Genomic DNA, 56574 nt, shown 5'->3' with positions numbered 1-56574 from the left:
CGCCGACATCACGCCAACGGCAACCACCAGTTTCAACAGGTACAGCCCCCAGCCCGCCTGGGCGACGAACAGTTTCTGCCGGCGCAACTGCCAGAACAGCAGACCGGCATTGAGGCAGGCGCCACCACTGATGGCCAGCGCCAGCCCGGCGTGGGCCAACGGGCCGACCAGGGCCAGGTTGAGCAACTGGGTGACCGTCAGGGTGAAGATCGCGATCTTCACCGGCGTGCGAATGTTCTGCTGGGCATAAAAGCCCGGCGCCAGCACCTTGATCATGATGATCCCCAGCAGGCCGACCGAGTAGGCGATCAGCGCCCGCTGGGTCATGGACGCATCGAAGGCGCTGAACTGGCCGTACTGGAACAGCGACACCGTCAGCGGCTCGGAAAGGATCGCCAGCGCCAGCGAGCACGGCAGCACCAGCACGAAACACAGGCGCAGGCCCCAGTCGAGAATCCGCGAGTACTCGTGACGATCCTTGTTGGCGTAGGTCTTGGACAGGATCGGCAACAGGATGGTGCCCAGCGCCACGCCCAGCACACCGGAGGGCAGTTCCATGAGGCGGTCGGCGTAATACATCCAGGATACCGACCCCGCCACCAGGAACGAGGCGAAGATCGTATTGATGATCAGCGAAATCTGGCTGACCGACACCCCGAGGATCGCCGGCAGCATCTGCTTCATCACCCGCCACACACCACTGTCGCGCAGGTTGATGCGCGGCAGCACCAGCATGCCGATCTTCTTCAGGTGCGGCAGTTGGTAGAGCAACTGGGCCAGGCCACCCGCCAGTACCGCCCAGCCCAGCGCCATCACCGGTGGGTCGAAGTAGGGAGTCAGGAACAGGGCAAAAATGATCATGCTGATATTCAGCAGCGTCGGCACGAACGCCGGGACCGAGAAACGGTTCCAGGTGTTGAGGATCGCCCCGGCCAGGGACGATAGCGAGATCAGCAATATATAAGGAAAAGTCACCCGCAACAGGTCGGAGGTCAGCCTGAACTTCTCCGGCGTATCGGCAAAGCCGGGCGCGGTCGCCCAGATCACCCACGGCGCGGCGAGCATGCCCAGCGCCGTCACCAGGGCCAGCACCAGGGTCAGCAGGCCGCTGACATAGGCGATGAAGGTCCGGGTCGCCTCCTCGCCCTTCTGGCTCTTGTACTCGGCCAGGATCGGCACGAACGCCTGGGAAAAGGCCCCTTCGGCGAAAATCCGTCGCAGCAGGTTGGGCAGCTTGAAGGCGATGAAGAAGGCGTCGGTCGCCATCCCCGCGCCAAAGGCCCGGGCGAGGATGGTGTCGCGAACGAAGCCCAGCACCCGGGAAAGCATCGTGATGGAACTGACGGCAGCCAACGACTTGAGCAGATTCATTGAAAAATTGTGCGCCCTTGAATGAAGAAGCAGGCGAATATGGCGCCCGGCTGTGCGATACTCCGCGCCGCAACAGCACAGAGCCAAAGCTCGCGAGTTTACAGGTCGTACGCCGGAAAGAAACATCCGAAGCGCCACATCGACCACTCGGCGGAGCGCGTCGTTCGCCCTTGACAAGACTTCAACTCATCGGCATGATTCGCGGCCTATTTTGTTTGCTATTCCCTAAAAAGTCTTTCGAGGAGCTCGACGGTGGCCAACTCACCTTCCGCCAAAAAACGTGCTAAACAGGCTGAGAAGCGTCGCAGCCACAACGCCAGCCTGCGTTCCATGGTTCGTACCTACATCAAGAACGTAGTGAAAGCCATCGACGCAAAAGACGCCGCTAAAGCACAAGCCGCCTACGTTCTGGCAGTGCCTGTTATCGACCGCATGGCCGACAAGGGCATCATCCACAAGAACAAGGCCGCTCGTCACAAGAGCCGTCTGAATGGCCACATCAAGGCCCTGGCTGTTGCTGCCTAAGCGACCAGCCTGCTGAAAAACCGACCCAAGGGTCGGTTTTTTATTGCCTGCAATTCAAGAACCACACCCTCTGCAGGAGCAGGGCCTACCCACGAAAGCGCCCTCTCCGGCAACGCAAGGTTCAAGAACCTATTCGCAGGCAAGCCCGACACCTACAAGGCGCGGCGCAGCAAGGTCACGCCAACTCGACACCCTACCGATTCGGCCACGGCAGAATCGGAATCGCCGTCACCGCATTCTGCGGACTCCCTTCGATCACACGATCGCTGTAGACCAGATACACCAGGGTATTACGCTTCTTGTCGAGGAAGCGCACCACCTGCATGGTCTTGAACACCAGCGACGTGCGCTCCTTGAATACCTCCTCGCCATCCTTGAGCTCACCACTGAAGCGGATCGGCCCAACCTGGCGACAGGCGATCGAAGCCTCGGCACGATCTTCCGCCAGCCCCAGGCCGCCCTTCAGGCCACCGGTCTTGGCCCGCGACAGATAACAGGTCACACCCTCGACCCTGGGGTCATCGAACGCCTCGACCACGATCCGGTCATTCGGCCCGACGAACTTGAACACCGTCGACACCTGACCGATCTCCTCGGCCGACGCCAGCAGCGGCAACGCCAGGAGCAACCCGAACAATCCCTTTGCCAAACCCATCCGCACTCCCCTCGACTCGATCACACCAGAATAAGATTATCGCGATGAACCAGCTCCGGCTCAGCCATGTAGCCCAGCAGGCCGACAATGGCATCCGACGACTGACCGATGATCTTCTGCGCCTCGAGCGCACTGTAGTTAGCCAACCCACGAGCGATCTCACGACCGTCCGGCGCCACGCACACCACCATTTCACCACGACGGAAGCTGCCCTGGACCAGCTTGACCCCTACCGGCAACAGGCTCTTGTGATCACGCGCCAGCGCATTCACCGCACCGTCGTCGAGCACCAGGGTGCCACGAGTCTGCAGGTGTCCGGCCAGCCACTGCTTGCGCGCCGCCAGCATGCCACGCTCCGGCGACAACAGAGTGCCGATGCGCTCGCCCGCCTTGAGACGATCGAGCACCCGCTCCAGGCGACCACCGACGATGATGGTATGCGCGCCCGAGCGCGCCGCCAGCCGCGCCGCCCGCAGTTTGGTCTGCATGCCGCCACGCCCCAGGGCGCCACCGGTGCCGCCCGCCACGGCATCCAGCGCCGGGTCGTCGGCGCGAGCCTCGTAGATCAGCTGCGCATCGGGATTGCTGCGCGGATCGGCATCGAACATGCCATCGCGATCCGTCAGGATCACCAGCAGGTCCGCCTCCACCAGGTTGGCCACCAGCGCCGCCAGGGTGTCGTTGTCACCGAAACGGATCTCGTCGGTGACCACCGTGTCGTTCTCGTTGATCACCGGGATGACCTTGAGCTCCACCAGCGCACGCAAGGTGCTGCGCGCATTGAGGTAGCGCTTGCGATCGGACAGGTCGTCGTGGGTCAGCAGGATCTGTGCGGTATGGCGCCCATGCTCGGCAAAGCTCGACTCCCAGGCCTGCACCAGCCCCATCTGGCCGATAGCCGCCGCCGCCTGCAATTCATGCATGGCACTCGGTCGAGCGGTCCAGCCAAGCCGACTCATGCCCGCCGCCACCGCGCCGGACGACACCAGCACCAGCTCCACGCCAGCCTCGTGCAATGCCACCATCTGCTCAACCCAGACACCCATTGCCGCGCGATCCAGGCCCTTGCCGTCCGCCGTCAGCAGTGCGCTGCCGATCTTCACGACCCAACGCTGCGCACCTGTCACCTTGCTCCGCATGATCTTCCAACCCTTGCCAGCAGGCAGCGCAACCGGGCGCCACCCACGCGATTATGTGATTTACGTATTACGGATACCAAAACGCCGCTCAGGGGAGCGGCGTTCTAGTTTACCGAATGAATCAGTCGCGGACGTAAATGATTTCCGGACCATCCTCATCATCGAAGTCATCTTCATCCCAATCATCGTCGCCGATGTCATGGACACTCTTGACGCCGCTGCGACGCAGGGCCCGCTGGTCATCCAGAGCCTGCAGCTGGGCACGCGCCTCATCCTCGATGCGCTGGTCGAGCTCACGCAACTCGTCGGCGTAGGCCGGGTCGCTGGCCAGGCGATCGAGACGATCCTCCAGGTAACGCATGATGTCACGGGTCAGACGCTCGGTACCCTCGCTGGCGATCGCCGAGATCACGTAGACCGGGCCGGTCCACTGCAGGCGATCGACCACTTCCTTGACCCGCGCCTCGTGCTCTTCCTCGAGAATCTGGTCGCACTTGTTCAGCACCAGCCAGCGATCACGCTCGACCAGCGACGGACTGAAGCGCGCCAGCTCATTGACGATCACTTCGGCCGCATCTGCGGCACTGCTTTCATCCAGCGGCGCCATGTCGACGAGGTGCAGCAGCAGACGGGTACGCGCCAGGTGCTTGAGGAAGCGAATCCCCAGGCCGGCACCCTCCGAAGCCCCCTCGATCAAGCCGGGGATGTCGGCGATGACGAAGCTCTTCCAGCGGTCGACACTGACCACACCCAGGTTCGGCACCAGCGTGGTGAACGGATAGTCCGCCACTTTCGGACGGGCGGCCGACACCGAACGAATGAAGGTACTCTTGCCGGCATTCGGCAGACCCAGCAGACCGACGTCGGCCAGCACCTTCATTTCCAGCTTGAGGTCACGCTGCTCGCCCGGCTTGCCCGGCGTGGTCTGGCGCGGTGCACGGTTGGTACTGGACTTGAAGCGGGTGTTGCCCAGGCCATGCCAGCCACCATGAGCCACCAGCAGGCGCTGACCATGCTTGACCAGATCGCCGATGACCTCCTGGGTCGCGGAGTCGATCACCGTGGTGCCGACCGGCACGCGCAGGTCCAGGTCATCACCCTTTTTCCCGGTGCAGTCGGTGCTGCCGCCGTTCGATCCGCGCTCAGCCTCGAAATGCCGGGTATAGCGGTAATCCACCAGGGTATTGAGGTTTTCGTCGGCAACCATATAGACCGAACCGCCATCCCCACCGTCACCGCCGTTGGGCCCACCCTTCTCGATGAATTTTTCCCGACGGAAACTCATGCAACCGTTACCGCCGTCGCCAGCCTTTACGCGAATCGATACTTCATCAACAAACTTCATAACACGCCTCTCGTCACCGGGACGAGCCGATGGAAATCAAGACATAAGACTCTTGCAAAGATGAGCGTAGCGCCACCTATCCACCCATGAAACCAGCGCACGGCTCACACGAACAGCTTTGCAAGAGACTCACCCCACAAACGAAAAAGCCCCGTCGCAAGACAGGGCTTCTCCAGCATTGCCGCGATTAAGCTGCGACGACGCTCACGTAACGACGACCGAAGGCGCCTTTTACTTCGAACTTGATCACGCCTTCGACTTTAGCGAACAGGGTGTGATCCTTACCCATGCCAACGCCATAACCGGCGTGGAATTGGGTGCCGCGCTGACGCACGATGATGTTGCCCGCCTTGATAGCCTGGCCGCCGTACATCTTCACGCCAAGTCGTTTGGCTTCTGAGTCGCGACCGTTACGGGTACTACCACCAGCTTTTTTGTGTGCCATGAGTTCAATACTCCAAAAAGGGAATTAGGCGAATTAAGCCTGAATACCGGTGATTTTGATCTCGGTGTACCACTGACGGTGACCCATGCGCTTCATGTGGTGCTTACGACGGCGGAACTTGATGATGCGGACCTTGTCGTGACGGCCTTGGGAAACCACTTCAGCCGAAACGGTAGCGCCAGCAACAACTGGAGCACCGATGTTCACGTCGTCGCCGTTGGCAACCAACAGAACGCGATCAAAGGTAACGGATTCGCCAGTGGCGACTTCCAGTTTTTCAATCTTCAGGTATTCACCTGGGGCGACTTTGTACTGCTTGCCGCCGGTAACGATTACTGCGTAAGACATGGTATTTCTCCGATAATCCTGCTCACCCAGCGCTTAATAGGTAAAGGTATTGGCTGGCATGGCTGCATGGGGCTGGAACGGCCCAAGTGCAATTGCGTAAGGCAGGTGCTGCCCAGGAAGTTCAGGGTGCGCGATTGTACGCAAGCTGTCGATTCCTTGCAAGTGGATAGGAGGCGCTGTCCTGCGGACGTTCTCCCTGAAAACGGTCGTCCGAACCGGCTTTTGGGGCAGGATTATCGAGCGCAGCAGCGTTCACGGTGCCCGGGGCCGCCTTGACAGGCCGTACCCCCCGCCCTAGCATGCCGCGCAACCCTTCTGGAGCGACCCTCGCTGATGCAACCCCAAGCTTTCTACCGCGCGGTGGCGGACGATTTTAGCGCCGTCGACGGTATCATCAAGAAGCAGCTGACTTCCCGGGTGCCGCTGGTCTCGAAAATCGGTGACTACATCACCTCGGCCGGGGGCAAGCGCCTGCGTCCTTTATTGGTACTGCTTTGCGGCAAGGCCCTGGGTCGCGAAGGCGACGACCTGCGCCTGCTGGCGGCCACCATCGAATTCCTGCACACCGCCACCCTGCTGCATGACGATGTGGTCGACATGTCCGGCATGCGCCGCGGCCGCTCCACCGCCAACGCCATGTGGGGCAACGCGCCCAGCGTCCTGGTCGGTGATTTCCTCTATTCGCGCTCCTTCGAGATGATGGTCGAACTGGGCTCGATGCCGGTGATGAAGATCCTCTCCCAGGCCACCCGCATCATCGCCGAGGGCGAAGTGCTGCAACTGTCCAAGGTCCGCGACGCCAGCACCACCGAAGAAACCTACATGGAAGTCATCCGCGGCAAGACCGCGATGCTCTTCGAGGCCTCGACCCACAGCGCCGCCGCCCTGTGCGGCGCGACACCGGAGCAGGCCGAAGCCCTGCGTACCTTTGGCGACCACCTCGGCGTGGCCTTCCAACTGGTCGACGACCTGCTGGACTACAAGGGCGATGCCGAGACCCTGGGCAAGAACGTCGGTGACGACCTCGCCGAAGGCAAGCCGACCCTGCCGCTGATCTACACCATGCGCGAAGGCACGCCGGAACAGGCCGCCCTGGTACGTCGGGCCATCCAGAAAGGCGGAATCGAGGACCTGGAAAGCATCCGCGCTGCCGTGGAAGCTTCGGGCTCGCTGCAATACACCGCCCAACTGGCCCGTGACTACGTGGCCCGGGCGATTGCCTGCCTGGAGGCGCTGCCAGCCAGCGAATACCGCGATGCGCTGGTCGAACTGAGCGAGTTCGCCGTCGCCCGCACCCACTGACACACCTCTCCTTGCCGGAGCGTGCGGTGTGGCGAACCGCACGCTCCGGCAGACGTCCGCGTCATTCCCCCCTCGCCGACAAAACCCTATATAATGTGCGCTTTTAGCCTTCCCAAAACCTGAGGAGCCCTAGTGAGCACGTTGCCACCCTGCCCGAAATGCAATTCCGAGTTCACCTACGAAGACGGCGTCCAGCTGGTCTGCCCGGAGTGCGCCCATGAGTGGTCCGCCAACGGCGAAGCCGAAGCCGCCTCCGACGACAACGTGAAGAAGGACTCCGTGGGCAATATCCTCCAGGATGGCGACACCATTACCGTGATCAAGGATCTCAAGGTCAAGGGCACCTCGCTGGTGGTCAAGGTCGGCACCAAGGTGAAGAACATCCGCCTGTGCGATGGCGACCACGATATCGACTGCAAGATCGACGGCATCGGCCCGATGAAACTCAAATCGGAATTCGTCCGCAAAGCCTGAGGAAATGCCACGCTGGCGACGCGGCACCAGCCCCTGTCGCCAGCAGCCCCGGATCACCGGCAGTTTCCCCCTGGCGTCCCCCTCCTCCCCCGATTCCCGATTTCAGATCAATTCCCCCACAGAAAAACCAGGAATCCGCCAATAGGCACTTGCTATTCTTTGAATAAGAATTATTCTCATTGAAACCCATCAAGGAGATGAGACCATGACTTATTTGATCGATGCCTGGCTGGACCGCCCACACCCTTACCTGCGCATCCTGCATCGGGAAACGGGTGAAGTCTGTGCGGTACTGGAGGAAGAAGCGCTGCATGAGCTGCAGGACCAGGGCGACCTGGATGTCAGCGGGTTGAGTTCCAGCGAACCGCTGGTGCTCAAGGAACTGGTGCGCAACCTGTTCCTGTTCTGTTATGCCCGGGCATTGCGCCCCACGGCGGATCTCCACAGCAAGCTGCAGATGTGAACTCTACTCAGGCTCACACCACTGCCCCTGTGGGAGCAGGCGGTCCGGCGATACGATCTAGTCGCGAACAGGCCATCGCCTCTGCGCGGGCCAGTCGGATCGCCGCACCGCCTGCTTCAGCAGCGGCTTACAGGACGGCCAGCAGCTCGACGTCGAACACCAGCACGCTGTGCGGCGGGATGCTGCCAACGCCCTGGGCGCCATAGGCCAGCTCGCTCGGCACGTACAGACGCCATTTGCTGCCGGCGTTCATCAGTTGCAGGGCTTCGGTCCAACCGGCGATCACGCCACCCACCGGGAACTCGGCAGGCTGGCCACGCTCGTAGGAGCTGTCGAACACGGAGCCGTCGATCAGGGTACCGTGGTAGTGAGTGCGCACGGTGTCCTCACGGGTCGGCCTGGCGCCGTCACCCTGGGTCAGCACTTCGAACTGCAGGCCCGAGGCCAGGGTGGTGATACCTTCACGCTTGGCGTTTTCCGCCAGGAACGCCAGGCCGGCACCCGCTGCGGCTTCAGCCTTGGCGGCCGCTTCGGCCTGCATGATTTCACGAATGACCTTGAAGCTGGCGGACAGTTCTTCCTGGCTCACACGGCTTGGCTGGCCGTTGAAGGCGTCGGTCAGACCGACCAGGATCGCGTCCAGGCTGACGCCGGGTGGCGGGTTGTCACGCAGCTGGTCACCCAACTGACGGCCAATACCGTAGCTGACGCGGGTTTCGTCGGTGGACAGATTTACTTCGGACATCATACTGCTCCGCTGTGGGACTGCTCCGGAAAATACCCTGAAAACACGGCATCTCCCCTCGCGCCCGGAACCAAAAAGGGTGGGCAGACTAGCACAGAAGCACCCACGGTTAGCAGCCCATCCCCAGAAACGACACCGCCCGTGCGTTTCACAACGAACGGGCGGTGCGAGTCGACATGGCAGCCGGGGATCAGTGCTTGGTCACCTTGTCCAGGTAGCCCATGGCGAACGCCGAGACCACGAACGTCATGTGAATGATCACGTACCACTGCAGATGCACCGGATCGACGTTCTTGGCGTCCATGAACACCCGCAGCAGGTGAATCGAGGAGATCGCCACGATGGACGCCGCCACTTTCATCTTCAACGAAGTGGAGTCCATCTTGCCCAGCCAGCTGAGCTTCTCCTTGTCGTCGGAGATATCCAGCTGGGAGACGAAGTTCTCGTAGCCGGACATCATCACCATCACCAGCAGCCCGCCCACCAGGGCCATGTCGATCATCGACAGCAGCACCAGGATCAGCTCGGACTCGGCCATGGAAAACACGTTGGGAATAACGTGAAACACTTCCTGGAAGAATTTCAGGGCCAGTGCCAGCAACCCCAGGGACAAGCCGAAGTAGATCGGCGCCAACAGCCAGCGCGACGCATACATCGCATTTTCAATAAACCGTTCCATGAATCTCACATATCGCCTGAAAATGGCCGCGAGTATACCAGCGCCTCAACCCGAGGGAAAAAGCCTGCATCACGCACCTCGTTCAACGGCAGGACAGCTGCTTCCGGGCAATTTTCTGCTAGTGTCGGCATCAATGACATCGCGCATGTACTGTGGACAGGAAAACTGAACAATGGATTTGCGACGCCCCCTGGGTTGCCTCGGACTCTCGGCCGCTCTGCTGCTGAACGCCTGCTCGCCCCACGACAAGCCGCCCCAGGCCAGCCTTGAAGAACGGACCGCGCAGTTCGAGAAAACCCTGGACGGCATTCAGGACCCCAAGCTCAAGGACGCCGTGGCGGACCTCGGCGGCTCGCTGCTGCTGCTCGAACGGGCCCGCCTGCGCCTGCGGGACAAGCCGATCGAGACCGAGTACGGCGACGATGCCCTGGCGTTGCTCAAGCACTACGCAAGCCCCCAGGCCCTGGCCGAGACCTATATCAACGGGCTGTTCGTGCTGCGCAAGAAATCCAGCTCCGACTACCTGACCGACCTGCAGCCGATCTTCCCGTTCAGTTTCAACTACCCGACCGAATTCCCCTTCCCCCACGCGCTGGAATGGCAGTCGGTAACCCTCAGCGACAAGCAGGTGATCCCTTTCCAGCCGGAATGGTCGGAAACCGATCCCGGGATCCAGTTGAGCCCCTCCAGCGCGAACCTGACCAACCCGGATGACCTGACCGTCAGCTACCCCTATATCGAGGGGCTGGAGATCGAGAACAGCAAACAGCCACAGCCGGTCACCCTGCACGGCAAGATCGAGGTGATCGCCCCGCGCAAAATCGTGACCTTCAGCCTGACCGGCAAGGACATCGGCAAGCGCCAGATCCAGGACAACATCAGCCTGACCCTGGTGTCCCTCGACAGGAACAATGCCGAAGTCGAACTGAGCAACAGCGCGCCGCAAGCCCCGCAACTCGGCGATACCCTCTTGAACCCGCTGATCGTCCAGGCCCGGGATAAAACCGGGCAGTTCCTCTCGCGCTCGGGCTCGATCAACGAGAATGCCGCCCAGCTCGCCTTCTATCAGAAGCAACTGGACGAAATGCTCAAGCAGAAGAGCTGGAGCGACGAGTTCGAGAAGAAACTCGACGATGAGCAGAAAACCTTCGAGGCCGGCCAGCCCAGCCGCTACACCCGCGTGTACTTCAACGGCCTGGTCGACAGGCTGGAAATCAGTGTGCTGGATTTCTCCGATGCGGTGGTCAACCGCAAGGACCTCGACCTGCCGGTACGCCAGTTCGACAACCCCACCGGCAAGGAAATCCAGGCGTTGCCAATGCCCGTGGTGGTCTACGACGATCAGGCCGCCAACTACCTCAAGGACGCCAACCTTGATGCCGAGCACCTGAAAAAGAGCGTCAGCATCAGCCAGTCGGTCGAGGACGCCAGCGCCGCGCGCATCGAGTTCGACCATCCCCGGACCTTCAACGACGAGTTGCTCGGTTCCTCCTTCAACCTCGGCGACAGCCCGGTGACCTTTTTCGCCGAAGACGAACAGGGCAAGCGCGGCGAACCACTGGAACTGCCCAAGGAAGCCTTCGAAGTCGATCCGATGGAAGGCTCGATCACCTACGATCTCAACCTGTTTCCGGAAACGCCGGCCTACGCCATCGGCTCGATCCCGCTGTTTCTCGCCAACATCCAGAAGAACAGCCTCGATGCCCGCCAGTTGCCCAAGGGCCTGGAGCTACGGGGCAACGCCCTGGTGGTCGATCAGAAACAGTTCCCTGCCGATGCCTGGCGCTTTTATGCCAAGGACGACAGCGGCAACTATCTGAAAGAGATTCTTTCCAGCGGCCACAACGGAAAAACCGGCTCGGCGCCGGTTTATGAGGTGCATTACTTCTACGGCCAGCCTACGCAGCTGGAAAGCTACCAGCGCACCGACCTGCAGACCGTCGAGTACGGCTTCGAGGTCAAGCTCGACAAGGTCCAGAACAACGAACCGGCCGAATGACTGCTCAATGCAGTTGCCGGCTGCGTTCGCCGTTGATCTGCCGTAGCTGCGCCTGCAGGTGCAGCCGCCAGATCTGCGGCTCCTCGGCCAACTGGTAGCCGTGCAGGGTCAGGCTTTCGACAATCGAGTCGAGGATGGATTCGGCGACGAAGGGGCCGTGGAACGGGCCCTGGGACTTGATCGCGGAAGGTTGTTCTCCGGCCATTCCGGCGGCGAACAGGAGGGTCCACATTCCGTTATCCCCGGCAAGCGGGCGAATAACGCATTCGATACGGGTGACCAGACCCAGGCATTGACGGGTGAGACACAGGCTGCGCGACATGACGGCGACCCTCGGTAGATCCTGTCTTCAGACCCCGATGGAGCCTGTATCGTTCCAGTGACTACAGTGGATGTCCTTGCCCAGAGAATAGGATAAATCCAGGCGGTACAAGAGCCTGAAGGACAAACGGACACCTTTTTCGAAAAACGTCAAATTCTTGACCTACCCCTTGGGAGAGCAGGTTCGTCAGCGCAGGCGCCCCCGAGGGCGCCCCCAAAAGCTTCGCGGACGGGCCCGCTCCCACAGCGAGCCCGCCGCCACAACGCCTGTCAGGACGGCTTGACCTCCGCCAGCGCCTGCTCGGCGGCCTCCTTCTCGGCCTCCTTGAGGTCGTCCTCGCTGATCAATTCGGCAATCACCCGCAGGCGCTCCACCACCCGCGCGTTGACGCTGCCCTCCGGGAACTGGCCGTCGGCATCCGGCTCACCGGCCGGCTCGCCCACCAGCAGGCTCAGCGCCTCATCGGCCTGGCGTACCGCATACACGTGGAACATCCCGGCACGCACCGCCTGCAGGACCTTCTCGTCGAGCATCAGCGTCGCGACGTTGGCCTGCGGGATGATCGCCCCCTGCTCGCCGGTCAGGCCACGGGCCTCGCAGAGCCGGAAAAAGCCCTCGATCTTCTCGTTGACCCCGCCCACCGCCTGCACCTCACCGAACTGGTTGATCGAGCCGGTAATGGCGAAGCACTGCTTGAGCGGGGTCTTCGACAGGGCCGAAATCAGCGTACAGGCCTCGCCGAGGGACGCGCTGTCGCCATCGACATAACCGTAGGACTGCTCCAGGGCGATGCTCGCGGAGATCGCCAGGGGGAACTCCTGGGCATACCGGCTACCCAGATAGCCGGTGAGAATCATTACCCCCTTGGAGTGAATCGGCTGCCCAAGGTTCACCTCACGCTCGATATCGACGATACCGCTGCCCCCCGGATAGACCGTGGCGGAGATCCGCGCCGGCACGCCAAACGCCGAATCGCCGACCTCCAGCACCGTCAGACCGTTGCACTTGCCGACCGCCGCACCGTCGGTATCGATCAGGATGATCCCCGCCAGCATGTCGTCGAGAATCCGCGCCGAGACCCGGCCGGTGCGCGTGGCCTTGGCTTTCAGCGCCCGCTCGATATGCCCGGCATCGGTGCGCTCGTCGCCGGCCAGGTGACGGATGAAGTCCGCCTCACTGACCAGTTGGAACAGATCACCGATGCGCGCCGACAGCCGCCCCTGGTGTTCGGCCAGGCGGGCGCTGTAGGTCGCCAGGCGCGCCACCGCGTCGGCGGTCAGCGGCGCCATGCCCTCTTCCGAGGTACGGGTCTTGAGCAACTGGGCGAACTGTTCCAGGCTCTCGTCGACCATCGGAATGTCTTCGTCGAAGTCCACCAGCACGCGGAACATCTCCTGGAAGTCCGGGTCCAGGTCCTGCAGGGTGTAATACAGATGACGCGCGCCAATGATGATGACCTTGAGTTGCAAGGGGATCATCTGTGGCGTCAGGGTCACGGTCGCCAGGCGTCCCAGTTCGCCCAGCGGCGACTCCATCTTCAGCTTGCGCGACTGCAGGGCACGCTTGAGGGCATCCCAGACGAACGGCTCGCTGAGCATCTTCTCGGCTTCGAGGATCAGGAAGCCGCCATTGGCCCGGTGCAGCGCGCCCGGGCGCAGTTGCCGGTAGGTGGTGTACAGCGCGCCCTGGTCGGTGCTGTATTCGATCCGGCCGAACAGGTTGTCGTAGGTCGGATGCGGTTCGAACACCACCGGCGCACCGCCGCTGGCCGGATGCCCGACCACCAGGCTCGGGGCGTACTGCTCCTCGAGCAGCTTGCGCGCCACCGCATCGGTCTTGCTGTCGTCCACCAGTTGCTCGACCACGGTGCGCAGCAGATTGACCTGCATGGCTTGCAGATAACCGCAGACCGCCGCGTTTTCCGCGTACTTCTCCGACAATGGCGCCAGCAGCGGCTGCAGCGCCAGGGTGATGGTTTCCTCGTTCAACTGACGCAGTTGGTTGCTCGACTCGCGCTTCCATTGCGGCAGGCTGGCCAGTTCCTCGTTGAGGCGCTCCTCGAGCTCGGCGATGTCGGTGTGGAAACGCTCGCGCTCGGCCTCCGGCAATTGGGCGAACTCCGCCTCGTCGAGGGCCTTGCCGTCGCTCATGGGGGTAAAGGCGATATTGCTGCTGTCACGGTACAGGGCGACGTCCTTCTCCAGTGCCAGGCGCTCGATCACGTCCAGGGCGCGGTCATAACGCTGATTGAAGGAACGGTCGATACCGCTCTTTTTCTGCTGGTAGGACGGGTGCTCGAAAACTGCCGGAAAGGTCGCCAGCAGGTTGTCGATCAGGCCACCGATATCACTGATGAACGCGCCGGCCTCGCCCGCGGGCAGCTCCAGCGCCCGCGGCTCGCGCGGCTCATCGAAATTGTTGACGTAGACCCAGTCCGAAGGAGTCTGCAGACGCTTGCCCTCGGCCTTCAGGTAGCGTTTGACGAACGAGAAGCGACCGGTTCCCGGCTCGCCCATGACAAATACGTTGTAACCGGGGCGTGGCATCGCCACACCGAACTGCAACGCTTCGACCGCGCGTTCCTGGCCGAGCACACCGCGAAAAGGCTCCAGATCATTGGTGGTGGAGAAGCTGAACTGTTCAGCGGAAAAAGGGCGAGTCAGCGCTTCAGGCGCAAGACGCAGGCTGGCAGCAACAGAATCAGACATCGGGCTTCCTTACATCAGGCGGGGCAGATGCAGGCATTCTGGCGCTCGCCGCCCCCGGCTGGCAAGGCGACAGGCAGGCGAAACCTCACGGCGGGACAAAAGCCCTCGGAACCGTACTACAAAGCATGTACATCATTCTTCAGGCAAAAAATCACGGAACCCTTGGATCGTGCCTAAACTCCAACGTGCGCGGCCGGACCATAACCGGCCCACCGGGGCTCGAACAGACCGGTCCCTTGTTTTGACATGCACACAAAGAGAACAAAGCTATGAAACGGATTCTTCTCGGTACTCTCTTCACCGTCGTCTCTCTCCAGGCCATGGCCCAGGCACCAGGCGGCCCGGATTGCGGCTGGGGCAACATGCTGTTCAAAGGCCAGCGCGGTACCCCGGCGCACTTCCTGGCCTCCACCACCAACGGCACCTCCGGTAACGCCACCTTCGGCATGACCTCCGGTACCAACGGCTGCTCGACCAAGGACGCGCTGACCTATGGCGGCAAATCCTGGATCGCCATGAATGGCATGATGAACGAACTGTCGGAAGACATGGCCAAGGGCCAGGGCGAGGCGCTGACCACCTACGCCGTGGTGCTCGGTGTGGCGCCGGAAGATCGTGCGCATTTCGCCGCCGTGACTCACGAGCACTTCCAGCAGATCTTCAACAAGGCCGACGTCACCGCCGACGACGTGCACACCAACACCCTGGCCGTTCTCAAGAGCGATCCACGCCTGGCCAAGTACGCCACCCAGGCTTGAGCGTGACCCGCCCGCCCTTCGGGGCGGGCATTCCCTGCCCGACCCGGACAACAGTTGCCGACCATGCTCAAACGCCTTGCCTACCTGGCGCTCTGTGCCTGTACCCCACTCCAGGCCGCTTCACACCTCGACGATCAACGTTTGCAGCAACTGGCCAACGATCCCTTCTGGATCTCCCTGGGCCATTATGAACACGCCAAGCTCGGCGGCTGGCGCAGCTACGTCAGCGACAGCAAATTTTTTCTCGCCGCTGACGGCGCCCATCACCCCGATGCGGAGCTGAAGGCCACCGTCGCCGCACTCTACGCACCGGCCAGCGCCGGCAACCAGCATGCCCAATGCGTCTACCCGGCACGTACCCGCTGGCTCAAGACACAACTGCAACTCAAGGACCTGCCGACGCCGGACTGCTCGGAATTCAACCAGTGGTTCAAGGATGTCGCCCCCCACAGCACGGTGATGATCTTTCCCGCCGCCTACCTGAACAGCCCGTCATCGATGTTCGGCCACACCCTGCTGCGAATCGACCAGGCCGATGTGCAGCGCGACCAGACCTCGCTGCTCAGCTACGCGATCAACTTCGGCGCCTACATCGAAGGCTCGGACAACAGCATCCTCTATGCCTGGAAAGGCCTGATGGGCGGTTATCCGGGGCTGTTCGCCCTGGTGCCCTACCAGGAGAAACTGTCGGAATACCGCAGCCTGGAAAACCGCGATCTGTGGGAGTACCGGCTGAACCTGACTCCGGAAGAAACCGCGCGGATGGTCGAGCACGTCTGGGAACTGAAGCAGATCCGCTTCGACTATTTCTTCTTCGACGAAAACTGCTCCTATCGCCTGCTGGAACTGCTGCAGGTCGCCCGCCCCGGCCTGCACCTGACCGGACAGTTCCCCCTGACGGCCATCCCCACCGACACCGTGAAGGCGGTCAAGGAAGCCGGCCTGGTGGAGAAGATCGACTACCGCCCGTCCCGCGAGCGTGAGCTGTTGGAGCGGGCCAAGCCGCTGGACCCCGAGGAACAGCAATGGGTACTCAAGGTCAGCGCCGACCAGAACGCCCTGCAGGACCCGGCCTTCAAGGCTCAGCCGCGCGAGCGTCAGGCGCTGATCGTCGATGCCGCCTATCGGCTCGAACGCTACCGGGCCAATGGCCAGGAGCGCGACCCGGTACGCGCGCAACGCAGCTTCGAACTGCTGCGGGCGATCAACCGCAACCCGGCACCGGAGTTGCAAATCACCCCGCCAGGGCTGCCGGAAAACGGCCATGAGTCGCGCACCTGGCAGGCCGGGCTCGGTACCCGGGGCGACCAGGCCTTCGGCGAGTACGGCCTGCGCATGGCCTATCACGACCTGAACGACAACGCCGAGGGTTTCCCGCTGGGTGCCCAGATCGAAATCCTGCAGATGAAACTGCGCCAGTACGAAGGCAACCACTGGCAACTGCAACAGTTGGACCTGGCGACCATCCGTTCGCTGACACCCCGCAACGCGCAGCTGCAGCCGTGGTCCTGGCAGGTGACGGGTGGCCTGGAGCGGGTCCCGGGAAAGCATGACGACCAGACCCTGGTCAGCCATGTCAACGGCGGCGGCGGCGCCACCTGGCAACTGGGCGACGACCTGCTCGGCTTCGCCCTGGGCACCGTGCGCCTGGAGCACAATGCCGACTTCGCCGCCTTCGTGTCACCGGCCAGCGGTTTCAACACCGGCCTGCTGTGGAAGAATCCGTTGGGCAACCTGAGCCTGGAAGCCAAGGGCGACTATTTCACCAACGGTGAAGTGCGCCGCAGCCTGAGCCTCAACCAGCAATGGGAGCTGTCGCGCAACCTCGGCCTGCGCCTGAGCGCCCAGCGTGAATTCAGCAAACTGGCGTCGGCGGAAAACGAGGTGATGCTGGAACTGAAGTGGTATCACTATTGAGCAGGGCCCGCGACGGCGCGGGCCACGACATACCCATCCGGGTCAGTCACATTTCAGTTTCGTATGCCCGGGGTCGCGTTCCAGCGACTGCCCCAGCAGACGCAGGCAATGCTCCTGATCGCGCCTGAGCATGTTGTCGATGGTGATGTTACCCACACTCTCCAGCGCTTTCTGCTCGCCGAGGCGAATATCCACCAGGGGCGGCTCAGGTTGTAGTTGAAACAGACTGGCGGGCTCCTCGACTGCCGCCTTGGGGGCTTGTGTCACGGTGGCAGCAGGCAGATCGTCCACCGTCATGCCATAACGATCCAGCAGGGAACTCTCGGGAAGAGGCTCACCCAAGGCAACGCAGGCGGACAAGGTCAGGCCGACCCCCATGCCATGGGCTTTGAAACAACTCATACACAACTCTCTTTCTTTGACCACACACGTCCCCGCGCCTTCGCGCGAGGCTGAAACAACCGACTTAGAGCGGTCGGCTCGCTATTACCCTACATCGAAAGATGACGACTCGTGCCGGAAAAATTTACCCGCCGAGGGTACAAACCGCTCAAACACAACCGTCTCGCGACCGCGCCTTCACGCCTTACTGACAAAGAACGGCCTACACTCAACGACAGGCAGGTCAGGCAATCAGGGTGTCGGAATGTGGCGTTGGCTGTTGTTGGGCGTGATGATCGCACTCGCCGGGTGCGAGTCGACCCGCGACCATCTGCTCATGCAAGGTTATCCACCGGCCTTCGCCGATGGTTTCGACGACGGTTGTGCCAGTGGCCGGCAAGCCGCCGGGGCCATCACCGGTCAATTCAGAAAAAACGTGCCCCGCTACCTCCAGCAGCATGAGTACGCCACCGGCTGGGACGACGGTTTCCGCCAGTGCCAGGCGATGCGCGAGAACGAAGACCGCGAGGCCTACAAGGACCGCCACTGGGATGAGCGCGAGCGTGCCTGGCAACAGGAAAAGGACCGCGATGCGGCAAGGGCCTACCGTTCGCAATAGGTCGCTTTCGGGCAACCATTCCCTGCCGAATCCTGCGAGCATGCTGCCCATGCCAGTCAAGGGAGAACGCCATGAGTCGCGCCTTCGTCAATGAAGACAGTGCCGCCACCCAGGCCAGCCAGCCGGTGGAGCGCCAGATCAGCACCCAACCCAACTACGTCACCCCGACGGGCCTGGCCCAGTTGCAGGCACGCGTCGCCGCCCTGCAGACCGAGCATGGTCAGCAGAGCGCCCTGGGCGACCAGGCCGACAAACAGCGCCTGGCCGACATCGAACGCGACCTGCGCTATTTCAACCAGCGCCTGGCCAGCGCCCAACTCGCCGCGCCAGCGACCTCCAGCGAAGTCGTGCAGATTGGCAGCCAAGTGACCTTCGTCGATGAACAGGACCGGCAACAGCGGGTGCAACTGGTGGGGGAAGACCAGGCCGACTACGCCAGCGGCCTGATCAACTGGGGCTCGCCGCTGGGACGGGCGCTGCTCGGGGCGCGCCTCGGCGATGAGGTGTTGTGGAGGCGTCCGGCCGGCGACCGGATGATCGAGATCACCCGGATCGACCCGGCCTAGAGAGACTCAGACCACGCCCTGGGCCAGCATGGCCTCGGCGACCTTGACGAAGCCGGCGATGTTCGCGCCCTTGACGTAGTTGACCCGGCCGTTCTCCTCACCGTAGTGCACGCAGGCATGGTGGATCGACTGCATGATGCCATGCAGCTTGCTGTCGACCTCACCGGCGGTCCACAGCAGGCGCATGGCGTTCTGCGACATTTCCAGGCCGCTGACCGCCACGCCGCCCGCATTCGAGGCCTTGCCCGGGGCGAACAGGGTGCCGGCGTCGATGAAGATATCCACAGCCTCCAGGGTGGTCGGCATGTTCGCGCCTTCGGCCACGCAGATGCAGCCATTGCGCAGCAGGGTCCGGGCCGCCTCGGCATCCAGTTCGTTCTGGGTCGCACACGGCAGCGCGATATCGCAGCTCAGGGCCCATGGATGCTGACCCGCGAGGAATTCCAGGCCGAAACGTTGCGCCAGTTCGCTGATCCGACCGCGCTGGACGTTTTTCAGCGCCATCAGCGCCTGCCATTGTTCCTCCGTCAGCCCGGCCTCGCAGTACAGCGTGCCTTCGGAGTCGGACAGCGAGATCACCTTGCCACCCAGGTCCATGACCTTGCGTGCCGCGTACTGCGCGACGTTGCCGGAGCCGGAGATCGCCACGCGCTTGCCTTCGACGCGGTCGCCCTGGCGCTTGAGCATCTCCTCGGCGAAGTACACGCAGCCGAAGCCGGTGGCTTCCGGACGGATCAGACTGCCGCCGTAGCTCATGCCCTTGCCGGTCAGTACCGAAGTGAACTGGTTGGCCAGGCGCTTGTACTGGCCGAACAGGAAGCCGATCTCCCGGGCGCCGACGCCGATGTCACCCGCCGGCACGTCCACATCGGCACCGATGTGGCGATACAGCTCGCTCATGAACGCCTGGCAGAAACGCATGACTTCCGCATCGCTCTTGCCCTTGGGGTCGAAGTCCGAACCGCCCTTGCCGCCGCCCATCGGCAGTGAGGTCAGGGCGTTCTTGAAGCTCTGCTCGAAGGCGAGGAACTTCAGCACGCCGAGGTTCACCGACGGATGGAAGCGCAGGCCGCCCTTGTACGGGCCGATAGCGCTGTTCATCTGGATGCGGAAGCCACGGTTGACCTGGACCTTGCCCTGATCGTCGACCCACGACACGCGAAACGTGATGGCCCGTTCCGGCTCACACAGACGCTCGAGGATGCCCGAGGTCAGATAGTGCGGATTGGCCTCCAGAAAAGGCCACAGGCTGCGCAGGACCTCCTCCACCGCCTGGTGGAATTCCGGCTGGTCCGGATCGCGTTTTTTCAGACGGGCAAGGAAGTGGTCGACTGATTCGATCATGGGAAGGGTCTCGTCAATGAGTTGTCGTTTTCAATAAGTCGACCCGGACTTTAGCAACTGAACTGGCACTATGACAGTGCAAAATGTCGCACTTATGAATTTAAATGGTGCTTTTTATGTAAATCCATGGGTGAATCAGGCCCTGAGAGCACCCTAAAAGCGCATGAGAGCACGACGACGCACCAAAGCGGAAACAGCGCAAAGGCGGGCATAAAAAAACGGAGCCCGAAGGCTCCGCTTTTTTCCACAGCCGGCCCGATCAGGCCAGTTTCTTGTGCCGTACGCGATGTGGCTGGGCCGCTGCGTCGCCGAGGCGCTTCTTGCGATCGGCTTCGTACTCGGTGTAGTTGCCTTCGAAGAACACCGCTTGCGAATCGTCCTCATAGGCCAGGATGTGGGTGGCCACACGGTCCAGGAACCAACGGTCGTGGGAGATCACGATGGCCGCGCCCGGGAAGTCCAGCAGGGCTTCCTCCAGGGAACGCAGGGTTTCGACGTCGAGGTCGTTGGACGGTTCGTCGAGCAGCAGGACGTTGCCGCCCTCCTTCAGGGTCAGTGCCAGGTGCAGGCGACCGCGCTCACCACCGGACAGGTCCTTGACGAACTTCTGCTGGTCGCCACCCTTGAAGTTGAAGCGACCGACGTAGGTACGCGACGGGATCTCGTAGTTGCCGATGCGGATCTGGTCGGAACCGTCGGAGATCTGCTGGAATACGGTCTTGCTGCCGTCCAGGTCCTCGCGGCTCTGGTCGACGCAGGCCAGTTGCACGGTTTCACCGATCTCGATGCTGCCCGAGTCCGGAGTCTCCTTGCCCATCAGCATGCGGAACAGTGTCGATTTACCGGCACCGTTACCCCCGATCACACCGACGATCGCGCCTTTCGGCATGCTGAACGACAGGTTGTCGATCAGAACGCGATCACCGTAACCCTTGGTGACGTTCTTGAATTCGATGACCTTGTCGCCCAGGCGAGGACCGGCCGGGATATAGATCTCGTTGGTCTCGCTGCGCTTCTGGAATTCCTGCGACTGCATTTCCTCGAAGCGCTGCAGACGGGCCTTGGATTTCGACTGGCGTGCCTTGGCGCCCTTGCGCACCCACTCCAGTTCTTCCTTCATGGCCTTCTCGTGAGCCGACTGCTGCTTGGATTCCTGGGCCAGACGCTCGGACTTGGCTTCCAGCCAGCCCGAGTAGTTGCCTTCGTACGGAATACCGGCGCCGCGGTCGAGTTCGAGAATCCAGCCGGCAACGTTGTCCAGGAAGTAACGGTCGTGGGTGATCGCCACCACGGTACCCGGGAAGTCGTGCAGGAAGTGCTCCAGCCAGGCGACGGAATCGGCGTCCAGGTGGTTGGTCGGTTCGTCGAGCAGCAGCATGTCCGGAGCCGAAAGCAGCAGGCGGCACAGGGCCACGCGACGTTTCTCGCCACCGGACAGGTGTTCGACACGGGCATCCCAGGCCGGTAGGCGCAACGCGTCGGCGGCGACTTCGAGCTGGCGCTCCAGGTTGTGGCCATCGCTGGCCTGCAGGATCGCTTCCAGCTTGGCCTGCTCGGCGGCCAGCTTGTCGAAGTCGGCATCCGGCTCGGCGTAGGCGGCGTAGACCTCGTCCAGGCGGGCCTGGGCATCCTTGATCACGCTGACCGCTTCCTCGACCACTTCGCGCACGCTCTTGGTCGGATCCAGTTGCGGCTCCTGCGGCAGGTAGCCGACATTCAGGTCCGGCATCGGCCGCGCTTCACCGTCGAACTCGGTGTCGACGCCGGCCATGATTTTCAACAGGGTGGACTTACCCGAGCCGTTCAGGCCAAGGACGCCGATCTTGGCGCCCGGGAAAAACGACAGGGAGATGTTTTTCAGGATTTCCCGCTTCGGCGGCACAACTTTGCTCAGCCGATGCATGGTGAAGACGTATTGAGCCATGGAGAACCTAGCGTCAGTGACTGATGAAATATGAAGGCGCAGCCCGGGCCGGCAGCATTGCGCGGCATGCGTTATGCATCATCGAATGCAGCGCCAATCCTGCGTCAACTATGGGAGCGCAAAAACGCCCGCGTAACAGGTAAAATTACCTGAATGTGTGCACCAGGGCAAACCACCGGGCGGAACAGGGCTGGCACTTTGCCACAAGTCAAGGCATGCTAGCCGCCCTTCGGGCGTCCGGCTTATAGTGCACGTCGCGCCAATCCAGCCCAACCGCAGGATCACAGTTTGAGCAACGCCAACCCGCCATCGTCCGCGCGCGCATCCCGCCAGGTGTCCGGCACGCCCCTGCGCGGCACAATCAAGGCTGTTCTGGCGATCCTGGTGCTGCTCATGCTCGCCGTACTGTTCTGGCAACTGATCGACCAGTTCCAGCAGACCCGCAAGATCCAGCGCCAGTACAGTATCGACTACAGCGCCGAACTGGCCGACCACATCAGCCTGAACATGAAGCTCGATGCGCAGATCGCCGCCAACCTGCTGCCGATCTTCGAGAAACCCGAGACCCCCGAGCAGCAACAGCAACTGCTCGGCAAACTGCGCCTGTCCCTGCCTTCCATCCAGAGCTTCGCCCTGTTCGACATCAAGGGCAACCTGATCAGCGACAGCGCCACCGACAGCCGTGACATCGACTACCTGAGCGAACTGGTCCGGCACAGCAACCGCACCCAGGCCTACTACTTCACCAACGACGACGATGGCTCGATCGTCCACCTGCTGCTGCGCCAGGCCACTGGCGAGACCAACGGCTACTGGGCGCTGCGCCTGGGGCCGAGTCTGTTCCAGAGCCTGACCCGCCAGACCGAACAGAAATTCCGCCCGACCTGGGTGATCGAAAACCGCCTGAACCATCGCGTGCTCAGCCGCCACAACGACATCAGTCCGCGGCCGTCGGTGCTGCAGCCGGATGACGAGGCCAACAGCGTGCTGATCGCGCCACTGTCCAACAGCGACTGGCAACTGCGCGGCCTGTTCGACCAGCGCAAGATGCTCGAGGAACTGCTGCCGGCCCTGATCGGCAAGTGTCTGCTGGGCCTGGGCCTGTCGATGCTGCCGGTGCTGGCGCTGATCAACATGCGGCGCCGCCAGCGCCAGGTGCATGAAGGCCGCCGGCGCTACCAGGAAATCTTCGAAGGCACCGGCGTGGCGCTGTGCGTTCTCGATCTCTCCAGCCTGCCGGGGTTCCTGGAAAACCATCGACTGGGCGACAGCGAAAGCCTCAGGCAGTGGGTCGCCCACGACCCGCAACATCGCCGCCTGCTGTTCGAACAACTGCGCATCACCGAAATCAACCTGGTCGCGCTGCGCCTGCTCAATGTCGACTCCCGCGAAAGCGCCTGGAGCTGCCTGATCGAGGGCTGCCCGAGCCAGGTCACCGGTATCGGCTATCCGCTGGTCGATGCGCTGATCAACCGGCAGAGCCAGCTGGAACTGGAAATCAAGCAGACCGATGCCCACGGCCAGGACCAGCACCTGTGGCTGGTGCTGCGCCTGCCGGAAGACCCCAGCGACTACAACGCGGTGATCCTGAGCATCAGCGATATCACCAGTCGCAAGCTGATCGAACTGTCGCTGCTCGAACGCGAAGGCTTCTGGTCGGACGTGGTCCGGACGGTGCCCGACCACCTCTACGTCCAGGACGTGATCAGCCAGCGGATGATCTTCAGCAACCACCACCTGGGGCAGACGCTCGGCTACAGCAAGAGCGAGCTGCACCAGATGGGCGAATACTTCTGGGAGATCCTGCTGCACCCGGAGGATGCCGAGCATTATCACCGCCTGCGCCACCAGCAGCGCCACGCCGGCTACAGCCAGTTGCTGCAGTGCCAGCTGCGTTTCCGCCACCGCGACGGCCAGTGGCGGCGCTTCGAGATCCGCGAACAGGCCCTGGCCCGGGACAAGTACGACCAGGTCACGCGGATCATCGGCGTGGCCAAGGACATCACCGACCAGATCGAAGCCAGCGAATCGCTGCGCGACAGCGAACAACGCTACCGAATGCTGGCCGAAAGCATCAGCGACGTGATCTTCTCCACCGACAGCACGCTGCAGCTGAACTATGTCAGCCCTTCGGTGCAGACCGTCCTCGGTTATGACGCCGACTGGGTGTTCAAGCACGGCTGGCACTCGACCATCGCCAACCCGGCGCAACTGACCGGCATCTATCAACTGATGGAACGGGTCAGCAAGGCCCTGGACAAACCCGAACAACTGGCCGAACTGCGCAGCAAGGTCCAGACCCAGCTGTTCCTGTTCGACTGCCTGCGGGCCGACGGCCGCAAGATCCCGATCGAACTGCGGCTGGTGCTGGTCTGGGACGAGCACGGCGCGTTCGAAGGCATTCTCGGCGTCGGCCGCGACATCAGCCAGCAACGCCGGGCGGAGAAAGACCTGCGCATGGCGGCCACGGTATTCGAGCACTCGACCTCGGCGATCCTGATCACCGACCCGGCCGGCTACATCGTCCAGGCCAACGAGGCCTTCAGCCGCGTCAGCGGTTATGCCGTGTCCGACGTGCTGGACCAGTTGCCCAACATGCTTACCGTCGACGACCAGCAGGAAGCCCACCTGCGCTACGTGCTCAAGCAACTGGAGCAGCACAACACCTGGGAAGGCGAAGTCTGGCTCAAGCGCCGCAGCGGCGAGCACTACCCGGCCTGGGTCGGCATCACCGCGGTGCTCGACGACGAGGGCGACCTGGCCAGCTACGTGTGCTTCTTCAGCGACATCAGCGAGCGCAAGGCCAGCGAACAGCGGATCCACCGCCTGGCCTACTACGACGCCCTGACCCACCTGCCCAACCGCACGCTGTTCCAGGACCGCCTGCACACCGCGCTGCAACAGGCCGAGCGGCAGAAGGCGTGGGTGGTGCTGATGTTCCTCGACCTCGACCGCTTCAAGCCGATCAACGACTCCCTCGGCCACGCCGCCGGCGACCGCATGCTCAAGGAAATGGGCACCCGCCTGCTGGCCTGCGTCGCCGAGGACGACACCGTGGCGCGCATGGGTGGCGACGAGTTCACCCTGCTGCTGCAGCCACGGGCGACCCGCGAGATGGCTCTGAACCGGGCGATTCACGTCGCCGAACAGATTCTCACCAGCCTGGTCACGCCGTTCGTGCTCGAAGGCCGCGAGTTCTTCGTCACCGCCAGTATCGGTATCGCCCTGAGCCCGCAGGACGGCAGCGAGCTCAGCCAACTGATGAAGAACGCCGATACCGCGATGTACCACGCCAAGGAGCGCGGCAAGAACAACTTCCAGTTCTACCAGGCCGACATGAACGCCAGCGCCCTGGAGCGCCTGGAGCTGGAAAGCGACCTGCGCCACGCCCTGGAACAGAACGAATTCGTGCTCTACTACCAGCCGCAGTTCAGCGGCGACGGCAAGCGCCTGACCGGTGCCGAAGCACTGCTGCGCTGGCGCCATCCACGTCGCGGCCTGGTGCCGCCGGGTGACTTCATCCCGGTACTCGAAGAACTGGGGCTGGTGGTGGATGTCGGCGACTGGGTGCTGGCCGAGGCCTGCCGCCAGCTCAAGACCTGGCACCAGAACAAGGTCCGCGTGCCCAAGGTTTCGGTGAACATTTCCGCCCGGCAGTTCTCCGACGGCCAGTTGGGTACGCGCATCGCCACCATCCTGCGCGACACCGGCCTGCCGCCGGCGTGCCTGGAACTGGAACTGACCGAAAGTATCCTGATGCGCGAAGTCAGCGAAGCCATGCTGATCCTCGCCGGCCTCAAGAACCTGGGCCTGAGCATCGCGGTGGACGACTTCGGCACCGGCTACTCCTCGCTCAACTACCTCAAGCAGTTCCCTATCGACGTGCTGAAGATCGACCGCACCTTCGTCGACGGCCTGCCGTCGGGCGAACAGGATGCGCAGATCGCCCGGGCGATCATCGCCATGGCCCACAGCCTGAACCTGGCGGTGATCGCCGAGGGCGTGGAGACCCACGAGCAACTGGACTTCCTGCGTGAACACGGCTGCGACGAGGTGCAGGGCTACCTGTTCGGCCGGCCGATGGCGGCGGGCCGCTTCGAGGCGCAGTTCAGCAATGATGCGCTGTTCATGTTCGACTGAAAGCCCGCGGCGCGACAGCTGACGCTATTCGCGGGCAAGCCCGCTCCCACCGGTTTTACGCAACTGCCTGCCCGCGATGGCCCCCGCCAATCCAAGCTGAATGCCACTTATCTGCGACATGATGCCCTTTCATATGCCAGATAAAGACCATTGAGTTAGAATGCCCTCCTTTCTGCCCCCCCGATCCTTGAGGACCGCCATGTTCAGCCGTGATTTGACTATTGCCAAGTACGACGCCGATCTCTTTGCCGCCATGGAGCAAGAAGCTCAGCGCCAGGAAGAGCACATCGAGCTGATCGCCTCGGAAAACTACACCAGCCCCGCGGTGATGGAAGCCCAGGGTTCGGTGCTGACCAACAAGTACGCCGAAGGCTATCCAGGCAAGCGCTACTACGGCGGCTGCGAATACGTCGACGTGGTTGAGCAACTGGCTATCGACCGCGCCAAGGAACTGTTCGGCGCCGACTACGCCAACGTTCAGCCGCACGCCGGTTCCCAGGCCAACGCCGCTGTCTACCTGGCCCTGCTGCAAGGTGGCGACACCATCCTGGGCATGAGCCTGGCCCACGGCGGTCACCTGACCCACGGTGCCAGCGTTTCCTCCTCCGGCAAGCTGTACAACGCCGTGCAGTACGGCATCGACGCCAACGGCCTGATCGACTACGACGAAGTCGAGCGCCTGGCGGTCGAGCACAAGCCGAAAATGATCGTGGCCGGTTTCTCCGCCTACTCGCAGGTGCTGGACTTCGCCCGCTTCCGCGCCATTGCCGACAAGGTCGGTGCCTACCTGTTCGTCGACATGGCCCACGTGGCCGGCCTGGTCGCCGCTGGCGTCTACCCGAACCCGGTGCCGTTCGCCGACGTGGTCACCACCACCACCCACAAGACCCTGCGCGGTCCGCGTGGCGGCCTGATCCTGGCCAAGGCCAACCCGGAAATCGAGAAGAAGCTGAACTCCGCCGTATTCCCGGGCGCCCAGGGCGGCCCACTGGAGCACGTGATCGCGGCCAAGGCGATCTGCTTCAAGGAAGCGCTGCAGCCTGAGTTCAAGGCTTACCAGCAACAAGTGGTGAAGAACGCCCAGGCCATGGCCGAAGTGTTCATCGCCCGCGGCTTCGACGTGGTCTCCGGCGGTACCCAGAACCACCTGTTCCTGCTGTCGCTGATCAAGCAGGACATCTCCGGCAAGGACGCCGATGCCGCCCTGGGCAAGGCCTTCATCACCGTGAACAAGAACTCGGTGCCGAACGATCCACGCTCGCCGTTCATCACCTCCGGCCTGCGCTTCGGTACCCCGGCTGTCACCACCCGTGGCTTCAAGGAAACCGAATGCCGCGAGCTGGCTGGCTGGATCTGCGACATCCTGGCTGACCTGAACAACGAAGCGGTGATCGATGCCGTTCGCGAGAAGGTCAAGGCCATCTGCAAGAAGCTGCCGGTATACGGCGCCTGATACGCCCGCATCACGCAGCACGAAAGAGCCCGGTCAGCGATGACCGGGCTTTTTTTCGCCTCAAGAAAATCCCCTGCCCCCTCAAGGAGCGCCCCCAGACAAGCCCTGCTCCTGCAGAAGCGAAGGCACATCGCGATAACTGGTCAGACCGGTCGAACCAATTTTTCGAAAAACCGCTTGTTATCCCAGAAAATCCGGGCGTAGACTGAACCCGCACTGGACATACCGGTAAGACCACAACAATTAAGTTCCAATGCCGTGGCCACAGGTCCGGACAAGGAACGCCGACCAGGATCCTCCCCATGCTCAAATGGTGCTCGCGTTCGATTTTCCTTCAGGTCGTCCTTGGATTGGTGCTGGGCATCATCTTCGGGCTCACCCTTCCCGAATACTCAACCCAGCTCAAACCCCTGGGCGACGGCTTCATCAAGCTGATCAAGATGCTGATCGGGCTGATCGTCTTCTGCGTGGTGGTCAGCGGCATTTCCGGCGCCGGCGACCTGAAGAAGGTCGGGCGTATCGGCCTCAAGTCGGTGATCTACTTCGAGGTGCTGACCACCATTGCCCTGCTGATCGGGCTGATCCTGGCCTTCTCCACCGGCATCGGCAGCGGCGCCAACATCCATCTGGAGCAACTGTCCAAGGCCGCCCTGGGCGACCTCGCCGATCGTGGCCAACACCTGCGCGGGGCCACGCAGTTCCTGATGGACCTGATCCCCAACTCGGTACTCAGCGCCTTTGCCGACAACAACATCCTGCAGGTGCTGCTGTTCTCGGTCCTGTTCGGCAGCGCCCTGAACCTGGTGGGCGAGTCGGCCTCGGGCATCTCGCGTCTGATCAACGAACTGAGCCATGTGATCTTCCGCATCATGGGCATGATCGTGCGCCTGGCGCCGATCGGCGTATTCGGCGCCATCGCCTTCACCACTAGCACCTACGGCCTGGAATCGCTGCGGCAACTGGGCAACCTGGTGGCCCTGTTCTATGTCACCTGCCTGGCCTTCGTCGTGCTGATCCTCGGCCTGGTGATGCGCGTGTCGGGGCTGCGGATCCTGCCGTTCCTCAAGTATTTCCGTGAAGACCTGCTGATCGTCATGGGTACAGCCTCCTCGGACGCCGTTTTGCCGCAAGTGATGCGCAAGCTCGAACACCTGGGCATCGGCAGCTCGACGGTCGGCCTGGTGATTCCCACCGGCTACTCGTTCAACCTAGACGGTTTCTCGATCTACCTGACCCTGGCCATCGTCTTCATCGCCAATGCCACCGGTACTCCGCTGGCCCTGACCGACCTGCTGACCATCCTGCTGGTATCACTGATCACCTCCAAGGGCGCCCATGGCATTCCCGGTTCGGCCCTGGTGATCCTCGCCGCGACCCTGTCGGCGATCCCGGCGATTCCGGTGGTCGGCCTGGTGCTGGTGCTGGCGGTCGACTGGTTCATGGGCATCGGCCGGGCCATGACCAACCTGATCGGCAACTGCGTGGCCACCGTGGCCATCGCCCGCTGGGAAAAGGACATCGACCTGCAGCGGGCGCACAAGGTGCTCGAAGGCCAGCAGGGTTATGCCTTCACCCCGAGAAAGCCGAACCCCTCCGCTCATCAGCAGGAGTTCTGATGCGATATGCCCACGCAAGGGCACCTGTACCGACCCGGCAGGGCCCGCCTCGGCGCTGCCTGCGGGTCGTGACCTGACCGCTTCACCTGGGAGAGCACCGTGATCAGCTCATCGACCGTCGTCAATTCAGTGGTGGAAAAACTCCGCGCCGCCCTGGCCCGTGGTCAGTGGCGCTCGGGCGAGATGCTGCCGGGCCAGCGTGAGCTGGCCGAACAACTGGGCATCAGCCGCCCGAGCCTGCGCGAAGCCGTCACCGTTCTGGAGACCCTTGGCCTGGTGCGGTCCATGCCCGGCAAGGGCGTGCTGGTCCTGAACAGTGCTGCAGAAACCGTACGGGCTCACGAAGGAATGACCGAGGCCAGCCTCGAGGACATCCTGCAACTGCGCTACACCCTGGAACCGTTCATCGTCGGTCTGGTGGCGCAATCGATCAGCAGCAAGGAAGTCGGCCAGTTGCGCCTGACCCTGATGGACATGCGCGAAGCCCTGGAGGCCAACGACAGCGAGGCCGGGCTGAACGCCTACATCGCCTTCCACGAAGAGCTGTTCGCCCTGACCTCCAACCCGATATTCCAGAACGTGGTGCAACAGACCGGCAACGCCCTCAAACAGAGCGCCGAGGTCCTGCGCAACTCGCCGGAGCACCTGGCCGAACGCCTGCAGGAAAACGAAGCCGTGGTCCGCGCCATCCGCAACAAGAACAGCGCCCTGGCCAGTGCGCAAATGCGCCGGCACATTCTTCAGGAAGGCTTGCGCATGGGCATCGAACTCACCATTCCGGACGACCATCCGGGCAGTATCGAGCAGTAATCCACCTCTCGAAGGGAGACCGGTCATGAACAGCGTAGCGACACTTCTGCCCTTCCCCGCCGCCCGCGCGCGCCGGCGGCCTCATGCCCGGCAGGCACTGCCGGGCGCCGACGGCCTCTATACGCGGGTTTTCGAGGACATTCTCGAAGGACGCTTCGCCGCAGGGCTGAGCGAGGAGCTGTTGATGCGCACCTACACCGCCGGCCGCAGCGAGGTACGTCGCGTGGTGACGCGACTGACCCGCCAACGGATCATCCACGCCCGCCCGAATCAGCGGGCCCACGTCGCCCAACCGGATGCCGAACAGATACGCCAGGTCCTGCAGGCGCGGCGGATGGCTGAATACAGCACTATCGAACGGGTCTGTGCAACGGTAACTGATCTGGCGCTGGAATCGCTGCGAGGACTGGTCGCCCGGGAACGCCAGAGCTGCGAATCCAACCGGCAGAAAACTGCCATCAGGCTGGGAACGGAGTTTCACCTGGAACTGGCACGCATGGCCGGAAATACGCCACTGGTACATTTCCTTGAGGAACTGGTGCCTTTGACCGGATTGGCACTGATGCAGCACCCACCCAGAACCGAGGATTGGCGTATACGTGAAGCCATCGTCAATGCCATGGAGAATGGCGATGTGGTCACCGCGATGGTGGAATTGACGGCCTATCTGGAGCGGCTTGCAGCCTTGCAATGGTCCTGAGCAAGAGCAGCCCAGCGCTCATGGGCTGAGCGCAATCATAAACCGTTCAATCGCCAGCCCCATTTGTGGGAGCATTCTGAAACATTGGGAAGCTACCTTCCTTTCTGCCGGAAACATCCGATACACACTTAACACATATCACAACCATGCTTACAACCTGACTCATGACCGGGGCACAACAGCATGGAAAGCCAACGCAATCTGCATACCAACTACAAACGAGTCGTTGCTACGGCAGAGCAAGACTGGAATGTCTCTCAGGACAGCAAGTTGTCCAACCTGAATGTCGAGGTCATGCGGCCGAATTATCTGAAGGATCAGTACGGTCGCTACCTCCATCATTTCTGTACAACGTCCTATCTGGGGCTCGACTACCACCCCGATCTCCTCAAGGGCGCGACTCAGGCGATAACAAGAGCAGGAACCTTGCGTATCGCCAACTCGAAGAATCGTTGCAAGCTGTCACTGCTTGAAGAATATGAAGCTGACCTGTCCAGCCTTTTTCAGAGTCATTGCCTGGCAACACTATCCTGCAGCGCAGCCAGCGCCGGAGTTCTCCCGCTACTGGCGGCAGGGGTATTCACCGCAAGCAAGGCTCCTGCCCTGGTGTTCGACAGGTTTGCCCATTACTCGATGAACCATGTAAAGGCGGTCTGTGCGGACGAAACCGAGGTGCTCACTCTACCGCATAACGACATCAATCAATTGGAAAGCCTGTGCCGCAGCCGACAACGTGTCGCCTACATCGCCGATGGCTTCTATAGCATGGGCGGCATCGCGGATATCAAAAACCTGCTGTATCTTCAGAATCGCTACGGCCTGTTCCTCTATCTGGATGACTCTCATGCCCTGTCCACAGTGGGACACCACGGCTGGGGGCACGCTCGGTCCAGCATTGACGAGCTCGGAGAAAATACCCTTATCGTTGCTTCCTTGGGCAAGGCATTCGGAGCCGGTGGCGGTTTGGCGATGTTTGGCGATGCGCAGCAAAAACGCCTGATGCAACGTTACGGCGGCCCCAGCAACTGGTCCCAAAGCCTGAATGTTGCAGCTATAGGCGCAGGACAAGCCTCAATCGCACTCCATCGCAGCGCTCTACTGAATCAATGCCAGCAAAAACTGCAGGATAACCTTCGACTGTTCGACTCACTCATCAGCAGTGAACAAGCATTCAGCCCCTCCCCCATCAGAATCGTTCGGGTCGGCGATGCGACTAAGGCAAACAAGGCTTCGGCATACCTCGCAGAAAATGGTTTTCTTACGTCAGCGGTTTTCTTTCCGGTTGTGCCAAAGAACCAAGCTGCGGTGAGAATCACACTGCGAGCGGATATGGAGCCTTCCCTGATAAGGGTATTTTGCGACCACCTGACAGAGTTTCTTGAATCAGCTCACCAAAGGAGCAGTTGATGGGTTCAAAGCAGCTCACCGCAGCATGAACCAGCGCTCCATCCTGTTCATCACCTGCCTTGCGGTATTAATGGCACAAGCCGGTATCACACTCTATCTGCCCTCATTGCCTCGCATTGCCGAGGAATTGCAGGCTGGCAGCAGATTTGCGGGCATGACGCTTGGACTCTTCCTGCTGGGAATGGGCGCCCCCATGCTGTTATGGGGGCGGCTGTGCGCAGCACAGGGTAACTCTCGAACACTGAGCGTAGCCTTGTTACTGTATGGAGCCATTAGCTTGCTACTGGCAGCAACCTCGGAAAGCTGGACGTTTCTCACCCTGCGACTTCTGCAAGGTATTGGGGCTGGCGGGGCCTCTGTCAGCGCTCGTGGTCTGCTTAGAGAATGCTTTCATGGCTATCAACTGGCAAAAGCGCTGAGCGCCTTATCCATCTGCTTTGTCCTGTCTCTGGGGATCGTTCAGTTTCTTGGCTCCGTCCTCGATGCTTCATCAGGATGGCGCCCGGGCTTTGCGCTGATCGGTGTTGCCGGCCTGCTGCTCGGTACTTCGCTGATCCCCGCGGGAAAACGCACGACCAAGCCACGCCATGCTCCGGACTGGTCCGTTTACCTGGACCTGCTGCGAGCGCCGTCCTTCATACGCCCTGTGGTCGCGGGGGGATTAGGCTATACGATTATCGTAGTGTTCAATGGCCTCGCCCCCAGTATTTTCCAACAACAGTTCAACTGGACGAGCCTGGACTATGGCCTGCTTGGCTGGCCCATCAGTGTGGCGTATCTGCTGGGCACCTTGCTGGTCAATCGGCTGGCATCTCCTGGCCGAAATCAGTTCAGGTTGTTCAACATCGGTCTGCTGCTGTTACCTGTAGGAGCAGCCCTGATGACTACTGGCGCATTGCTATTCGCCGGCGATAGCTCACTGGCACTCTGGCTATCTTACTGCCTGATCCTTATCGGCCAGGGGATCAGCTATCCCCTGTGCCAGTTTCTGGCCTGCCAACAGCAGGTCGAGTCCGGCCCACAAGCCATGGCCCTGATCGGCCTGCTTCATCAGTTGATGGCCGTTCTCGCAGGTGTGCTGGTCAGCCTGCTACCCACCGAAAGCCAGGCACTGTCGCTGGCATGCCTGACAATAGCCCTGACAGCCTGGCTATACGGCCGTACTACCGAGGTTCGCCAGTTGCCCTGAGGCGAGACGCTCGAAGCCCTCACGGATCTTCTCTTCAGGCAGATCATCGGCAATGAAGACGATGACACTCTCGCGAGCCGCGCCCTCTTCCCATTCGGTATCCCAGTCGAAACCGTAAAGCTTGAGCACGCCCTGGAACACCAGGCGGCGCGGTTCGCCGGCGATATTCAGCACGCCCTTGTAGCGCAGCAGTTGCTTGCCGTGATCCTCCAGCAGCTCGTTCATGAACTCGCTGAGCCGATCGATATCCAGCGGCTGGTCGGTGCGCAGCACCAGGCTGGAAATGCGGTCGATGGAGTGCCCCTTGCGGACCGGCCGCAGGCTCACTCCACCGCCCAGGTCGGCGTTGAGGTTGAAGCCGCGGACATCCAGCAGTTCTGCCAGGTCGATATTGCCATGCTCGACGATGCGGATCGGTGCCCGCCGGTTGATCCGCGTCAGGCGCTCGCTCAAGGCGTCGAAGGTCGCTTCGTCCACCAGGTCGCGCTTGCTCACCAGCAGTCGGTCGGCAAAGCCGATCTGCGCCTGGGCGATGGTCTGGGTCAGGTGATGTTCGGCGTGGGCGGCATCCACCAGGGTGATGATGCCGTCGAGCAGGTAGCGTTCGCGCAGCTCTTCATCGATGAAGAAGGTCTGCGCCACCGGCGCCGGGTCGGCCAGCCCGGTGCACTCGATCACCAGTCGGTCGAAGAGGATTTCACCACGGTCCAGGCGTTCGAGCAGCAGATACAACGCCTTGGTCAGGTCGGTGTGGATGGTGCAGCAGACGCAGCCGTTGGACAGCGTCATGACTTGCACCGGCTCGGCACCGAGCAGTTGGGTGTCGATGCCGGCATCGCTGAATTCGTTCTCGATCACGGCGATTTTCAGGCCGTGCTCGGCCTTGAGCAGGTGGCGCAGCAAGGTGGTCTTGCCGGCGCCGAGAAAACCGCTGAGGACGGTGACGGGAATAGGAACGGACAAACGCGAATCTCCCATACGCTAGAAAAACGCTAGGAGCCCGGCTTGCCGGCGAAGGCGTCCTCAGGAACACCTTCGCCGGCAAGCCGGGCTCCTACCGTGCGGTGTTATCTGCAAGCCACGCAGGCTAGCAGCACTTGGGCCCACCCTTGCCGCCGTAACGGGCTTCCTGGCGTTCCCGGAAGAACGCCTCGTAGCTCATCACCGGCTTGTCCGGGTGCCTGGTCTGCATATGCTCGACATAGGTGTCGTAGTCGGGCATGCCGACCATCAGGCGCGCGGCCTGCCCGAGGTACTTACCGAGACGACTCAGGTCATTGAACATTGCAGTACCCTCCCATCATGCCCCAGGCACGGCCTGGAACGGTGTTTCCTTGTCCGTACGCTCCTTGTTGCCCAACGCCGCGACACCGACCCTGAAGGCATAGAACAGGATGCTGAAGACCACGAACAGGAACAGCGCCGTCAGCGTCGCGTTGGTGTACGCGTTGAAGATCACGTGCTGCATCTGGTTGATGTCCTTGGCCGGGGCCAGTACCTGCCCGGCTTCCAGCGCGGTGCTGTACTTCTTCGCCAGGGCGAGGAAGCCAATCGCCGGGTTGGCGTCGAACAGCTTGATGAAGCCCGCGGTGGTGGTGCAGACCAGCAGCCAGAGCGCCGGCAGCAGGGTCACCCAGATGTAGCGCTGGCGCTTCATCTTGATCAGTACGACGGTGCCGAGCATCAGCGCGATACCCGCCAGCATCTGGTTGGAGATACCGAACAGCGGCCACAGGGTGTTGATGCCACCCAGCGGATCGACCACGCCCTGGTACAGCAGGTAGCCCCAGAGTGCCACGCAACCGGCGGTGGCGATCAGGTTGGCGGTCCAGGACTCGGTACGCTTGAGCGATGGCACGAAGGAGCCCAGCAGGTCCTGCAGCATGAAGCGCCCGGCACGGGTACCGGCATCGACCGCCGTCAGGATGAACAGCGCTTCGAACAGGATCGCGAAGTGGTACCAGAACGCCATGGTGTTCTCGCCCGGCAGGACGTGATGCAGAATCTGCGCGATACCGACCGCCAGGGTCGGCGCACCACCGGCACGGGCCAGGATGGTGGTTTCGCCGATGTCACGGGCCACCGCCTGCAACGCATCCGGGGTAATCGTAAAGCCCCAGCTGCTGACGGTCTGCGCCACGGCCACCGCATCCGCACCGACCACCGCAGCCGGGCTGTTCATGGCGAAGTACACGCCCGGATCGATCACCGAGGCGGCAACCATCGCCATGATCGCCACGAAGGACTCCATCAGCATGCCGCCGTAGCCGATGTAGCGGGCGTTGGTTTCGTTATCCAGCAGCTTCGGCGTGGTCCCGGAGGAGATCAGCGCGTGGAAGCCGGACACCGCGCCACAGGCGATGGTGATGAACAGGAACGGGAACAGCCCGCCTTTCCAGACCGGCCCGGTACCGTCGACGAACTGGGTCAGCGCCGGCATCTTCAGCATCGGCATGGTGATCAGGATACCGATCGCCAGGGCGATGATGGTGCCGATCTTGAGGAAGGTCGACAGGTAGTCCCGGGGTGCCAGGATCAGCCACACCGGCAGCACCGCGGCGACGAAACCGTAGCCGATCAGCATCCAGGTGATCTGCACGCCGGTGAAGGTGAAGGCCTTGGCCCAGACCGGATCGGCGGCGATCTGCCCGCCCAGCCAGATCGAGCCGAGCAGCAGCAGGACGCCGATGATCGAGATCTCACCGATGCGGCCCGGACGGATGTAGCGCATGTAGACGCCCATGAACATCGCGATCGGGATGGTCGCCATCACCGTGAAAATGCCCCATGGGCTCTCGGCCAGGGCCTTGACCACGATCAGCGCCAGCACCGCGAGGATGATGATCATGATCAGGAAGCAGCCGAACAGGGCGATGGTCCCCGGAATCCGGCCCATTTCCTCGCGCACCATGTCGCCCAGGGAGCGACCGTTGCGACGGGTGGACAGGAATAGCACCATGAAATCCTGGACCGCGCCGGCCAGCACCACCCCGGCGATCAGCCAGAGCGTGCCGGGCAGGTAGCCCATCTGCGCGGCCAGCACCGGGCCGACCAGCGGGCCTGCACCGGCAATCGCCGCGAAGTGGTGACCGAAAAGAATGTGTTTGTTGGTTGGCACATAGTCCAGACCGTCGTTGTTCAGCACGGCCGGCGTCGCTCGATTGGCATCGAGCTGCATGACGCTGTTGGCGATGAACAGACTGTAGTAACGGTAGGCAACCAGATAGATCGCCACGGCGGCGACCACGATCCACAAGGCGTTGATCGCCTCGCCGCGGCGCAAGGCCACTACGCCCAGGGCGCACGCTCCTAAGATCGCCAGCACCAGCCAGGGAAGGTGGCGTAGCGGGCTATTATTATTTTTCATTTTGAGATTCCAGCCAGATGGACAGAAAGACAGCCACCTTGAGTTTAGCGCCAAAGCGCCCCGTGACCATACCCGACGTTGGTATAGGGCGGTCTTTTCTTGCCGCCGGGACAATTTCCGGGACATCGCGCCGACGGATGAGCAGCCCTTCTCACGCCTGGCCGCTTGCCTGGCCCGGCATGGGGTCTATAGTCAGCAGAGTCCGCACAGGAACCTGAACATGAGTGACCATCCGATCAATCGTCGCCGTTTCAAGCGTATCGCGTTCGATGCCATCACCACCCTGAGCCAGGGAGATACGGTCTGGTCGGCGCAACTGGTAGACCTTTCCCTGAAGGGACTGCTGGCCCACCAGCCGGACAAGTGGCCCGACGACGCAGCGGGCATCTTCCTGGTGGATATCCGCCTGGCGAAAAACGCCCATGTGAAAATGGATGCCGAGCTGGTCCACGTGGACCATCACCATCTGGGCTTCAAATGCCTGCACATCGGCCTGGAATCGATCCAGCACCTGCGCCGCCTGGTCGAACTGAACCTGGGTGACGAAGAGGAACTGGAACGGGAGCTGGACGCCCTGTTCGAGAGTTGATCACCCGGGTGCCACCGCGATCGGCGGCGCCCGGGATCATGCGGTCAGGGAAAGACCGAACGCTGGGGGAAGTCGCCTTCGGACTCCCAGTAGCCCTTCTCTTCCCGCGACGACACCTGCCAGACGTCACCCTTGAGGCGATAGGTCCGGTAGGTGGTCACGAAATCGTCACTGTCATCATCGGCCATCGACGACGACACCTGGAAAATCTCCGGCTGCGCGTCGTCGGCCTGCCAGGCCGCCTTGCCGGTCTGGGCGAGGAACAGTGGTTTGAGTGTGCCATCGGCCGCCTGATACTGCATCGGCTGCAGCTTGCGCCGGGCCGGCATCAGCACCTGGGTCGCCGGGCCGCTGTAGCTGCCCATCGGTGCGGTCTGGTCGACCGTGAGGAAAAATGCCGGGCTCGGCATACCCTCCATCGCGGCCTTTTCCAGGGTCGCCAGCGGATAGGCCAGCCCCACGCTCCCGACCTCGTCGCCGGAAGCCGACAGCAGCCGCAGGCGGGCCTCGACGATCGGCCGGCTGGCGACATCCTTCGCCAGCGCCTCGTCGTCAAAGGCATCCTCGTCAAACGCACTGCCATTGCCCCAGAGCGACTGATGCAGATCCGAAGTGATCCGCACATCCTCCAGCAACTCCAGCTCACCGCCATCGCCCGTGGGCATCTGCTGGGCCAGGCGATAACCTGGCGGCACCGTGGCCGCACCGGCCAAACCGGCCCACAGCATGCAACCTGCCAAACACATTGCCGTACCGACAATCCGCATCCCGATGACTCCTTATCCGGTTATTCGAACAACGCGTCCAGCGCCTGCTCCAGGCGCGTGACCGCAATGATTTTCAGGCCCTGTGGCGACTCCTTCGGCGCGTTGCCCTTGGGCACGATGGCGCGCTTGAAGCCATGCTTGGCCGCTTCCTTCAGGCGCTCCTGGCCACTGGGCACCGGGCGCACCTCACCCGACAGGCCGACCTCGCCGAACACCAGCAGGTCGTGGGGCAAGGGCCGGTTGCGCAGGCTGGACATCACCGCCGCCATCAAGGCCAGGTCGGACGCGGTCTCCAGCACTTTCACGCCACCGACCACGTTGAGAAACACGTCCTGGTCATGGGTGGGAATGCCACCATGTCGATGCAGGACCGCCAGCAGCATCGCCAGGCGGTTCTGATCCAGGCCCAGGGTCACCCGCCGCGGGTTGGCCATGTGGCTGTCGTCGACCAGCGCCTGCACCTCCACCAGCATCGGCCGGGTGCCTTCCCAGGTGGCCATGACCACGCTCCCGGGCACCTCTTCCTGGGCGCGGGTGAGGAAAATCGCCGACGGGTTGGAGACCTCCTTCAGGCCGCGGTCGGTCATGCCGAACACCCCCAGCTCGTTGACCGCGCCGAAACGGTTCTTCACCGCCCGCAGCAGGCGCAGGCGGCCATCGGACTCGCCCTCGAAATACAGCACCGTGTCGACCATATGCTCCAGCACCCGCGGCCCGGCCAGGGCGCCTTCCTTGGTCACGTGACCGACGAGGAAGATCGCCGTGCCGCTCTGCTTGGCATAACGCACCAGCAACGCCGCGCTTTCGCGCACCTGGGCCACGCCGCCGGGTGCCGATTGCAGCTGTTCGGTGAAAATCGTCTGGATCGAGTCGATCACCATGACCTTGGGCTTTTCCACCCGGGCGGTGGCGATGATGCTCTCGATGCAGGTCTCGGTCATCACCCGCAACTGGTCCTGGGGCAGGCCCAGCCGCCGGGCGCGCATGGCCACCTGCTGCTGCGACTCCTCGCCGGTGACGTACAGCGCCGGCATGCGCGTGGCGATATTGCACAGGGTCTGCAGCAGGATGGTCGACTTGCCGATGCCCGGGTCGCCGCCGATCAGCACCACCGAGCCATCCACCAGGCCGCCGCCGAGCACGCGATCGAGTTCGGCCGAGGCGGTGGAGAAACGCGGGATCTCCTCGACGCTGACTTCGGCCAGGGTCTTGATCTGGGCCTGCTGCCCGGCCCAGCCGGTACGCCCACTGGGTGCCGCAGCGCCGCCGCTTTCCACCAGGGTTTCGGTGAGGGTGTTCCAGGCCCCGCACTCGCCGCACTGGCCGGCCCATTTGGGAAAGGTCGCGCCGCACTCGGTGCAGCCGTACATGCGCTTGGCCTTGGCCATCTCGTTCCCCCCATGGAAAAACCGCGATGATAGCTCAGCCAGCGCCGATCAGCGCGTCGGCGGCGTACGGATTTGCCCCTCGACCAGGCGTGCCGCGCTGTTGCCCAGCGGGTCCTCGGCCTGAAGATCGGCCCCCTTGGCGGCCAGCGCCTCGAGCAGCGCGGTGCGCTTGAACAGCCCGGCGTACATCGCCGCCGTCTGACCGGCGGCGTTGCGCTGGTCGGGATTGCAGTCGCTGTTCAACAGGCGTCGGGCAATCCGCACCTCCCCCTTGAAGATCGCCCCCATCAGCGCGGTGTTGCCGCGCTTGTCCTGGACACACGCATTGGCCCCGGCCGCCAGCAGGCGCTCCACCGCCGGCCCCTGGCCGTGATAGGCCGCCAGGATCAGCGCGGTGTAGCCCTGGGCGTCCTGGGTATCGAGCGGATAACCGGCGTCGATGAAAGTTTGCAGCATCTGGACGTCGCCACGGCGGGCGGCATCGAAGTAGTAGTCCTGGATCTGCGCCTTGAGCGCTTGCGGATCGGCAGGCACCGCCGGCTGATCGGCCGAGGCGCTGCAGGCACAGGCCAGGAGGAACAACAACACAGGGATACGCATCGTATGACTCCGCGATAACACCTCAATCGTCCCGGGTCCCCCCGCGGCAAGCGCCGCGAGGGGACCCGGCCCACAAGCCGGCAGGTCAGTCCACCAGCTTCGCCGCCAGCGCCTTGACCCGTGCCAGGTCGCCCTTGGCCACCTTGGTCACGCCGGTGCCGTACTCGGGATCGGCCTTGTAGAGGAACGACAGGATGATGTGCTTGCTCTCGTCGTCGGTATCGGCCAGCGAGCCACCGAAGTTCTCGATCAGGTCCTGCTTCTCCTTCTGGCTGTAGGAGCGGTACAGGTCCCCGGCCTGCTTGAAGTTCTGCTCACGCTGGATCTTCGCCTGCTGGGTGCTGCCCGACAGGGGCAACTGGCTGTAGCGCGCCGACTGCGGTTCCTCGCGCGGCAACAGGCGGCTCGGCTGGTAGTTCACCCCGGTGCTGCTGTGCCCGCTGTTCATCGCGCCATCCTGATTGCCGTTGTTCACCGCCACCCGTGGCGCATTGATCGGCAGTTGCAGCGCATTCGGACCAACGCGATACATCTGCGTATCGGCATAGGAAAACACCCGGCCCTGCAACAGGCGATCCTCGGACGGCTCGATCCCCGGTACCAGGTTCGCCGGGGCCATGGCCACCTGCTCGGTCTCCTGGAACACGTTGGCCGGGTTGCGATCGAGCACCATCTGCCCGACCTTGCGCTCCGGCACGCCGGGCCAGATCTTGGTCGCATCGAGCGGATCGAAGTCGAACTTGCCCAGTTCCTGTGGCGTCAGCACCTGGACATAGAGATCCCACTTGGGAAAGTCGCCCTTGTTGATGTGACTGACCAGGTCATGGGTCATGTGGCTGTAGTCGCGGCCCTGCACCTCGACGACCTGTTTCGGATCGAGGTTGCGGATGCCCTGCAGGCTTTTCCAGTGGAACTTGACGTAGTGCACCTCGCCCTTGGCATTGATCAATTTGTAGGCATGCACGCCGTTGCCGTCCATCTCCCGGTAGCTGGCCGGTGTGCCGGAATCGGAATACAGCTCGGTCAGGGTGCGTGTGGCCTCAGGCACGTGGGAGAAAAAATCGAAACGGCGCGAATCGTCGTCCAGGTTGGTACGCGGGTCGGGCTTGAAGGCATGGACCATGTCCGGGAACTTGATCGCATCGCGGATGAAGAAGGTCGGGAAGTTGTTCCCCACCAGGTCCCAGTTGCCATCGGCGGTGTAGAACTTGGTGGCGAAACCCCGTGGGTCGCGGAGGGTTTCCGGGGAGTGGTTGCCATGTACCACCGCGGAGAAGCGCACGAATACCGGTGTCTTCTCGCCGGCGGCGAAGACCTTGGCCTTGGTCAGGTCACTCAGGTCATGGGTGACGGTGAAGGTGCCATGGGCGCCGGTACCGCGGGCATGTACCACCCGCTCAGGGATACGTTCACGGTCGAAGCGCTGCAGTTTCTGGATCAGTTGCACGTCCTGCAGCAACACCGGCCCGGTGGCGCCGGCGGTCTGCGAGTTCTGGTTGTCGCCCACCGCCGCACCGTTGTCACGGGTCAGCGTGGCGGCCTGGACAGAAAGGGATAGCAGGCTGGCGGTCAAAATACCCAGCATGCGCCGAGTGGGAATAGCTCCCGGAACAGGAGTGATCTGCATGTCGAATTCCTCTTGATGTTGTGGTGCGCATCCAGATGCGCTCAACAGAGGCTAGAGACCGATCCGACGATTTCTAAATAGAAAAGCTCGAAGACCCCGATTGAAAAATTCCACGGGGCAAGACACGCCAGAAGGCGTATTTCGCGCGACTGGTGGCACTTTGCAAACTTATTGCCCGGCGGCGGGTCGATTAAGACGGGGGGTGTAGGGCCCGGCATAGCGCAAGATGCCGGCGGCTGAATTACACTGCGTTCACTCAACTCATCTGCAACAGGGAATAAACTATGGGCGTGCTCAGTGAGTTCAAGGCCTTCGCGGTCAAGGGCAATGTGGTCGACATGGCCGTGGGGATCATCATCGGCGCGGCCTTCGGCAAGATCGTTTCGTCCTTCGTCGGCGACGTGGTGATGCCACCGATCGGCCTGCTGATCGGCGGGGTGGATTTCAGCAACCTGGCGATCACCCTCAAGGCTGCCGAGGGCAATACACCGGCCGTGGTGCTGGCCTACGGCAAGTTCATCCAGACCTGTATCGACTTCCTCATCGTCGCCTTCGCCATCTTCATGGGCGTCAAGGTGATCAACCGGCTCAAGCGCGAGGAGGCCGTGGCGCCGAGCGCGCCACCGGTGCCGACCAAACAGGAAGAACTGCTGGGCGAGATCCGCGACCTGCTCAAGGCCCGCAACGACAAGCCCTGAGCAACCGGCAAAAAAACAACGGCGCCTGCAGGGCGCCGTTTTTCTACCAGTAGTTTTCCACCGCGACCTGCCCCGGGCGGCGACTCAGGCTGAGCTGCAGGTCGCGTTGCTTGAGCACCTGGCGGGTGTCATCGATCATCTGCGGGTTGCCACAGATCATCACCCGCGAATGCACCGCGTCCAGGGTCACCCCGGCGGCCCGCTCCAGTTCGCCATTCTCGATCAACTGCGGGATCCGCCCTGCCAGTGCCCCCGGCAGCGCCTCGCGGGTGACGATGGGCACGAACTGCAGCTTGTGCGCATGCTCGGCCAGGTAGTCACGCTCGGCCAGCCCGGCAATCAGCTCACGGTACGCCAGTTCGGCCCCCTGGCGTACGCTGTAGACCAGCAGAATCCGCTCGAAGCGTTCCCAGACCTCGAAGTCCTGCAGGATCGACAGGAACGGGGCCACCCCGGTGCCGGTGGCCAGCAGCCAGAGATCGCGTCCGTCGACGAAACGGTCAAGGGTCAGGTAGCCCACGGCCTGGCGTTCGATCAGCAGCGAGTCGCCCACGGCCAGGCGACTCAGCTCACTGGTGAACTCCCCTCCCGGAACGACGATGGAAAAGAATTCGAGAAAATCGTCATGGGGCGACGACACCATCGAATAGGCCCGCCACACCACGCTGCCATCGGCCTTGGTCACCCCCAGGCGGGCGAACTGACCGGCCCGGAAGCGGAATCCAGCATCCCGTGTGGTTCGCAGGGTGAACAGGCTGGAAGTCAGGGGGCAGACCTCGAGCAGGGTCTGCCGGGTGAATTTTTCGGCACTGACGGTCATGGTGCGCTCCATCGGGAATGTGCCCCCAGTTTCGCGCAAAGCCGGCCACAGAAACACCGGTGATTTGTAGTGGTATAAGTTTTCAGAAAAAACATATACAAAAAAAATAAAAAATATAGCCACTAGCAAAAACATGAAGTTACAAGAGCATACCAAGCATAATCTAATAATACCCCCACTAATCCTCACACATTTTCACACTTGGCAAGACACACGAAAACCCACAAAAGGCCAAATGATATTATGCCCTGCGCGATAAACCCGCCCCTTGAAAGGCGATAAAAATATCAGTGCCATATAAAAAAATCACACCCAGAACAAGAATTTTCCTACACTACCCAAGCACGTCGGACTCAACGAATATCGCGTCTAGGAAGGGTACCTCAATGGAGAACTGGCAGGATAATCAACTGCACCAGCTCATGAGTGAAAAAGAAGAACAGGCAGTCTTCAATGCGGTTTTCAATCTGGCAGGTCAAATACGTTTCACTTTTGTTTCATTCAGGGTCAGCAGCTTATTAGGAGGCACTCAGCCCAACACCTCATCCTTCAATAATTACCCCGCAGAATGGAATGCATGTTATCAGCGCAACAACTACATTGCCGTCGACCCCCTGCTCACGCACTGCCACAACTCGGTGTTCCCCATCCTGTGGGGACCTGAAGCCTTCAGAAGTGCCCCGGCGCTCTGGCGTGACATGCAGGCCCATGGTCTCAACCACGGCTGGTCGCAGTCGGTCCACGACATTCGCGGGATTGTCAGCACCCTGAGCCTGTCGCGAACCTGTGAGCCCATCACCTCCAACGAGTTCTACTCCAAGACAGGTCATGTGCTGTGGCTGTGCAACTGGCTGCACTCGTTCATGGCGCAAAGACTGGCCAGTTCCCGTCCGGCACAGAACAGCCATCCGCTGTCGCCACGGGAGACCGAGATTCTCAAGTGGACGGCCGAAGGCAAGACCGCCGCAGAGATAGCCAACATTCTCAATCTGACCACGCGAACCGTGGGCTTCCACATGAGCACCATCATGAGAAAGCTGGGTGTGAGCAACAAGGCATCGGCAGTGCTGCGTGCAGCCAAATCCGGATTGCTTTACTGATTGCACCCCGATCTCCCGGCAGAAGGATCTGCCACCTCCACACGCAACAGGCAATCTGCTCGAAACCCACGTAAAATCCCCCTCCTGCCATACCGTTGCCAACCTCGCCCGGCACGAACAGCCGTGCATGGCAGCCGCAAACCGTCCCCCAGAGCCCGTGCACCATGCCCCTGCTAGAAAGTCCGTTCGCCCGTCTCGACCTGATCCGCCAGCCTGAACAGCAGGGTGAACCCCTGCAGGCATTCGACGCGGCCGATCAATACCTGCTCGACCACCTGGCCGCACAGGGCGTCTCGCCGGGCACCCGGGTGCTGGTGCTCAACGACAGCTTCGGCGCCCTGGCCGCCAGCCTGGAAGGCCATGTACAGCTCACCAGCAGTGGTGATTCGTTCCTCGCCGCGCTGGGCCTGGAAAAGAACCTGGCGCGCAATGGCAAGACCTTCGACGCGGTCCGCCATGTACCGGCCAGCGAGCAACTGGTCGGGCCGTTCGACCGGGTGCTGATCCGCGTGCCCAAGACCCTCGCCCTGCTGGAGGAACAACTGATTCGCCTACAGGGCCAACTGGCCCCCGGCGCCCAGGTGGTCGCCGGCGCCATGGTCAAGCACCTGCCACGGGCCGCCGGTGATCTGCTGGAGCGCTACGTCGGCAACGTGCAGGCCTCGCTGGCGGTGAAAAAGGCCCGCCTGCTGGTGGCGACACCCGAGCCCCGCGACCGGGTGCCATCGCCCTACCCGACACGCTATCGGCTCGACCGCCCGGCGATCGAGTTGCTCAACCATGCCAACGTGTTCTGCCGTGAAGGCCTGGATATCGGCACGCGCGCCTTCCTCCCGCACCTGCCAGGGAACCTGGGCAGCGCCCGGGTCGCCGACCTGGGTTGCGGCAACGGCGTACTGGCCATCGCCAGCGCCCTGCAGAACCCGCAGGCCCACTACACGCTGGTGGATGAGTCGTTCATGGCGGTGCAGTCGGCGCGGGAAAACTGGCAGGCGATTCTGGGCGAGCGCGAAGTGACCGTGCGTGCCGCCGATGGCCTGGCCGGACAGGAACCGCAGTCACTGGACGTGGTGCTGTGCAACCCGCCCTTCCACCAGCAGCAGGTGGTCGGCGACTTCCTCGCCTGGCGGATGTTCCAGCAGGCCCGGGAAGCCCTGGTGGTCGGTGGCGCACTGTACATCGTCGGCAACCGCCACCTGGGCTACCACAGCAAGCTGGCGCGGTTGTTCCGTGGGGTCGAGCAGGTGGCGGCGACGCCCAAGTTCGTGGTGCTCAAGGCGCGCAAGTAGGCGAAAGAGGGAGTCCGGCCCGCTCGCGGCGGACGTTTTTCGCGGGCCAGCCCGCTCCCACAGGGAGTATGGCGCGCACTGTCAGTGTGGGGCGGGCTTGCCCGCGAAGGGCTCAATGGGTGGTCAACCCGGCCGCGCTCATGAACAGGCGCATCAGGCTGGCCACCACGAACAGCGCCAGCACGCTGCCCGCCCAGATCATCGCCAGCCAGCCCAGGCGCTGCCAGAGCGGTTTCTTCTCGGCCTGTTCGATTTCCTGCAATGAAGGCTTGCCACGCATATCCGCTTCCTCGTCATCGAAACGGCGGCACCCGAGCGGGCGCCGCCGACAGGTACTAGTGATAACCATCCTCGTGGGTCACCTTGCCGCGGAACACGTAGTAGCTCCAGAAGGTGTAGCCCAGGATGAACGGGATGATGAACAGCGTCCCCACCAGCATGAAACCCTGGCTCTGCGGCGGCGCGGCGGCATCCCAGATCGAGATCGACGGCGGGATGATGTGCGGCCACAGGCTGATACCGAGGCCGCTGTAACCGAGGAAGATCAGCACCAGGGTCAGCAGGAACGGCGTGTAGTGCGCGTTGCGCGCCACCGCCCGGATCAGCCCGTACAGCGTGACCAACACCAGGATCGGCACCGGCAGGAACCAGAACAGGTTCGGCAGGGTGAACCAGCGCGCTGCGATCTCGGCATGGCTCAGCGGCGTCCAGATGCTGACGATACCGATCACTGCCAGCAGGACGAACGCCAGCGGCCGCGCCAGGTCGTGCATCTGCTCCTGCAGCTTGCCTTCGGTCTTCATGATCAGCCAGGTGCAGCCGAGCAAGGCATAGGCCACCACCAGCGCCACGCCGCAGAACAGCGTGAACGGGGTCAGCCAGTCCAGCGAGCCGCCGGCGAACTGCCGGTCGACCACCTTGATCCCGTCGATGAAGGCGCCCAGCGCCACCCCCTGGAAGAAGGTCGCGGCGATCGAACCGCCGATGAACGCCTTGTCCCAGATATGCCGCTTGTGCTCCTTGGCCTTGAAGCGGAACTCGAACGCCACGCCGCGGAAGATCAGCCCGATCAGCATGAAGATCAGCGGCAGGTACAACGCCGACAGCACCACCGAATAGGCCAGCGGGAAGGCGCCGAACAGCGCCGCGCCACCGAGCACCAGCCAGGTTTCGTTGCCGTCCCAGACCGGCGCCACGGTGTTCATCATGACATCGCGGTCACGATCGTCCTTGATGAAGGGAAAGAGAATGCCGATGCCCAGGTCGAAACCATCCATGACCACGTACATCATGATGCCGAAGATGATGATCACGGCCCAGATCAGCGAAAGATCGATACCCATGATTCAGTTCCCCTTGTTCAGGCTGTCGCCGTGACCGTTTTCGCTGTCTTCATCGGCAGCGGAAAGCGGACGGGCCGGAGTACGTTTCTGCCCGGGACCACCGTGGCTGGTTTCCGCGCCTTCGTTGGTCTTCGGCCCCTTGCGGACCAGGCGCATCATGTAGCCCAGGCCGACACCGAACAGCGAGAAATACACCACGACGAACAGCGCCAGGGTGATGCTCATCTGCATGACGCTATGCCCGGAGGAGGCATCCGCCGTGCGCAACAGGCCATAGACCACCCACGGCTGGCGGCCGATTTCGGTGGTGAACCAGCCGGCCAGGATCGCGATCAGGCCGGACGGCCCCATCCACAAGGCCAGGTGGAGGAACGCACGGTTCTCGTACAGGCGATCACGCCTGCGCAGCCACAAGGCCCAGAGACCGGTGAAGATCATCAGCAGACCCAGGCCGACCATGACCCGGAACGACCAGAACACGACGGTCGAGTTCGGCCGGTCCTCGGGCGGGAACTCCTTGAGCGCCGGCACCTGCTTGTCCAGGGTGTGGGTCAGGATCATGCTGCCCAGGTAGGGAATCTCCAGGGCGAAGCGGGTCTTCTCGGCCTTCATGTCCGGCCAGCCGAACAGGATCAGCGGGGTCGGCTCGTCGCCGACGTTTTCCCAGTGGCCCTCGATCGCGGCGATTTTCACCGGCTGGTGCTTGAGGGTGTTGAGGCCGTGGAAGTCGCCGATCACCGCCTGGATCGGCGCGACGATCAGCGCCATCCACATGGCCATCGACAGCATTGTCCGGATCGCCGGATTGTCACGGCCACGCAACAGGTGCCAGGCCGCCGAGGAGCCGACGAAGAACGCCGTCGCGACGAACGCGGCGGTGGCCATGTGCATCAGCCGATAGGGGAACGACGGGTTGAACACCACCGCCAGCCAGTCCACCGGAATGACCCGGCCATCGACGATTTCATAGCCCTGGGGCGTCTGCATCCAGCTGTTGGACGAGAGAATCCAGAAGGTCGAGATCAGCGTACCGATCGCCACCATCACCGTGGAAAAGAAGTGCAGCCCGCGACCGACCTTGTTCCAGCCGAACAGCATCACGCCAAGAAAACCGGCTTCGAGGAAGAAGGCGGTGAGCACCTCGTAGGTCAGCAACGGCCCGGTAATCGAACCGGCGAAGTCCGAGAAACGGCTCCAGTTGGTGCCGAACTGATAGGCCATGACCAGCCCGGAGACCACCCCCATGCCGAAGTTGACGGCAAAGATCTTCGACCAGAAATGGTAAAGGTCGCGGTAGGTGTCGTTGCGCGTCTTCAGCCACAGCCCTTCGAGCACCGCCAGGTAACTCGCCAGGCCGATGGTGATGGCCGGGAACAGGATGTGGAAGGAAACGGTGAATGCGAACTGGATTCGGGCGAGATCTAGTGCCTCTAAGCCGAACATAAGCTTTCCTCTGTCAGGTAATACCGGCTGTCGACCCACAGGCCCAGCCACTGCCCCCACGAATATGGAGTGCGGCGAATTTGGCTTCGTTCTCTTTTTTTCAACCCATCGCAACGCAGGGAGTCGGACCCTGATCACCGCCCAAAAGGCAATTGATCTGGATCAACCAACGTTGAAAGAGTAGTCCCATTACGACGAACGGGTGGAGTGGCCGGTTGCCGCGCGACAGGTTGTCTCAGGAGCAGAGGACAACTGATCCGCAAAAATTCGCCGCAGGAAAAGGCCGGACAGACAATAGATGAATAGCTCAGTAACCTTTTGTTACATCGCAATGATAATCTTCACCTTTCATCCCGCTCAGGCGAGCCCTCCCGATGCCCACCGAGACACCCTTGCTGCTGCGTCATCACCGCCCCTTCCTCGCGTTCTGGCTGGCCCGCATCTTCACCGCCAGCGGTTTCCAGATGCTCACCGTGGCCATCGGCTGGAACCTTTATCAACTGACCGGCAACGTGCTCGACCTGGGGCTGGTCGGGCTGGTGGAGTTCGCGCCACGGGTGCTGTTCATGCTCCACACCGGACATGTCGCGGACCGCTACGACCGGCGCAAGGTCGCCGCCCTGTGCCAGACGGTACAGGCACTGATCGCCCTGAGCCTGGTGATCGGCAGCCTGACCCACCAGGTCAGCCGCGAGATGATCTTCATCCTCGCGTTCCTGCTCGGCGGTGCCCGCTCCTTCGAAATGCCCACCACCCAGGCGCTGCTGCCGTCCATCGTGCCGGCTACCCTGTTCCCTCGCGCCGTGGCGGCCGCCCAGTCGGCGCAGCAACTGGCGACCATCGTCGCGCCGGCCATCGGCGGCCTGCTGTATGCGTTCGGCAGTGTCTGGGTCTATGGGCCGACGGTGGCGTTGTATGGGGTCTCCTGCCTGCTGATGCTCAACCTCCCGGCGCGCCAGACGCCGCTGAACAAGGCCAAGGCCACCCTCGACTCGCTGCTGGCGGGCATCCGCTTCATCCGCAGCCGTCCGGACATTCTCGGCGCCATCTCCCTGGATCTGTTCGCGGTGCTGCTGGGCGGCGCGACCGCACTGTTGCCGGTGTTCGCCAAGGACATCCTGCTGACCGGCGCGTGGGGCCTGGGCCTGCTGCGCTCGGCACCGGCGGTCGGTGCGCTGCTGATGTCGCTGTGGCTGGCGCGCTTCCCGGTGGAGCGCAAGGTCGGCCGGGTAATGTTCACCGCCGTCGGCGTGTTCGGCGTCGCCACCATCGCCTTCGGCCTGTCGACCTCGTTCTGGTTCTCCCTGGCCGTGCTGGTGGTGCTGGGCGCCGCGGACATGATCAGCATGGTGATCCGCGCCTCGTTCGTGCAACTGGAAACCCCGGACGAGATGCGCGGCCGGGTCAGCGCCGTGAACGGCCTGTTCATCGGCGCCTCCAATCAGTTGGGCGAATTCGAGTCGGGGCTGACCGCCCACTGGTTCGGCACCGTACCCGCCGTGGTGCTGGGCGGGGTCGGTACCCTGCTGGTGACCGGCACCTGGATGAAACTGTTCCCGACCCTGGCCAACCGCGACTGCATGCACGAGCGCCAGGCCGAAACCGCCTGAAGCCCAGGCGGCGGGAGACGGCGATCAGTTGATGTCGATGGTCGCCGTCATCGTCTGCACCGGCATCGTCAGCGAACGGTCGCTGAAGCTGAAGGTGCCCTGCTGCAGGTCCCCCAGGTCGTAGATGTAGCTGTAGCCGACCACCGCGCCACCACTGCACGGCACGAACGGTTTGTTGAACTCGCACAGGGAGTTGCGCTGGCTGTAGTTGATCGGGGTGCCATTGAACGTGGCCCCGGGCGCCCGGCCATAGCCGAGTTCCACCACCGTCACCGTGATGTTCGGCCCACGATGGGCATTCTGCGTGCGCCGGCGTCCGTCAGAAACATCCTCGATGATTCCCTGCGACGCCACTGTGTAGATAGCCACGCCTTTCAAGGCCGCCGCCGGCGCCGCCTGCAACGGCCCGATGGCCGCCAGCGAGAGTAGGCCGGCGCAGAGCAGCCGGCCCATGGCACGGCAATTGCTGACTGATTTCATACTTCCTCCCTCTTTCCGTGCCGAGAGTATGCCTCAGCGCGCGGTTTTCGGAGTAGTTCGTGCACAGTCGCGGCGAAATGGGCGGCCAAACAGCCGTCCCTATTGCACCGTCCGGCTGGTATGATGCGCGGTTTTTCCCACAGCCAAGTTTCATCAGGCCATCAGCGTCTGTGCTTTGCTGTTGGGACCGATTCATTCGAGGCGCCGAAAGCGCCATTGGGGAGCAGAGATGCTGGAAAGGCTGTTTCAACTCAAGGCACACAATACCAATGTGCGCACCGAGATTCTCGCGGGCGTCACGACCTTCCTGGCCATGGCCTACATCCTGTTCGTCAACCCGAGCATTCTCGGCGAAACCGGCATGGACAAGGGCGCGGTGTTCGTCGCGACCTGCCTGGCCGCCGCCATCGGCTCGACCGTGATGGGCCTGATCGCCAACTACCCGATCGCCCTGGCGCCGGGCATGGGCCTGAACGCCTTCTTCACCTACACCGTGGTCCTGCACATGGGCCACACCTGGCAAGTGGCGCTGGGCGCGGTGTTCATCTCGGCGGTGTGCTTCTTCCTGCTGTCGATCTTCCGCATCCGCGAATGGATCATCAACAGCATCCCGCTGCCACTGCGCTCGGCGATCGCCGCCGGTATCGGCCTGTTCCTGGCGCTGATCGCCCTGCACAACGCCGGCATCGTGGTCGGCAACCCGGCGACCATGGTCGGCCTCGGCGACCTCAAGCAGCCGGCACCGATCCTCGCCACGCTCGGCTTTGCCGTGATCGTCGCGCTGGACGCACTGAAAGTCCGTGGCGCCGTATTGATCGGCATCCTCGGGGTCACCGCCGTGTCGATCCTGATGGGCTTCAGCCCGTTCGCCGGCATCACCTCGGCGCCGCCGTCGCTGGCGCCGACCTTCATGCAACTGGACATCAAGGGCGCCCTGGACATCGGCCTGGTCAGCGTGATCTTCGCCTTCCTGTTCGTCGACCTGTTCGACAACTCCGGAACCCTGATCGGCGTCGCCAAGCGCGCCGGACTGATGGGCAAGGATGGCCACATGCCGAAAATGGGCCGTGCGCTGATCGCCGACAGCACCGCCGCCATGGCCGGCTCGCTGCTGGGCACCTCGACCACCACCAGCTACATCGAGTCGGCCGCGGGTGTCAGCGCCGGCGGCCGCACCGGCCTGACCGCCATCGTGGTCGCCATCCTGTTCCTGCTGGCGCTGTTCTTCTCGCCGCTGGCCGGTAGCGTGCCGGCCTTCGCCACCGCGCCGGCACTGCTGTTCGTCGCGGTACTGATGACCTCGGGCCTGGCGGAAATCAACTGGGAAGACATCACCGAGGCCGCGCCCGTGGTGGTCACCGCCCTGGCCATGCCCTTCACCTATTCGATCGCCAACGGCATCGCCTTCGGCTTCATCGCCTGGACCGCGGTCAAGCTGCTGTCCGGCCGTGGCCGCGAGCTGAACCCGGCCCTGGTGATCCTGTCGATTCTGTTCGTGATCAAGTTGGGTTGGTTCAACGCATGACTTTCGATTCCTCGACCTACACCGCCCAGCTCAACGACAAGGTCGCGCGCCTGCGCGACCTGCTGGCGCCGTTCGATGCCCCCGAGCCGCAAGTCTTCGACTCGCCGCTGCAACACTTCCGCCTGCGCGCCGAGTTCCGCCTGTGGCGCGAAGCCGGCGAGCGTCATTACGCGATGTTCGCCCAGGACGACAAGCGCACGCCGATCCTGATCGAAGAATTCCCGATCGCCAGCCTGCGCATCAACGAACTGATGCCCCGGCTCAAGGCGGCCTGGCAGGCCAGCGCCGCGCTGAGCCACAAGCTGTTCCAGGTGGAATTCCTGACCACCCTGGCCGGCGACGCGATGATCACCCTGTGCTACCACCGCCCGCTGGACGAACACTGGCAGAGCGCCGCCGAACAATTGGCGGCCGATCTCGGCGTCAGCATCATCGGCCGCTCCAAGGGCAAGCGCGTGGTGATCGGCCACGACTACGTGGTGGAGAAGTTCGAGATCGCCGGGCGCCGCTTCAGTTACCGGCAACCGGAGGGGGCGTTCACCCAGCCCAATGGCACGGTGAACCAGAAGATGCTCAACTGGGCCTATGACGCCCTCGGCGAGCGCTCGGACGATCTGCTGGAACTGTACTGCGGCAACGGCAACTTCACCCTGCCGCTGGCGACCCGGGTACGCAAGGTGCTGGCCACCGAGATCAGCAAGACCTCGGTCAACGCCGCGCTGAGCAACCTCGACGAGAATGCCGTGGGCAACGTCACCCTGGTGCGCCTGTCGGCCGAGGAACTGACCGAGGCGCTGAACGAGGTGCGGCCGTTCCGCCGCCTGGCGGGTGTCGATCTGAAGAGCTACACGTTCGGCAGCGTGTTCGTCGATCCGCCCCGTGCCGGCATGGACCCGGACACCTGCGAGCTGACCCGGCGTTTCGACAACATCCTGTACATCTCCTGCAATCCGCAGACCCTGGCGGCGAACATCGCGCAGTTGCACGACACCCATCGCATCGAGCGTTGTGCATTGTTCGACCAGTTTCCCTGGACCCACCACATGGAATCCGGGGTCCTGCTGCCCCGCCGCTGAAGCCGGTGAGGGCCGGCTGACGGGGTGTCAGCCGGCCTGGGTTTCATCTGACAGGGCGCTTTCGCGGGCAAGCCCGGCTCCTACAGGCCTGTGTCTTAGACAAGGAACATGTACGACGAGGGACTGTAGGAGCCGGGCTTGCCCGCGAAAGCAACCGACGCCGCTGCGCATACTGTCCGCATTAGGCCCGAACGAAACCGAACAACTGCGCCGCCGTATCGCACAGCAGATGCTGGCGCAACGGCGGCGCACAGGCCAGGCGGCGCAGGCGATCGAACTCGCTGGCGAAGCTCACCGCCTGTTCGTGCTGGGTATGCGGCCAGTCGCTGCCCCACAGCAGGCGGTCCGGCCCCAGGCTCTGTAGCATCAGCGACAGGGCCTTTTCCGCGAAATGCAGGTTCTGCGCCGCCGTCCCGCCCAGCCGGTAGATGCCCGATACCTTGATCCACAGGCGCCCGCTCTCGCCCAGCTCAAGCAACCGGGCGAAGGCTGGCTGTTCGACACCGAGGCGCGCATCGGGACGGCCAAAGTGGTCGACCACCACCTTGCAGCCCATCTCCAGCAACGGCTGGACCAGACCCGGCATATCCTCAAGATGGCGATGCAACTCGACATGCCAGTCCAACTGCCGCAGGTGCCGGAAAAACGCCTGCCAGCCGGCCTCGGTGAAATCCGGTAGCGACTGCCCCATCAGGTTCAGACGGACACCCGCGACGCCAAGGGCAGCCATGCGCTGCAACTCGTCGAAGGCGATATCGCGCTCGACCACCACCACCCCGCGCAACCGTTCAGGGGCCTGTTGCAAGGCGGCCAACAGATAACTGTTATCGGTCCCGAGGAAACTCGGCTGCACCAATACGCCGTGGCTCAGGCTGTTTTCCTCCAGCCGCGCCAGGTAGTCGGCCAGGCTGGCGTCATAATCCGGCGCGTAGCGGCGCACGGTCGCCAGGCCCAGTCCACGTTCGAAGACATGGGCGTGGGCATCGATGCCGCTGATGGGCAATGGGCAAATCTCGGACATGGAACTCATCTGTGAACTCAAGAACCCCGCCTCCACCCTGTGGGAGCCGGCTTGCTGGCGATTACGATCCATCCGGCAACATCACCGTTGTCTGACAGGTCGCTATCGCCAGCAAGCCGGCTCCTAAAGAGGCCGGTCGGGGCGGGAAGAAGGTGAAATCAATGGGACAACTGGCCCGCCCCCTTGCCGGACTCCGCCTGCGGCGTGACGTCCTGCAGATTGCGCCCACGGGTTTCCGGCAGCAGCAGCGCCGCCAGCACCGCCACGCCATAGGCGATGCCGGCATCGATGCCGATGGCCGAGCCGAGCGACATCGACTCGCTCATGTGCCCGACCATGAACGGAAACACCGCCGACAGCACCCGGCCGAAGTTGTAGCAGAAGCCGACACCGGCCCCGCGTACATCCGCCGGATACAGCTCATTGAAGAACGAGCCCAGGCTGGCCGGAATACCCGCGGCGAAGAAACCCAGGGGGAAACCGAGGAACAGCATCTGCGCGTTGCTCAACGGCAGGAACAGGTAGCACTGCACGGTGATCACGCAGCAGAAGGCGAAGAGGATGATGTTCTTGCGCCGGCCAATACGATCCAGCAGCATCCCGCTGACCACGCAGCCGAGCCAGAACGCGACGATGATCACCGCCAGGTAGCCACCGGAACTCAGTACCGAAAGATTGCGCTCGGTCTTGAGAAAGGTCGGCAGCCAGGTCATCACGGCGTGATAACCACCGTGGGCACCCAGGCCGAGAATACCGCCCAGCAGCGTGACCCGCAGCAGTTCGGGGCGAAAGATCGCCGCCATCGACGCCAGCAGACTGCGCCCCTGCACCTTGGCCTGACGCTGGCTGGCGTCGGGCTCGACCACACTGCGACGCACATAGATCACCAGCAGCGCCGGCAACAGGCCGACCAGGAACATCACCCGCCAGGCCATGGCCTCCGGCACGAAGGTGTAGACCAGGGTGAACACCCCGACCGCCGCGCCCCAGCCAACCGCCCAGGCACTCTGCACCGCACCCATCACCTTGCCGCGATAACGCGACTGGATGGTCTCGGCCATCAGCACCGCGCCCGCCGCCCACTCGCCACCGATACCGAAGCCCTGCAGCGCCTTGACGATCAGCAACTGGTTGAAGCCGGTGACGAAGGCCGAGAGGAAGGTGAACAGCGAGAACCAGAGGATCATCCACTGCAGGGTCCGCACCCGGCCATACCGGTCGGACAGGGTGCCCCCCAGCCAGCCGCCGATGGCCGAGGTGACCAGCGTCACGCCGCTGATCATCCCGGCCTCGCCCTTGCTCAGGGCGAAGGCGGCGATCAGCGCGGGAATCGCCAGGCCGAACATTTGCACTTCCAGTGCATCCAGGGACCAACCGCCAAAGCAGGCCCAGAACGTCTTGCGCTCCCTCGAAGTGATATCGCGGTACCAACTGAACATGATTTTCTTATCCTTGTAGACCAACAGGGAGCCCAGGCAGGGCTCAGCGAATCTCGACGCTGTAGCGGAAGTGGCTGGCATGGCCACGGGAACGGCGCCATTCCAGCGGCTGGCCGGCGTAGTCGCGCGCCAGTCGCTCGATCACCACCACCGGGCTGTCAGGCTCGATCTGCAACAGCCGGGCATGCACCTCGCCGACGGCTTCGGCGGTCAGGCTCTCTTCGGCGCAGGCGACGACCTGGCCGCAAAGCGCTTCGTAGATCGGATAGAGCAGCGGACCCTGCTGGTCGAGGTCGACCGTCAGCAGTGCCTGGAAGGGCGCCTTGGGCAACCAGATTTCCTCGGCCAGCACCGGTGTGCCTTCGAGCAGACGCAGGCGGACCAGGCGAATCACCTCGGCCTCGGGTGGCAGCCCCAGGGCCTGGCTGACGGCCGAAGGCGCGGGCAGCGAATCGATGGTGAGAATCCGGCTTTGCGGCAGTTGGCGTTCGCCGGCCAGGTTCTGGAAGCGGAAGAAGCGGAACAGCGAAGACTGGAACTGCGGCCGACGGATGAAAGTGCCACGCCCCTGGTGGCGTTCGAGCACGCCCTCTTCCACCAGCTTGTCGACGGCCTTGCGCACGGTGCCGATGGACAGTTGGTATTCACCGGCCAGCACAGCCTCGGTGGGGATCGCCTCGCCCGGGCGCCAGCGGTTGTTGGCGATCTGTCGGGCCAGTTCGTCGCGCAGGCGCTGATAGAGCGGGAGACGTTCGTCGCTGGAGAGTGAATTCATTTTTGTAGTTATCCAGTCATCTATATGAATTTTTGCCGAGTATTCTCCCTGGATGAAAAGGCGTCAAGTGCGTCGTTGCAAAGGTTAAAAGCCCGCAGCCGCTGTGCCCCCAATACTGTCCGCTGATCGAACAGAAAAAAGTGACGGCCATCCACGGTTTATGTTGTTCATTTGACTGAATTAACCAGTTAGTACATTTTACTTCCTCAGACCCGATCATCTTGCGGTCCAAGCCAAAAACAACAATTGGAGACTTGCCCATGCCCCCTATCG

52 protein-coding genes (2 of these 52 only partly in view) are annotated in these 56574 nt (G+C 62.6%); 24 read left to right on the top strand and 28 right to left on the bottom strand.

Features of this window, described 5'->3' with window-relative positions; genetic code table 11:
- Positions 1 to 1371: the 5' portion of a murein biosynthesis integral membrane protein MurJ gene (murJ, locus tag PF66_RS21520; RefSeq protein ID WP_054059039.1), read on the bottom strand. It extends 168 nt beyond the left edge of the window; only the first 1371 of its 1539 coding nucleotides appear in the window; the start codon lies at positions 1369 to 1371; the stop codon falls past the left edge of the window.
- 252 nt (positions 1372 to 1623) lie between these two features.
- Between murJ and rpsT the strand changes: the two genes are divergently transcribed.
- Positions 1624 to 1896 carry a 30S ribosomal protein S20 gene (gene rpsT, locus PF66_RS21515; RefSeq protein ID WP_010451812.1) on the top strand — a complete coding sequence of 91 codons (273 nt, stop codon included), beginning with the start codon at positions 1624 to 1626 and terminating at the stop codon, positions 1894 to 1896.
- A 193-nt stretch (positions 1897 to 2089) separates the two neighbouring features.
- Here rpsT and PF66_RS21510 read toward each other — a convergent pair whose 3' ends face one another.
- The 5 genes from PF66_RS21510 to rplU all read right to left on the bottom strand — a co-directional run bounded on the left by PF66_RS21510 (position 2090) and on the right by rplU (position 5828).
- On the bottom strand, positions 2090 to 2551 hold the full coding sequence (locus PF66_RS21510) for a CreA family protein (RefSeq protein ID WP_054059040.1): 462 nt from the start codon (positions 2549 to 2551) through the stop codon (positions 2090 to 2092).
- A gap of 20 nt (positions 2552 to 2571) precedes the next feature.
- Positions 2572 to 3690 (bottom strand): glutamate 5-kinase, encoded by a 1119-nt coding sequence (gene proB, locus PF66_RS21505; protein ID WP_054059041.1) that lies wholly within the window; start codon positions 3688 to 3690, stop codon positions 2572 to 2574.
- A gap of 121 nt (positions 3691 to 3811) precedes the next feature.
- Complete coding sequence (gene cgtA / locus PF66_RS21500; protein ID WP_054063775.1) at positions 3812 to 5035, bottom strand: Obg family GTPase CgtA; 1224 nt, start codon at positions 5033 to 5035, stop codon at positions 3812 to 3814.
- Between the two features lie 187 nt (positions 5036 to 5222).
- The gene (gene rpmA / locus PF66_RS21495; protein ID WP_003281574.1) at positions 5223 to 5480 is read right to left on the bottom strand and encodes a 50S ribosomal protein L27; all 258 of its coding nucleotides are present in this window, start codon (positions 5478 to 5480) and stop codon (positions 5223 to 5225) included.
- 33 nt (positions 5481 to 5513) lie between these two features.
- Positions 5514 to 5828 carry a 50S ribosomal protein L21 gene (gene rplU, locus PF66_RS21490; RefSeq protein ID WP_017905394.1) on the bottom strand — a complete coding sequence of 105 codons (315 nt, stop codon included), beginning with the start codon at positions 5826 to 5828 and terminating at the stop codon, positions 5514 to 5516.
- A gap of 333 nt (positions 5829 to 6161) precedes the next feature.
- On the opposite strand from rplU, the gene PF66_RS21485 reads away from it, so the two are divergent.
- From PF66_RS21485 to PF66_RS21475, 3 genes are all read left to right on the top strand, one after another.
- Complete coding sequence (locus PF66_RS21485) at positions 6162 to 7130, top strand: polyprenyl synthetase family protein (RefSeq protein ID WP_054059043.1); 969 nt, start codon at positions 6162 to 6164, stop codon at positions 7128 to 7130.
- A 132-nt stretch (positions 7131 to 7262) separates the two neighbouring features.
- Entirely contained in the window at positions 7263 to 7604 is a 342-nt protein-coding gene (locus PF66_RS21480) for a zinc ribbon domain-containing protein YjdM (RefSeq protein ID WP_017905392.1), read from the top strand.
- Positions 7605 to 7809: 205 nt separating this feature from the next.
- Positions 7810 to 8067, top strand: a complete 258-nt coding sequence (locus tag PF66_RS21475) for a hypothetical protein (protein WP_054063774.1) — start codon at positions 7810 to 7812, stop codon at positions 8065 to 8067.
- A gap of 127 nt (positions 8068 to 8194) precedes the next feature.
- Here the strand turns inward: PF66_RS21475 and PF66_RS21470 are convergent, their stop codons facing one another.
- On the bottom strand, positions 8195 to 8812 hold the full coding sequence (locus PF66_RS21470; protein WP_054063773.1) for an FKBP-type peptidyl-prolyl cis-trans isomerase: 618 nt from the start codon (positions 8810 to 8812) through the stop codon (positions 8195 to 8197).
- Between the two features lie 190 nt (positions 8813 to 9002).
- A complete protein-coding gene (locus PF66_RS21465) occupies positions 9003 to 9491 on the bottom strand; it encodes a TIGR00645 family protein (protein WP_017905389.1) in 489 nt (162 codons plus the stop codon).
- Positions 9492 to 9663: 172 nt separating this feature from the next.
- Between PF66_RS21465 and PF66_RS21460 the strand changes: the two genes are divergently transcribed.
- A complete protein-coding gene (locus tag PF66_RS21460; RefSeq protein WP_054063772.1) occupies positions 9664 to 11490 on the top strand; it encodes a hypothetical protein in 1827 nt (608 codons plus the stop codon).
- A gap of 4 nt (positions 11491 to 11494) precedes the next feature.
- On the opposite strand, the gene PF66_RS21455 is transcribed toward PF66_RS21460, so the two are convergent.
- Entirely contained in the window at positions 11495 to 11812 is a 318-nt protein-coding gene (locus tag PF66_RS21455) for a hypothetical protein (RefSeq protein WP_054059047.1), read from the bottom strand.
- Positions 11813 to 12081: 269 nt separating this feature from the next.
- Positions 12082 to 14520, bottom strand: coding sequence for a Lon protease family protein (locus PF66_RS21450; RefSeq protein ID WP_054059048.1), 2439 nt, complete (start codon positions 14518 to 14520; stop codon positions 12082 to 12084).
- 269 nt (positions 14521 to 14789) lie between these two features.
- Here PF66_RS21450 and PF66_RS21445 point away from each other — a divergent pair, with 269 nt between their 5' ends.
- Both PF66_RS21445 and PF66_RS21440 read left to right on the top strand, forming a co-directional pair.
- Positions 14790 to 15278, top strand: coding sequence for a DUF3015 domain-containing protein (locus PF66_RS21445; protein WP_054059049.1), 489 nt, complete (start codon positions 14790 to 14792; stop codon positions 15276 to 15278).
- A 63-nt stretch (positions 15279 to 15341) separates the two neighbouring features.
- Positions 15342 to 17195, top strand: coding sequence for a DUF4105 domain-containing protein (locus PF66_RS21440; protein ID WP_054063771.1), 1854 nt, complete (start codon positions 15342 to 15344; stop codon positions 17193 to 17195).
- 42 nt (positions 17196 to 17237) lie between these two features.
- Here PF66_RS21440 and PF66_RS21435 read toward each other — a convergent pair whose 3' ends face one another.
- Positions 17238 to 17597, bottom strand: a complete 360-nt coding sequence (locus tag PF66_RS21435; protein WP_054059051.1) for a hypothetical protein — start codon at positions 17595 to 17597, stop codon at positions 17238 to 17240.
- Positions 17598 to 17841: 244 nt separating this feature from the next.
- On the opposite strand from PF66_RS21435, the gene PF66_RS21430 reads away from it, so the two are divergent.
- On the top strand, positions 17842 to 18195 hold the full coding sequence (locus PF66_RS21430) for a hypothetical protein (RefSeq protein WP_054063770.1): 354 nt from the start codon (positions 17842 to 17844) through the stop codon (positions 18193 to 18195).
- Between the two features lie 71 nt (positions 18196 to 18266).
- Complete coding sequence (locus tag PF66_RS21425) at positions 18267 to 18761, top strand: GreA/GreB family elongation factor (RefSeq protein ID WP_054059053.1); 495 nt, start codon at positions 18267 to 18269, stop codon at positions 18759 to 18761.
- 6 nt (positions 18762 to 18767) lie between these two features.
- On the opposite strand, the gene gdhA is transcribed toward PF66_RS21425, so the two are convergent.
- A complete protein-coding gene (gene gdhA / locus PF66_RS21420; protein WP_054059054.1) occupies positions 18768 to 20105 on the bottom strand; it encodes an NADP-specific glutamate dehydrogenase in 1338 nt (445 codons plus the stop codon).
- Positions 20106 to 20364: 259 nt separating this feature from the next.
- On the bottom strand, positions 20365 to 22029 hold the full coding sequence (gene ettA / locus PF66_RS21415; RefSeq protein ID WP_054059055.1) for an energy-dependent translational throttle protein EttA: 1665 nt from the start codon (positions 22027 to 22029) through the stop codon (positions 20365 to 20367).
- A gap of 288 nt (positions 22030 to 22317) precedes the next feature.
- Between ettA and PF66_RS21410 the strand changes: the two genes are divergently transcribed.
- From PF66_RS21410 to PF66_RS21380, 7 genes are all read left to right on the top strand, one after another.
- Positions 22318 to 26169 carry a bifunctional diguanylate cyclase/phosphodiesterase gene (locus PF66_RS21410; RefSeq protein ID WP_054063769.1) on the top strand — a complete coding sequence of 1284 codons (3852 nt, stop codon included), beginning with the start codon at positions 22318 to 22320 and terminating at the stop codon, positions 26167 to 26169.
- Positions 26170 to 26368: 199 nt separating this feature from the next.
- A complete protein-coding gene (gene glyA / locus PF66_RS21405; protein WP_054059057.1) occupies positions 26369 to 27622 on the top strand; it encodes a serine hydroxymethyltransferase in 1254 nt (417 codons plus the stop codon).
- 302 nt (positions 27623 to 27924) lie between these two features.
- On the top strand, positions 27925 to 29238 hold the full coding sequence (locus PF66_RS21400) for a C4-dicarboxylate transporter DctA (protein WP_054063768.1): 1314 nt from the start codon (positions 27925 to 27927) through the stop codon (positions 29236 to 29238).
- Positions 29239 to 29337: 99 nt separating this feature from the next.
- On the top strand, positions 29338 to 30048 hold the full coding sequence (locus tag PF66_RS21395) for a FadR/GntR family transcriptional regulator (protein WP_054059059.1): 711 nt from the start codon (positions 29338 to 29340) through the stop codon (positions 30046 to 30048).
- Between the two features lie 25 nt (positions 30049 to 30073).
- Entirely contained in the window at positions 30074 to 30748 is a 675-nt protein-coding gene (locus tag PF66_RS21390) for a GntR family transcriptional regulator (protein WP_054063767.1), read from the top strand.
- A 183-nt stretch (positions 30749 to 30931) separates the two neighbouring features.
- Complete coding sequence (locus tag PF66_RS21385; RefSeq protein ID WP_054059061.1) at positions 30932 to 32155, top strand: aminotransferase class I/II-fold pyridoxal phosphate-dependent enzyme; 1224 nt, start codon at positions 30932 to 30934, stop codon at positions 32153 to 32155.
- Positions 32127 to 33344: an MFS transporter gene (locus tag PF66_RS21380; protein ID WP_152973068.1), complete on the top strand. Its 1218-nt coding sequence runs from the start codon at positions 32127 to 32129 to the stop codon at positions 33342 to 33344. Before PF66_RS21385 ends, PF66_RS21380 begins: the two co-directional genes overlap by 29 nt.
- Here the strand turns inward: PF66_RS21380 and yjiA are convergent.
- From yjiA to PF66_RS21365, 3 genes are all read right to left on the bottom strand, one after another.
- Positions 33306 to 34322 (bottom strand): GTPase, encoded by a 1017-nt coding sequence (yjiA, locus tag PF66_RS21375; protein ID WP_162491350.1) that lies wholly within the window; start codon positions 34320 to 34322, stop codon positions 33306 to 33308. The genes PF66_RS21380 and yjiA overlap by 39 nt on opposite strands.
- Before the next feature lie 109 nt (positions 34323 to 34431).
- Complete coding sequence (locus tag PF66_RS21370; RefSeq protein WP_054059064.1) at positions 34432 to 34629, bottom strand: YbdD/YjiX family protein; 198 nt, start codon at positions 34627 to 34629, stop codon at positions 34432 to 34434.
- 15 nt (positions 34630 to 34644) lie between these two features.
- Positions 34645 to 36711, bottom strand: coding sequence for a carbon starvation CstA family protein (locus tag PF66_RS21365; RefSeq protein ID WP_054059065.1), 2067 nt, complete (start codon positions 36709 to 36711; stop codon positions 34645 to 34647).
- A gap of 220 nt (positions 36712 to 36931) precedes the next feature.
- Here PF66_RS21365 and PF66_RS21360 point away from each other — a divergent pair, with 220 nt between their 5' ends.
- Complete coding sequence (locus PF66_RS21360) at positions 36932 to 37300, top strand: PilZ domain-containing protein (RefSeq protein ID WP_054059066.1); 369 nt, start codon at positions 36932 to 36934, stop codon at positions 37298 to 37300.
- A gap of 44 nt (positions 37301 to 37344) precedes the next feature.
- On the opposite strand, the gene PF66_RS21355 is transcribed toward PF66_RS21360, so the two are convergent.
- The 4 genes from PF66_RS21355 to katB form a co-directional block, all read right to left on the bottom strand.
- A complete protein-coding gene (locus PF66_RS21355; protein ID WP_054059067.1) occupies positions 37345 to 38067 on the bottom strand; it encodes a hypothetical protein in 723 nt (240 codons plus the stop codon).
- Positions 38068 to 38087: 20 nt separating this feature from the next.
- On the bottom strand, positions 38088 to 39455 hold the full coding sequence (gene radA / locus PF66_RS21350; RefSeq protein WP_054063764.1) for a DNA repair protein RadA: 1368 nt from the start codon (positions 39453 to 39455) through the stop codon (positions 38088 to 38090).
- A 48-nt stretch (positions 39456 to 39503) separates the two neighbouring features.
- The gene (locus PF66_RS21345) at positions 39504 to 40055 is read right to left on the bottom strand and encodes an ankyrin repeat domain-containing protein (protein ID WP_054059069.1); all 552 of its coding nucleotides are present in this window, start codon (positions 40053 to 40055) and stop codon (positions 39504 to 39506) included.
- An 85-nt stretch (positions 40056 to 40140) separates the two neighbouring features.
- The gene (gene katB, locus PF66_RS21340; RefSeq protein ID WP_204375736.1) at positions 40141 to 41640 is read right to left on the bottom strand and encodes a catalase; all 1500 of its coding nucleotides are present in this window, start codon (positions 41638 to 41640) and stop codon (positions 40141 to 40143) included.
- A gap of 326 nt (positions 41641 to 41966) precedes the next feature.
- Between katB and mscL the strand changes: the two genes are divergently transcribed.
- The gene (mscL, locus tag PF66_RS21335) at positions 41967 to 42380 is read left to right on the top strand and encodes a large-conductance mechanosensitive channel protein MscL (RefSeq protein ID WP_054059071.1); all 414 of its coding nucleotides are present in this window, start codon (positions 41967 to 41969) and stop codon (positions 42378 to 42380) included.
- Between the two features lie 43 nt (positions 42381 to 42423).
- On the opposite strand, the gene PF66_RS21330 is transcribed toward mscL, so the two are convergent.
- Entirely contained in the window at positions 42424 to 43200 is a 777-nt protein-coding gene (locus tag PF66_RS21330) for a ferredoxin--NADP reductase (protein ID WP_054059072.1), read from the bottom strand.
- 386 nt (positions 43201 to 43586) lie between these two features.
- On the opposite strand from PF66_RS21330, the gene PF66_RS32200 reads away from it, so the two are divergent.
- Together PF66_RS32200 and PF66_RS21320 are read left to right on the top strand one after the other, a co-directional pair.
- A complete protein-coding gene (locus PF66_RS32200; protein WP_239688000.1) occupies positions 43587 to 44300 on the top strand; it encodes an autoinducer binding domain-containing protein in 714 nt (237 codons plus the stop codon).
- A 164-nt stretch (positions 44301 to 44464) separates the two neighbouring features.
- Positions 44465 to 45589 carry a methyltransferase gene (locus tag PF66_RS21320; RefSeq protein WP_054063763.1) on the top strand — a complete coding sequence of 375 codons (1125 nt, stop codon included), beginning with the start codon at positions 44465 to 44467 and terminating at the stop codon, positions 45587 to 45589.
- A gap of 112 nt (positions 45590 to 45701) precedes the next feature.
- Here PF66_RS21320 and PF66_RS32195 read toward each other — a convergent pair whose 3' ends face one another.
- Genes PF66_RS32195 through PF66_RS21310 form a run of 3 tightly spaced genes read right to left on the bottom strand, consistent with a single transcriptional unit; the run spans position 45702 to position 48375 of the window.
- Positions 45702 to 45869, bottom strand: coding sequence for a DUF2474 domain-containing protein (locus PF66_RS32195; protein WP_081005994.1), 168 nt, complete (start codon positions 45867 to 45869; stop codon positions 45702 to 45704).
- A 55-nt stretch (positions 45870 to 45924) separates the two neighbouring features.
- Entirely contained in the window at positions 45925 to 46932 is a 1008-nt protein-coding gene (gene cydB, locus PF66_RS21315) for a cytochrome d ubiquinol oxidase subunit II (protein WP_054059075.1), read from the bottom strand.
- A gap of 3 nt (positions 46933 to 46935) precedes the next feature.
- The gene (locus PF66_RS21310; RefSeq protein WP_054063762.1) at positions 46936 to 48375 is read right to left on the bottom strand and encodes a cytochrome ubiquinol oxidase subunit I; all 1440 of its coding nucleotides are present in this window, start codon (positions 48373 to 48375) and stop codon (positions 46936 to 46938) included.
- Positions 48376 to 48749: 374 nt separating this feature from the next.
- On the opposite strand from PF66_RS21310, the gene PF66_RS21305 reads away from it, so the two are divergent.
- The gene (locus PF66_RS21305) at positions 48750 to 49985 is read left to right on the top strand and encodes an MFS transporter (protein ID WP_054063761.1); all 1236 of its coding nucleotides are present in this window, start codon (positions 48750 to 48752) and stop codon (positions 49983 to 49985) included.
- Positions 49986 to 50009: 24 nt separating this feature from the next.
- On the opposite strand, the gene PF66_RS21300 is transcribed toward PF66_RS21305, so the two are convergent.
- On the bottom strand, positions 50010 to 50465 hold the full coding sequence (locus tag PF66_RS21300) for a DUF4879 domain-containing protein (protein WP_239688001.1): 456 nt from the start codon (positions 50463 to 50465) through the stop codon (positions 50010 to 50012).
- 229 nt (positions 50466 to 50694) lie between these two features.
- Between PF66_RS21300 and PF66_RS21295 the strand changes: the two genes are divergently transcribed.
- The gene (locus tag PF66_RS21295; protein ID WP_054063760.1) at positions 50695 to 51990 is read left to right on the top strand and encodes an NCS2 family permease; all 1296 of its coding nucleotides are present in this window, start codon (positions 50695 to 50697) and stop codon (positions 51988 to 51990) included.
- Positions 51987 to 53066 (top strand): tRNA (uridine(54)-C5)-methyltransferase TrmA, encoded by a 1080-nt coding sequence (gene trmA, locus PF66_RS21290; protein WP_054063759.1) that lies wholly within the window; start codon positions 51987 to 51989, stop codon positions 53064 to 53066. Before PF66_RS21295 ends, trmA begins: the two co-directional genes overlap by 4 nt.
- A 181-nt stretch (positions 53067 to 53247) precedes the next feature.
- Here trmA and PF66_RS21285 read toward each other — a convergent pair whose 3' ends face one another.
- The 3 genes from PF66_RS21285 to PF66_RS21275 form a co-directional block, all read right to left on the bottom strand.
- The gene (locus PF66_RS21285) at positions 53248 to 54087 is read right to left on the bottom strand and encodes an amidohydrolase family protein (RefSeq protein WP_054063790.1); all 840 of its coding nucleotides are present in this window, start codon (positions 54085 to 54087) and stop codon (positions 53248 to 53250) included.
- Between the two features lie 158 nt (positions 54088 to 54245).
- Entirely contained in the window at positions 54246 to 55526 is a 1281-nt protein-coding gene (locus tag PF66_RS21280) for an MFS transporter (protein WP_054059081.1), read from the bottom strand.
- A 43-nt stretch (positions 55527 to 55569) separates the two neighbouring features.
- Positions 55570 to 56301: a GntR family transcriptional regulator gene (locus tag PF66_RS21275; protein WP_054063758.1), complete on the bottom strand. Its 732-nt coding sequence runs from the start codon at positions 56299 to 56301 to the stop codon at positions 55570 to 55572.
- 260 nt (positions 56302 to 56561) lie between these two features.
- Between PF66_RS21275 and aroQ the strand changes: the two genes are divergently transcribed.
- Positions 56562 to 56574 carry the 5' end (the start) of a type II 3-dehydroquinate dehydratase gene (gene aroQ, locus PF66_RS21270; RefSeq protein WP_054063757.1) on the top strand. The gene runs 437 nt beyond the window's last position, so 13 of the gene's 450 nt are visible here — the first part of the coding sequence; the start codon lies at positions 56562 to 56564; the stop codon falls past the right edge of the window.

Origin of the sequence: Pseudomonas asplenii, from assembly GCF_001293465.1 — a bacterium.
GTDB lineage: Bacteria > Pseudomonadota > Gammaproteobacteria > Pseudomonadales > Pseudomonadaceae > Aquipseudomonas > Aquipseudomonas fuscovaginae_B.
The sequence above is the reverse complement of the archived record's forward strand: the minus strand, read 5'-3'. Positions and strand labels throughout refer to the sequence as shown.

What these genes read in the sequence shown, in the direction of transcription:
- PF66_RS21390 (WP_054063767.1), top strand. Translation starts at nt 30,074, where the DNA reads ATGAACAGCGTAGCGACACTTCTGCCCTTCCCCGCCGCCCGCGCGCGC.
- PF66_RS21510 (WP_054059040.1), bottom strand. Translation starts at nt 2,551, where the DNA reads ATGGGTTTGGCAAAGGGATTGTTCGGGTTGCTCCTGGCGTTGCCGCTG.
- rplU (WP_017905394.1), bottom strand. Translation starts at nt 5,828, where the DNA reads ATGTCTTACGCAGTAATCGTTACCGGCGGCAAGCAGTACAAAGTCGCC.
- PF66_RS21485 (WP_054059043.1), top strand. Translation starts at nt 6,162, where the DNA reads ATGCAACCCCAAGCTTTCTACCGCGCGGTGGCGGACGATTTTAGCGCC.
- PF66_RS21295 (WP_054063760.1), top strand. Translation starts at nt 50,695, where the DNA reads ATGCTGGAAAGGCTGTTTCAACTCAAGGCACACAATACCAATGTGCGC.
- PF66_RS32200 (WP_239688000.1), top strand. Translation starts at nt 43,587, where the DNA reads ATGGAGAACTGGCAGGATAATCAACTGCACCAGCTCATGAGTGAAAAA.
- PF66_RS21280 (WP_054059081.1), bottom strand. Translation starts at nt 55,526, where the DNA reads ATGTTCAGTTGGTACCGCGATATCACTTCGAGGGAGCGCAAGACGTTC.
- PF66_RS21465 (WP_017905389.1), bottom strand. Translation starts at nt 9,491, where the DNA reads ATGGAACGGTTTATTGAAAATGCGATGTATGCGTCGCGCTGGCTGTTG.
- PF66_RS32195 (WP_081005994.1), bottom strand. Translation starts at nt 45,869, where the DNA reads ATGCGTGGCAAGCCTTCATTGCAGGAAATCGAACAGGCCGAGAAGAAA.
- PF66_RS21310 (WP_054063762.1), bottom strand. Translation starts at nt 48,375, where the DNA reads ATGTTCGGCTTAGAGGCACTAGATCTCGCCCGAATCCAGTTCGCATTC.
- gdhA (WP_054059054.1), bottom strand. Translation starts at nt 20,105, where the DNA reads ATGATCGAATCAGTCGACCACTTCCTTGCCCGTCTGAAAAAACGCGAT.
- PF66_RS21425 (WP_054059053.1), top strand. Translation starts at nt 18,267, where the DNA reads ATGAGTCGCGCCTTCGTCAATGAAGACAGTGCCGCCACCCAGGCCAGC.
- cgtA (WP_054063775.1), bottom strand. Translation starts at nt 5,035, where the DNA reads ATGAAGTTTGTTGATGAAGTATCGATTCGCGTAAAGGCTGGCGACGGC.
- PF66_RS21450 (WP_054059048.1), bottom strand. Translation starts at nt 14,520, where the DNA reads ATGTCTGATTCTGTTGCTGCCAGCCTGCGTCTTGCGCCTGAAGCGCTG.
- PF66_RS21305 (WP_054063761.1), top strand. Translation starts at nt 48,750, where the DNA reads ATGCCCACCGAGACACCCTTGCTGCTGCGTCATCACCGCCCCTTCCTC.
- PF66_RS21320 (WP_054063763.1), top strand. Translation starts at nt 44,465, where the DNA reads ATGCCCCTGCTAGAAAGTCCGTTCGCCCGTCTCGACCTGATCCGCCAG.
- cydB (WP_054059075.1), bottom strand. Translation starts at nt 46,932, where the DNA reads ATGGGTATCGATCTTTCGCTGATCTGGGCCGTGATCATCATCTTCGGC.
- PF66_RS21430 (WP_054063770.1), top strand. Translation starts at nt 17,842, where the DNA reads ATGTGGCGTTGGCTGTTGTTGGGCGTGATGATCGCACTCGCCGGGTGC.
- PF66_RS21355 (WP_054059067.1), bottom strand. Translation starts at nt 38,067, where the DNA reads ATGCGGATTGTCGGTACGGCAATGTGTTTGGCAGGTTGCATGCTGTGG.
- PF66_RS21470 (WP_054063773.1), bottom strand. Translation starts at nt 8,812, where the DNA reads ATGTCCGAAGTAAATCTGTCCACCGACGAAACCCGCGTCAGCTACGGT.
- katB (WP_204375736.1), bottom strand. Translation starts at nt 41,640, where the DNA reads ATGCTGGGTATTTTGACCGCCAGCCTGCTATCCCTTTCTGTCCAGGCC.
- radA (WP_054063764.1), bottom strand. Translation starts at nt 39,455, where the DNA reads ATGGCCAAGGCCAAGCGCATGTACGGCTGCACCGAGTGCGGCGCGACC.
- PF66_RS21440 (WP_054063771.1), top strand. Translation starts at nt 15,342, where the DNA reads ATGCTCAAACGCCTTGCCTACCTGGCGCTCTGTGCCTGTACCCCACTC.
- yjiA (WP_162491350.1), bottom strand. Translation starts at nt 34,322, where the DNA reads ATGGGAGATTCGCGTTTGTCCGTTCCTATTCCCGTCACCGTCCTCAGC.
- PF66_RS21400 (WP_054063768.1), top strand. Translation starts at nt 27,925, where the DNA reads ATGCTCAAATGGTGCTCGCGTTCGATTTTCCTTCAGGTCGTCCTTGGA.
- glyA (WP_054059057.1), top strand. Translation starts at nt 26,369, where the DNA reads ATGTTCAGCCGTGATTTGACTATTGCCAAGTACGACGCCGATCTCTTT.
- trmA (WP_054063759.1), top strand. Translation starts at nt 51,987, where the DNA reads ATGACTTTCGATTCCTCGACCTACACCGCCCAGCTCAACGACAAGGTC.
- PF66_RS21275 (WP_054063758.1), bottom strand. Translation starts at nt 56,301, where the DNA reads ATGAATTCACTCTCCAGCGACGAACGTCTCCCGCTCTATCAGCGCCTG.
- proB (WP_054059041.1), bottom strand. Translation starts at nt 3,690, where the DNA reads ATGCGGAGCAAGGTGACAGGTGCGCAGCGTTGGGTCGTGAAGATCGGC.
- PF66_RS21460 (WP_054063772.1), top strand. Translation starts at nt 9,664, where the DNA reads ATGGATTTGCGACGCCCCCTGGGTTGCCTCGGACTCTCGGCCGCTCTG.
- ettA (WP_054059055.1), bottom strand. Translation starts at nt 22,029, where the DNA reads ATGGCTCAATACGTCTTCACCATGCATCGGCTGAGCAAAGTTGTGCCG.
- PF66_RS21385 (WP_054059061.1), top strand. Translation starts at nt 30,932, where the DNA reads ATGGAAAGCCAACGCAATCTGCATACCAACTACAAACGAGTCGTTGCT.
- PF66_RS21365 (WP_054059065.1), bottom strand. Translation starts at nt 36,711, where the DNA reads ATGAAAAATAATAATAGCCCGCTACGCCACCTTCCCTGGCTGGTGCTG.
- PF66_RS21445 (WP_054059049.1), top strand. Translation starts at nt 14,790, where the DNA reads ATGAAACGGATTCTTCTCGGTACTCTCTTCACCGTCGTCTCTCTCCAG.
- PF66_RS21300 (WP_239688001.1), bottom strand. Translation starts at nt 50,465, where the DNA reads ATGAAATCAGTCAGCAATTGCCGTGCCATGGGCCGGCTGCTCTGCGCC.
- rpmA (WP_003281574.1), bottom strand. Translation starts at nt 5,480, where the DNA reads ATGGCACACAAAAAAGCTGGTGGTAGTACCCGTAACGGTCGCGACTCA.
- PF66_RS21285 (WP_054063790.1), bottom strand. Translation starts at nt 54,087, where the DNA reads ATGTCCGAGATTTGCCCATTGCCCATCAGCGGCATCGATGCCCACGCC.
- PF66_RS21330 (WP_054059072.1), bottom strand. Translation starts at nt 43,200, where the DNA reads ATGACCGTCAGTGCCGAAAAATTCACCCGGCAGACCCTGCTCGAGGTC.
- PF66_RS21455 (WP_054059047.1), bottom strand. Translation starts at nt 11,812, where the DNA reads ATGTCGCGCAGCCTGTGTCTCACCCGTCAATGCCTGGGTCTGGTCACC.
- PF66_RS21345 (WP_054059069.1), bottom strand. Translation starts at nt 40,055, where the DNA reads ATGCGTATCCCTGTGTTGTTGTTCCTCCTGGCCTGTGCCTGCAGCGCC.
- mscL (WP_054059071.1), top strand. Translation starts at nt 41,967, where the DNA reads ATGGGCGTGCTCAGTGAGTTCAAGGCCTTCGCGGTCAAGGGCAATGTG.
- PF66_RS21370 (WP_054059064.1), bottom strand. Translation starts at nt 34,629, where the DNA reads ATGTTCAATGACCTGAGTCGTCTCGGTAAGTACCTCGGGCAGGCCGCG.
- PF66_RS21435 (WP_054059051.1), bottom strand. Translation starts at nt 17,597, where the DNA reads ATGAGTTGTTTCAAAGCCCATGGCATGGGGGTCGGCCTGACCTTGTCC.
- PF66_RS21360 (WP_054059066.1), top strand. Translation starts at nt 36,932, where the DNA reads ATGAGTGACCATCCGATCAATCGTCGCCGTTTCAAGCGTATCGCGTTC.
- PF66_RS21475 (WP_054063774.1), top strand. Translation starts at nt 7,810, where the DNA reads ATGACTTATTTGATCGATGCCTGGCTGGACCGCCCACACCCTTACCTG.